The following is a 56296-nucleotide window of genomic DNA, read 5'->3' as shown; positions in this document are numbered from 1 at the left end:
ACGAGTTCGACCGTCCCCTCGTGGTAGCGACTGACCATGATGCCCGTCGGCCCGCGCCAGAGGTCGCCGTCGTTGGGCGTGTTCGACACCCACTCGCCGCCGGCGGGCGCGCGGAACCCCTCGACCGTGCCGGTCCCGTCGGGGTCCATTACGTCGAAGAGCGCCGGACCCCACGTGCCGCTGTCGTGCTTGCCGACCACGTCCACGTCCCGGACCGTCAGTCCGTCCGAGACCTGCGCCTCGATGGCCCGGATACCGGTGTCGGGGGCCGTCTGGTCCACGGTGAGGCCCTCGACGTGCAGGTCCCGGCCGGGGTCGTGGTAGACCCCGAGTCGGAAGAGTCGCCGGTTCGGCCCCTCGAACTCGTAATAGTCGCCGGGGACGATGGTGGCGTCGTCGCCCACCATCCCGAAGTGGTCGTAGCCGCAGTGTCGGAACTCCTCGTTCATCCGGTAGCGACCCTGCGGGAAGACGAACAGCGTGTCGTCGCCCGCGTGAGCATCGAGAACTGGGGTTATCGATTCCGCGCCGGTGTCGTCGGCGCCAGCGTCGGCGATGTCGACGACGGTGCTGTACTGGTCTTTCAACTGTTCGATTCGGTCGGTCGAGGCTGCGCTCGCCCGCCCGACGAGCGCGGGAGACACGCCCCCGAGAAGGCCCGCCCTAGTCAGAGACGCGAGATAGCCCCGTCGAGAGATGGTTCGTGCAGCGTCGCCGTCTTCGGAAAGTTCGTCGCGTTCCGCCGCCTCGGAGTCGTAGTCAGATTTAGGTGTCCGTGTCGTCATATTTTCCACGGTTCGTCGGGAATGAACCGTAGAAAAGTCTTCTGGCCGCCCCAAATGGTTGCTGTCGTTCACATGGCCAGCTTTTAAATCAAGGATTCCGTACTCGGTGGCCAGAAGAGAGCGGGGTCGGCTACGAGTCGTCCTTCTCAACCACGACGCGCACCTCGTCGCCGTCCTTCAGGAAGTACTCGCTCGGGTCGACCGCCTCGCCGTTCACCGTAATCGAGACCGACGTGTTGGCGGCCCCACGCCGGTAGGTCGTACCGTTGTACGTCACCGAGTCGTCGGTCACGTTGATACCGGACAGGGTGTTCAGTCCGTACTGGAGGGTGACGCTCCACGAGTGGGCGTGCCACGGGTTCGCGTGACCGCCCTCGAAGTGGAAGTGGCGGTGGCCCGACTGGAACCGCTCGGCGCTGAAGTCCACCTTCTCGCCGTCCACGACGAACGTCATCGGGCCGTGGATGTGCTGCTGGTCGGCGTCGATGTACGTGCCGGGCACCGAGTAGTTCGCGTCTGCCGTCTCGACGGTCACCCAAATCTGGTCGCCGTCGCCGAGCGTGTAGGACTCGGGGTCGACCTCCTCGCCGTTCACTCGGTAGTGAATTTCGGTGCCGTTCGTCGCCTCGCGGTAGGTCTCGCCGTCGTAGCTCACGGCGTCCGCGCTCGCCTCGACGCCGAACGAGGACAGCGCCGCCGCGAGCGTGAGCGAGGAGTTCGCTCGCCACGAGTGTTCGTCGTCGGCCGCTATCGACACCCGGTCGCCCGAGGAGAGTTCGTCGAGCGGGAGTTCGGTCCCGGCGACGACCACCGTCATCTTACCCGAGAGGTCTCCGGTCGCGTTCGCGCTCTCGGAGTCGTTTCCGCCGTCGTCGGAGCCTTCGGAGTCGGTCGTCTCTCCGCCGTGGGAGTGACTGTGGCCGTCACCGGCGGTGGTCTCCGAACTGTCGTTCGTCGCGGTCGTTCCGGTACTGTCGTTCGCCGTAGTCGTCTCATCGGTGCCGTTCACCACGGTCGATTCGCCCGTCGCCGGTTCGGTGGTCGGTTCACCCGCGGTAGTCGTTCCGTTCTCGGTCGAAGTGCCGTCTGACACGCCCCCGCCGAACCCGGCGCACCCGGAGAAAGCGACGAGTAATCCGACCAGCGCGATAGCCACGACGCGGCGACGACCTCCTCCGCCTGCCAGTGTATCGGGCATACTTCGGAGACGGGACCGGGACAGGATTATTATCCGCGACCTATGACCGGCTTAAGCGCGTCATAATTAACCCCGAACGCCCCTTCCGACCGGACAGAGAATGCACGGAACCGCTCGCCGAACGATACGCTCGGAGAACCTTCGAGCGCGAGGATGAAGGCCGACTCGGTCCTCACGGTCGTCGTCGCGCTCTGCTGTGTCCTCGCAATCGGCGCGACCTCGACCACGCTCGACTCGACGGTCTCGACCGACCCCGAGGAGGTCACGAACTTCGACTACGACAAGGTCCCAATCGGGACGGGGCAAGCCAAGAAACTCGACGACGCCATCGACGGCGGCCGGTCGGCCTCCGGCCAGTCCGGGTCCGGGAAGGACGCCTCGTCTGAGTCGGGGTCCTCCGGCGACGAGAAGGTGCAGGCGGCGAAAGCGGGCGACGCCGCGGAGAACGGCGACTTCACTCGGTCGGCGTCCGGCGGTGACGGGGGACGACAGGACCAAGCCGCAGGAAGCGGCGAGAACCAACACAGCAAGCAGTCCGGGGGCAGCGGAAACGAGATGCAACAGAGCGGCGGAGCGAACTCCCAGTCCGGAGAAGGTAACGGGACTGGGATTCGCGACCAGACGCTGCTCGAACGCCTGCTGTCGCTCCTGCGGGACCTGCTCGACCTGCTGTCGAACCTGCTCCCGTATCTGGTGCTGGCGGTGCTGTTCGGCGCGGCGGTCCGGTACCGCGACCGGATTCTCGCCCGGATTTCGCCGGGGGAGACCGAGGACGGCGACGAGAGCGAAGCGGCGGCCGACCGCGAACCCGACCCGCAGAACGATATCGCGGCGGCGTGGTTCGAGATGGTCGAGCGACTCGACCTCGCCGACCGACGCGACCTCACGCCCCGAGAGTGCGCGGCGGCGGCGAAGCGCCGCGGCGTGGACGACGAGACCGCCCGGAAACTGACCGCGCTGTTCGAGGAAGTCCGGTACGGCGGCGCTCGTGTGACCGACGAGCGCCGCCGGCGCGCCGAGCGGACCCTCGACAGCGTGCGCTCGCAACTGGAGGTCCGGCAGTGAAGCGCTATCGGGTCGTCTCCGGGGGCGCCGGCGTGGTGGCGCTGGGATGCGCGCTCGCGCTCGGCGGCGGTCCCGCGGGCGGGGCCGTCGGGGCGATGCTGACCGCGCTCGGCAACGACTACTTCGTGGTCGCCGCGTTCGCGGGCGTCGGGTTGCTCGTCGCCGCGTCCGTGCTGGCGTCCGGCGGGGGCGGCGCGCTCCGACAGACCGAGACGCCGACGCCCGAGCGTCCGGTGACGGCGCCGGTCGCGGGCGACGCGGTGGACGACGCGCTCGCGAGTCGGACCGCGCTCGCGCCGGTCGTCGGCGACGAGCGCCGCGAGGCCCTCCGCGAGCGCCTCCGGACCGTCGCGGTCGAAACGTGGGTTCGCCGGGACGAGTGTTCCCGCGAGGAGGCCGAGGAGCGCCTCGACGCGGGGACGTGGACCGACGATCGCGAGGCGGCCGCGTTCCTCGCCGGGAACGGGCCCGGCGTCGAGGCCCGCGCGCTGGCGCTGGCCCGCGCCGAACCGTGGAGCAGGCGCGGCGCTCGGCGGGCCGTCGCGGAACTGCTCGAACGCGAGCGGAGCGAGCAGAGAGAAGACGAGCGAGGAGCGAACGGGCCGAGAGGAGACGTGCGGAAAGAGAGCGAGCGGGGAGGGAATAGGCGGAGAGAGAACGAGCAGCGAGAGCGCGAACTGAATCGGCGACCGGAGGTCGAGCGATGACCGAGACTCGTCGTTGGCGGGGCGTCGTGGCGGTGACGCTGCTCGTCGGAGGCGTCGGACTCGTCGCCGACCGGCCCGACCTCGTCCTCGTCTCCGTGGTCGGGGTCGCGTTCGCGGCGTACCCGCGACTCTCGCCCGCGCCGCCCGAGACCCCGGACCTCGAAATCGAGCGTCGGTTGAGCGAGCGAGCACCTTCGCCGGGCGAGACGGTCGAAGTGAGTGTCACGGTCCGGAACGCCGGCGACCAGACGCTGTTCGACCTTCGCGTCGTGGACGGGGTGCCGCCCGCGCTGACGGTCACGTCGGGGTCGCCGCGGTACGGCGGTCCGCTCCGACCAGGCGGCGAGGCGACCTTCGAGTACGCCGTCGAGACCGACGAGGGCAAGCACGGGTTCGACCCCGCGACAGCGGTCGTCCGCGACCCGAGCGGGGAGCGCGAGGTCGAAACGACGGTGTCCGCAGAGACCGAAATCGACTGCACCGTGGCGGGCGGCGCGCCGCCGCGCCGGAACCTCGCCGTCGAGGACGCTGGCGACCTGCTGACCGACCACGGCGGCGTCGGGGTCGAGTTCCACCAGACCCGCGAGTACCGGCGCGGCGACGCGATGAGTCGCATCGACTGGAAGCGGTTCGCCCGCGCCGGCGAACTCACGACCGTCGAGTACCGCGAAGAGCGAAGCGCCTCGGTCGTCCTGCTGGTGGACGCCCGCGCTCCGGCCTATCGAGCGTCCGAGGGCGAACCCCACGCGGTCGTCCGGAGCGTCGCGGCCGCCCAGCGACTCGCGGGGTCGCTCCTCACGGGGCGCAACCGAGTCGGCGTGGCGGCGCTCGGCCGCGAGAACTGCTGGCTTCCGCCGGGCGCGGGGACCGACCACCGGACGCGCGCGATGCGAACACTGGCGACCCACTCAGCGTTCGCGGCGTCGCCGCCGAACGACGACGCCGAAGAACCGATAGCGGACCGGGTAGCCCGGGTCCGGCGGCAGTTGAGTCCGGACACACAGGTCACGTTCCTCACGCCGCTGTGCGACGACGACGCGGTGACGGCGGCCAGCACGCTGGAGGCCCACGGCCACAGCGTGACCGTCGTCAGTCCGGACGCGACCGGCGACGCGACGCCGGGCCGGAGACTGGCGGCGACCGAGCGGGAGAACCGCATCGCGGCGCTCCGGCGACGGGAGATTCCCGTCCTCGACTGGGGGACCGACGACGGTCTGGCCGCCGCGGTCGCCAAGGCGGGCGACAGGGGGGCGCTATGACGGGAACCGCGACCGGCGAGCGGGCGGGCGAACCGACCCCGGCGAGCGACGGAATCGCGGTCGGGCGGCGACCGACGCGCCTCAGCGCGACGGTCGCCAGTCTCGCCGCCGCGGCGGGCGTTCTGCTCGTCGGCGGTCCGGGCGGTCCGGCGGTCGGCGTCGTCCTCGTCGGTCTCGCGGCGGCGGCGACGGGCGACGAACTCCGGGCGCGGGGGCGGCGAGCGCAGTCGCTGGCCGCGTTCGGCACGGGCGGCACAATCGCGCTCGCCGGAATCGCCGCGGGCGCGGTGCTGGCCGGCGACGTGCCGAGCGTCCTGCGCGTGCTTCCGGGTCTGGTCGGCGTCCTGACGCTCGGGGCCGGGGTGGTCCCGGCGCGCGGACGGGGGTCGCGGAGACTGGTGAAACTCGGCGCGGGCCTCGTCCTCGTGACGGTCCTCGTCACCGGCGTCTTCCAGGCGGTCCCGCCGGGGACGCTGGTCGCCGGAGCGGTCGCGGCGGTCGTCGGGTGGGACCTCGGCGAACACGCCATCAACGTCGGCGAGCAGTTGGGCCGCGCGGCCTCGACGTGGCGCACCGAGGGCGTACACGCCGCGAGTGCCGGTCTCGTCGGCGTCGCGGCGATGCTGACGGGGCGCGTCGTGGACGGGGTCGGTTCGACCGGTCTCTCGCTCCCGGCGCTCGCGCTGTTGGTCCTCGCGGTCGTCCTCCTCAGCGTCGCGCTTCACGAGTAGGCGAGTCGCGCTCGGTGTCGCTCCAGGCGCTTCCGGCGCGTTCGGTGTCGCTCTGACCGCGTTCGATTCCCTCTGTCGAGTTATAGTTCCGATCGCGGTGTGATTTCAATATAAAGCCGGCAAATTAAAAATTTAAGCGGTCGGTTTCTACTACGACGGAGGACTTAGCCGTGAACGACGCACCGGAGTTACGGCGAGTGACTACCGACGAATCGACCACGTTTCACGCCGAACGCGACTGGCTGAGCGACGACGAACTCAGCGACACCATCGTCGCCGCCGTCGCCTCGGTCACGGGGACCGACCCTACGGAACTCTCGCCGCTTACGAGGTGGCCGACCCAGACTCCCTGAACAGACTGTTCGCACCGACGCCCACGATGCACCTCCGGCCCGGTGGCGGATGTCTCACGTTTTCGTACAACGACTGCCTCGTGACCGCGTACTGGGACGGCGACATCGAAATCGAAGCGCCAGAGTGACCACGAGCGAAGCGCGGAGTGACCGCGACCGGCCCGCACGACTCGGGCCTCGCCTACGCCGTGCGGGCAATCGTCGGGACCGACACCTCCGAGAGGAGGTCCTCGACGACGTCGGTTCGCGTCACCTCGTCCACGCGGGCGTCGGCGGTTAGGACGAGTCGGTGGGCCACGACCGGGTGCGCGACCGCCTTCACGTCGTCGGGAACGACGTAGTCGCGGCCGTCGAGGAGCGCGCGGGTTCTGGCGGTCTCGAAGAGGCGCTGGGTCCCGCGGGGCGAGACGCCGACCCGGGTCCGAGCGTGGTCGCGGGTCGCGCGCGCGAGGTCCACCACGTAGGATTTCACGTCCCGGTCGACCTCGATTCGCTCCACGAGGGACTGGATTTCCCGGAGGTCGGCGGGGTCGAGCGTCCGCCGGGCGCTCGGGTGTCTGCTGTCGCGGGCGTCGCGGCGGTCGAGGAGTTCGAGTTCGCCCTCCTCCTCGGGGTAGCCGAGACTCGTCTTCACGAGGAAGCGGTCCTTCTGAGCCTCCGGCAGCGGGAAGGTCCCCTGCCCGTCCTCGACTGGGTTCTGCGTGGCGATGACGAAGAACGGGTCGGGTAGCTGGTGGGTTTCGCCGTTGACCGTCACCTGTCCCTCCTCCATGGCTTCGAGAAGGGCGGCCTGCGTCTTGGGCGACGCGCGGTTTATCTCGTCGGCGAGGACCACGTTGGCGAACAGCGGACCGCGGTCGAACTCGAACTCCCGGTCTCGCTCGTTGAACACGTCGGTCCCCGTCACGTCGGCGGGGAGCAGGTCGGGCGTGAACTGGATGCGCGAAAAGGAGAGGCCGAGCGCGGTCGCCAAACTCCGGGCGGTCAGCGTCTTGCCGGTTCCGGGCACGTCTTCGAGCAGGACGTTCCCCCCGGCGAGGACGCCCGAGAGGACGGTTCGGAGCGTCTCGCGCTCGGTGATGACCGCGTTCGAGACGGCGTCGAGCACCTCGTTACAGCGACGGCTCGCTTCGGACGAGTTCATGGCTCACTGTTGGGGAGACGGCCACGTAGTAATGCGATTGCTAACGGGGTCGAAGTCGGTCCCCGAGTCGAGTAGGTATCGCCGAACGGCGGTCACGGGTCGGGGTCGCGTCGAGGCAGGAGCGCGCTCCCGACGAGTTCCGCGGTCGCGCGCCGGAGGTGCTGGGAGACCGCCGACGTGGAGAGACCGAACGACTCCGCGAGGTCGCTCTGAGAGACCTTCCGGGGAACGTCGTAGTAGCCGGTCTCGTAGGCGGTCCGGAGGATGCGCTCCTGGTCGGCGCTGAGGCCGTACGCGTGGTGGCGCTCGACGCCCCCGGTATCGGTGATTCGCTGGAGGTCGACGTCGACGTCGGCCGCGCGACACGCCTCGACGAAGCGGACGAGCGCATCTCTGTCAGGGAGTTCCATCCGGACCGTCCAGCCCTCGTCGGTGCCGCTGGCGTCGTGGACGAACGCCGCGGCGGCCTCCAGCGGGGCCAGTCGCTCGCGGCCGCGGTCCGTGAGGTCGCTCCGATAGATGCGGCGGTCGCCGGACTCGCTGACGACCGCGGGGTCTGCAACCGTCGGGTCCGCCGCGAGTCCGGCCTCGAAGGCGTCAAGCGAGTCGCCGACCCCGGCGACGAAGAACCGGTCGGCGTCGAGCATCGCCGAGCGGGGTCTGACGGTCGTCCCCGGCGCGTCGGCCAGCGCGGGCGCGAACGGCAGTTCCGGGTGCGAGAGTCGAGCGCGGACGAAGAGCGTGTACGGTCTGCGGGGAACTCCTACGTCCTTCGAGTCGTCCGATTCGTCGGCGTCGTTAGGTTCGCTCGCTTCGTTGGACTCGCCCGCGTCCCGCGATTCGTCTGCGTCGTCCGCGCCGTTCGACTCGTCCGGGTCGTCTGGGTCGTCCGCGCCGTCTGACTCGTCGTCCGCGTCCCGACTCATCGCCACGTTGTTTCGGCTGAATCCTCGCACACGTGTTCTCTCGGCGGGTCAGCGACGCCGCTCGATTCTGGTAATCTCGACCATCCACTCGGCTCCGCCGGACCCGCCTGACACGTCCAGCGACCCCGGGGTATCGAGGTCGTTCCGGTCGGCGGTTCGTAGCAGGTCCGCGAGCGCGGCCTCGAACTCCTCGGTGGTCAGCCCCGTCGCGGGGGTGTCGGACTTGCTCATGGTGTTTCCCTCGGCGTCTCGTCGGGAGCGACGGGAGTTAAATCGGGACGACCGTTGTGGGTCGCGGGAGCGTTTAGCAACCGCATAGGGCCCGAGAACCGGAATAGCCCCAGTCGGGCGTACGGCGCGGATAACGCCGATTGAATCCCACAACGGCACCGCATACTTAAGCCGGAACGCGCCGACGGACCGAACAGAATGAGTCGGCCGCAGAACTCACCGGATTCGGACCTCCCGAGCGGTCCGCTCGGTGCCGCCGGACGGGACGGGGAGACGGGCGAACGGGCGAGACTCCTCCGGCGCGTCCGTCGCGCCGTCGAGGAGGCCAGCGCGCCGGTCAGCGTGAGTCAACTCGCCGAGCGACTGCACGCGACCGGCGACGGGCGCGAGTACGGCGACGTTCACGAGGCGCTGTATCGGGACCACCTCCAGCGCCTCGACGCGACGGGCGTGCTCGTCTTTGACATGGAGATGGGACTGGTCTACGCCGACGACACCCAGCGAGAGGGGTCGCGAGACGACTGTTCAGCGTGACGGAGACGGCTGTTCGAGGTGAAGACGCGACTCGTCGACGCGTTCGGTTTTGGCAACTGTTGTCGGGACTGTTGGAAATCGGCGCGAGCGCGTTACCTCGCCGATAGATAAGGTAGCGAGGCGCCTCTCGTCGGTCGTGTCTTCGGGATGAATGCGCAACCGAACGAGACCGGGCCGGTCGTCGGTCGGAGCGACCACGACGGGTCCCGCGACCTGAGCGACGACCAGACCTACGAACTGCTCGCCAACGCGCGGCGCCGCGCGTGCGTCCGCCACCTGCGGAACCGCGAGGGCCGCGGTCCGAGCGACGGCGCGGTCGTGTCGGTCCGCGACCTCGCCGACGCCGTCGCCGACTCGGTCGCGGACGACGGACCGGCGTCCGACGGCCTGCGCCAGAGCGTCTACACCTCGCTCTCGCAGCACCACCTCGACAAGTTGGACGAGTGGGAGGTCGTCCGGTACGACCGCGAGGCCCGGTCGGTCGCGACCGGGCCGAACTTCGAGGCGGTCACTCGGGTCTCGGTAACACCGGGAACCACCCGCCGCGGGATCAGCGCGGTGGCGCTCGCGACGAGTACGGTGACCGTCGCCACGCTACTCGCCGCGGCCGTCGCGTCGCCGCGGCTAGCGACGCCGCCCGTCCTCGGCGTCGCGGCGCTGAATCTCCTCCCCGTTGGTCTCTTTCTCCAGACGCAGTTCGACCGAGACGGGTGATTCGGGTCAGCGGGCGGCCTCCGTGAGATGGATGATTCGGGCAGGTGTTCGCGCCTCGTCCGACCGCAATTCCCTCGCCGGACAGGTCTCGTTCGACTGCGATTGAGTCGCCGAACAGGTGGCGACTTCGCCATCGCGGACGGGTTTACGAACCGCATAGGAAAGTGAAGGGCGGCCCTATCGACTGGTGGCGTTCGCGAGTGAACGCCGAACCCGGTCGAAACGTGCGTGTCCTCGTGGGGCTAGTCCCGTCCCACGACGCACATCTCGCGTGCCTTCCTGGCATCCGCTCGCAGGCCTCGCCGGTATCTGCTTCGCGTGCCGCACCGTCGTCCGCTTTGCGTGCCTTCCCGACATTCGCTCGCGGGTCTCGCCGACACGGTCGGTCGCGGTCAACGATGAGGTACGCGGGCGATGGGACGCTCGTGTCCGGTCGCCCGCATTTTCATTTCTTAGGGAAATATTTTGTCGTGGTAAGGGAAGGTTTAGGTTGTCGTGACGGTTCCCGAGCGAGAGGAAATCTCCCACGAGCAGAGGGTTTCGTCAGCCACGTCGAAAGCGGTGAAGACCGGCCGTCTCCCACAGCGACTCGATGAGAACCTGTCGTCTAAAGCGACATCATTTTCGACGTGAGGAACTGCGGGTAGATGCTTTCTCGAACGGCTTTGGGACTTCTCCCCGTCCCCTGCCGCTTGCTGAATCCTTTTCAAACCGACACGCCTAGCGGAGAACGGAATGACAGACGCAGAGTCACTCGACCTCGACTTCGTCCAGATGGGCGGGACCGGCCTCCAGACGAGCGAACTTCAGTTCGGAACGTGGCGCTTCGGGAAGGAGACCGAAGAGGGCAACGTCGAAATCGGCGAAGAGCGCGCCTACGAACTCCTCGACGCCTACGAGGCCGCCGGCGGGCGCTACATCGACACCGCCGACGTGTACGGCGGCGGGAAGGCCGAGGAATGGATCGGCAACTGGTTGGAGGACCGCGACCGCGAGCGGTTCACCATCGCCTCGAAGATTTACTGGCAGATTCGAGACGGCGACCCGAACAGTCGGGGCACCAACCGGAAGAACCTCCGGCACCGCGCCGAGGCGATTCTCGACCGACTCGGCACCGATTACGTGGACGTGCTCTACATCCACCGCTGGGACGACCAGACCTCCGCACGCGAGATGATGAAGACGCTCAACGCGCTCGTGGAGTCGGGGAAGGTCAACTACCTCGGTGCCTCGACGCTCCGACCGAACGCGTGGAAGGTGGCGAAGGCCAATGCCATCGCCCGCGCCGAGGGCTGGGAGCCGTTCACCGTTCTCCAGCCGCGGTACAACCTCGTGGACCGTGAAATCGAGGGGGACTATCTGGAGATGGCTCGCCAAGAGGACCTCGCGGTCTGTCCGTGGAGTCCGCTCGGGCAGGGCTTCCTCACCGGCAAGTACTCGCGCGAGGACGGCCTGACCGGCGAGTCGCGCGCCGCGGAGTCGAGTCGCTTCGAGGACGCCTACCTCACCGAGGAGAACTTCGACCTCCACGACGAACTCGACGCAGTGGCAGACGAGGTGGACGCCACACCCGCACAGACCGCGCTGGCGTGGGTTGCTCAGCGCGACGGCGTGACCGCGCCCATCGTCGGCGCTCGGACCGTCGAGCAACTGGACGAGAACCTCGCGGCCGCCGACATCGACCTCTCGGACGAACAGGTCGACCGACTCACGGAGGCGAAGGGCGGGCCCTACGCCGGTCTCTGAGTCGGGTCGCTCGCTGACGGCCGTCGTCGACTAAATTGTCGTTGACCGGTCGTTGACCGAATTGCCGTTGATGGACTCATCGTTGACGGAGTCGTCTTTGACACCGGTTTCGGTTGAATGTCGTTCGGTTTTGTTGGCCGGTTTTGTGAGTTTCTTTATGGTGCACACACCCCTCGTTGCCGCTGTAAACGTGGATGGGGTGGGAGTGGGTGATGAAGAAGGGTCGGAAATGGAGTTTCTCTTTCGTGACGACTTCGACAATATAGTCAACTTTTTATATAGGTACTACGTCAAAGTCCATTGATGGAATCGCAAATATCAAAGCGACCGTAGGTCGCGATTTGCGGCAGTCTCGCGACCGGCTAAAATTTGGCACAGAGAACCTGTTCGTCTAGTTCTCGATTCCCGGTCTATTTCCCCGATTCTGCGTCTGGTTCTCCAACGTCACGTTCTTTCTCAGTGTGTTTAATTCTCCGAAGATTTCTTTCCCGGCAGGACTCTGTTTTCTCCAATTGAGTCATCGGACACAGTAACTGACAGTTTACAGCGGCAACGAGGGGTGTCTCCTCTCCGACCGGCGGGAAGTAACTTCCGCCGAACCGGACGTGTGACAATCTCAGACGTACTCCCTCTTGGGACTCCAAGCCTCGAATTAGCGGAAGACAGGGGTCTACTCGACTTGCTATCTGCTGAATTCGGCGTTCGTCTGATTCTGCGCGGACTACTGAGATGATAGTTACGCCGACCACTGCGCCGACCGCTTTCCGTTTACAGCGGCAACGAGGGGTGTGCCGCTCGAGAACCCCGTCGAAAATGGGACTCGACCAACACGTATATTCCGCGCTTACAGCGGAACTTCGCCCGTTTACAGCGGCAACGAGGGGTGGGAGACGCACACGTCGGCCGCAGTATTCTATAAATCCGAAACTTACAGCGGCAACGAGGGGGGCGTACAGCGGCAAACCGGCGTTAACGAATCCAAATATTGATATGCGTTTCCACCGAGCAACCCACAAAGGGATGTCAAGCTCCATCGACTACTTCGGGGACGGCCCCATCTTCGAGAACAAGGAACTCCTCCAGATTTCTCATCTCCCCGAGGACGACGACGACATCATCGGTCGCGAAGGAGAACTCAAGAGCCTCGGCCGCGCTCTCCGTCCCGCCCTCGACGGCAACACGCCGAACAACGTCTTTCTCTACGGCAAGACCGGAACCGGCAAATCGCTCTGCTCGAAGTTCATCAGCCGACAACTCGTCCGAGAAGCGTCCGACAACGACGTTCACGTCGGCTATGCCTACGTCGATTGCCTTCAGGACTCCACCGAGACGCAGGCCGTCCGCAACGCCGGCACGCAACTCAACCACGCTGGGCAGACCGGCGTCTCCATCCCCGAGACCGGCATCTCGACCGCGGCCTACTACAAGCGCCTCTGGAACGTCATCGACGACCTCTACGACGTCGCCATCATCATCCTCGACGAGGTGGACAAACTCGAAAACGACTCCGTCCTCATGCAACTCTCGCGCGCCGCCGAGTCCGAGAAACTGCAGGACGGGAAGGTCGCCACCATCGCCATCTCCAACAAGATTCGGTACAAGGAGAAGTTGAACGAGCGCGTCAAGAGTAGTCTCTGCGAGGTCGATTACGTCTTTCCGCCGTACGACGCGACCCAACTCCGACAGATTCTCGAAGCGCGGAGCGACGCCTTCGCCGACGGCGTCATCGAGGACGGTGTCATCCCGAAGGTCGCGGCACTCGCCGCCCGCGAACACGGCGACGCCCGGAAGGCCATCGATATCCTCCGGTTCGCCGGGGAAATCGCGGAGAAACAGGGCGACAGCACCGTCGACGAGGAACACGTCGAGCAGGCCCAGGAACGCGAGGAGCAGAACCGGCTCTCGGAACTCATCTCGAAGTCGCCGCCCCACTCCCAGCAGGTCCTGCTCGCGCTCGCGTTCCAAGTCCAGCAGGCCCCCGAGGGGACTCCCGAGGTCCCCAACACCGACGTCTACGAGATGTACCGCCAACTCTGCGAGCAGGACGGTCTCTCGCCGCTGAAACAGCGCCGCGTCCGTGACATCCTCTCGGAACTCGAGTTCCTCTCCATCATCGAGCAGGACCGCCGCGGCCGCGGCAAAGGCAAGGGCGGCTACACCGTCAACCAACTGCTTGACGACCCCGAACTCGTCGTCAAGGCCTGTCAGGCCGCGAAGGACTGACTCCGCGCCACCGAATCACCGGAGATTCCGAAGTCGTCGAACCTTCGAAAGCGCCGAAAAGGGTGACGAACCCAGTTTAGTGTGCGAGTACACTAGCCTTTTCGTGTTCCAGTTCGTACGGTTTCGCATGAGCAGCGACCGCGTGGGGGCAGAGAGTAAAGTGTCAGGGAATCAGGCGAACATTCCGGCCCGGATTCGGCGCGAACTGGACATCGAAGACGGCGACCACCTCCGCTGGACGCTCGCCGACGACGGAACCCTCCGCGTCGAAGTCGTCCAGCAACGGACGGGAACCTTCGCGGAGTTCGAGGGCTACGAGGGGGACGAGGCGACTGACGCGACGACGGACCACGACGCGTGGGGGACGGAGTAGATGCCGCGTGCGGTCCTCGATACGTCCGTCCTCTTCGCCGCGGCGTATCGACGCGACGCGTCTCACGACGATGCGCTGCCGGTTCTCCGGGGTATCGACGGCGGGACGCTCCCCGAAGGCGTCGTCCTCGACTACGTCCTCGCCGAGACGATGAACGGACTCGTCACGCACGCCGGACACGACGCCGGCGTCGACTTACTCGACCGTCTCGAAGAGAACGCCCGCTTCCACATCGACTCGCTCACCGCAGACGGGTTCGCCACCGCGAAGGCGCTGTTTCGCCAGCACGCCTCGTTTTCGTTCGTGGACGCCTGCATCGTCGCGTACATGCAGACCGAGGGGCTCGGCTACCTCTACGCGTTCGACAACGACTTCGACGCCGCCGACGACGTGTATCGGCTCGACACCGCGACCAACCCCTACGAACCGGAGTGACCCCACCGTTGGATTCATTCGCGTAGAGCCCAACAGAGTACCGATGAGTTCGTCACCGCCCGGCCCGCGCGGAGAACCGTTGTTCGGCAGTAGCCGCCGGTACGCCCGCGACCCGTTCCGGTTCCTCTCGGCGCTTGAGGAGGCGTACGGCGACGTCGTGCAGTTCGACCTCGGCCCGCTGAACACCTACCTGTTGACCGACCCGGCCGACGTGGAGCGCGTGTTGGTCTCGGAGGCCGAGAAGTTCCGCAAGCCGGACTTCCAGAGCGACGCGCTGGGCGACCTGCTCGGGAAGGGGCTCCTGCTCAGCGAGGGCCAGACGTGGCGCGACCAGCGCCAACTCGCGAACCCCGCGTTCGACGCGCGCCGACTGATGGGGTTCGCCGACGACATCGTCGCTCACAACGACGACCTGCTCGCCGACTGGGCCGACGGTGCGGTGGTGGACGTGGAACAGGACATGACGCAGGTGACGCTGGCGGTCATCGTTGACCTGATGCTCGGCACCGACCTGAACGACGAACGCGTCCGGACCATCCGCGAGGCCTTGCTTCCGCTCGGCGCGCGCTTCGAACCCGACCCGGTCCGGTTCGCCGCGCCCCAGTGGCTCCCGATGCCCGGCGACAGCGAGTACCGGAACGCAGTCGGGACGATGGAGAGCGTCATCGACGACATCGTCGCCGAGCGACGCGGCACGCACGGCGACGCCGACACCGACGAGGGCCCCGACGACCTGCTGTCGATTCTGCTCCGGGCACAGGACCGCGGCGAGCAGTCCGACCGCCAGATACGCGACGAGGTGATGACGATGCTTCTGGCGGGCCACGACACCACCGCGCTCACGCTGACCTACACGTGGTACCTCCTCTCTCAGCATCCCGACGCCGAGCGCCGCGTCCACGAGGAGGTAGCGGAGGTTCTCGGCGACGACCCGCCGACGATGACGGACGTGGGCGACCTCACTTACGTCGAGCAGGTCGTAGACGAGGCGATGCGCCTCTACCCGCCGGTGTACGCGATGTTCCGCGAAGCGACGGAACCGGTAGAGCTAGGCGGCTATCGCATCCCCGAAGACGCCGCCATCATGCTCTCGCAGTGGGCGATGCACCGCTCGGACCGCTACTGGGAGAATCCGGACGCGTTCGACCCCGACCGCTGGACCCGCGACGCCGACCGGCCGCGCTTCGCCTACTTCCCGTTCGGCGGCGGACCCCGCCACTGCATCGGCAAGCACCTCGCCAAATTAGAGGCGAAACTCATCCTCACACGCACCGCACAGCAGTACCGTCTCGAATACACCCGCGACGACGAACCGGAACTCTGGCCGACGCTGACGATGCACCCCCGGAACGGGATGCCGATGCGCGTTCACGAGCGCTGACTCTCGGGGACCCGCCGACCCCACTCGCCGCTTCGACCGGTGTCCAGTGGTCGGGCGCTCGGCGCGCTCTTCGAATGAAGTAGAAGTGTAGATGTAACACAAAACTATTCAATACCTCGGTCAAATATCCGTTCGTGACGAACGATGCAGAAACATAGGGAAGCTGGCTCATGAGGGGGTATATGCTCCGTGCGACCTGAATAACATTCACAAAACTCCGGAACCGAACACGAAAGATAGAGGCCTAATAATCTGCGTTACCGTTCAGAAAAACCACGAACTATTCTTGTAACTCAACCTTTGATGGGAAAAGGATAGATAATGCGTGTACCTAGGCGATAAAACACAGCATTCTCAATCGAGGGCGCCGACCAACTAAAATTGTGAAAAACAAACAAAACAGACCGCCGTCGAACCGACTGAGACTCCCAAACCCCTGTCCCAAAGCGTGGATTGGTTTTATACTTCCGCGGTCTGATTACACGTCTGATGACGGTACGCAGACCGGAGACCGCACGAGCAGTTAGTCCGTCGTTCGCCCGCCGCGGCGACCCGCGAACGACGACATCGACTCCTCGCACTCGACGGGAGGGAACCGATGGAGGAAATTAGCACCGACGCCGCGCCGCCGAGCATCGGCCCCTTCTCGCAGGGTATCCGCGACGGGGACCGGATATACGTCTCGGGGCAGGGACCGGTCGACCCCGAGTCCGGCGACATCGTCGGCGACACCATCGAGGAACAGACCGAGCGAACGCTGGAAAACGTCGAAGCGGTCCTCGCGGCGGCCGACCGCTCGCTCGACGACGTGGTGAAAGCGACCGTCTTCGTGCAGGACATGGACGACTACGACGCCATCAACGAGGTGTACGCCGAGTACATGTCGTCACCGTATCCCGCCCGGAGCGCGGTCCAAGTCGAGGACCTCCCCATCGACATCGGCGTCGAAATCGAAGTCGTCGCCAGCGCCCGCGGGACGGAGGAGTGAGGAGTGACCGACCGATGAGAGCCATCGCAGTTCGGCGCGGTGAATCGACGCCCCGAGTCGTCGACGTGCCGAAACCGACTCCCGACACCGGCGAAGCGCTGGTTCGGACGCTCCGAGTCGGCATCGACGGCACCGACCACGAAGTCGTCGGCGGGAGCCACGGCGGCTTTCCCGAGGGCACGGACTACCAGATTCTCGGCCACGAGGCGGTCGGGGTCGTAGAGGACCCGAACGGGACCCGATTCGACGCGGGCGACCTCGTCGTCCCGACGGTCCGGCGGCCGCCGGGAGCGGGAAACGAGCACTTCGAGCGCGGCGAACCCGACATGGCTCCCGACGGCGCATACCTCGAACGGGGAATCGTCGGCGCGCACGGCTACATGGCCGACTACTTCACCAGCGACGAGCGATTTCTCGTCGGCGTCCCCGACGACTTCGCGACCACCGGGTTCCTCGTCGAACCGGTCAGCAACACCGAGAAGGCCCTCGAACACGCCTACGCCAGTCGGTCGGCGTTCGAGTGGGAGCCCGAGTCCGCGCTCGTCCTCGGCAACGGGCCGCTCGGTCTCCTGACGCTGGCGATGCTGGTCGAACGCGACGACTTCGAGCGGTGCTACTGCCTCGGTCGGCGCGACCGACCCGACCCGACGATAGAGATAATCGAGCGCCTCGGCGCGACCTACGTCGATTCGCGCGAGACGCCGCTCCCCGAGGTGCTAGACGCTCACGAGGCGATGGACTTCGTCTACGAGGCGACCGGACACGCGCCCCACGCGTTCGAGACGGTGACTGCGCTCGCGCCGAACGGCGTCGGGGCACTGCTCGGCATCCCCTCGGACGGGACGGTCGAACTCGACGGCGGGCGTATCCACCGCGAGATGGTGTTGCAGAACAAGGCGCTGCTCGGGAGCGTCAACTCCAACGTCGAGCAGTACGAGGCGGCCGAGGAGTCGCTCGCTGCGTTCCCCGAGTGGTTCACCGACGAACTCGTCACCGGCGTCTACGGTCCCGACGAGGTCGAGCGAGCGTTCGAGACCGGCGACGACGTGATAAAGACCGTCGTGGAGTTCGACACGCTGTAGCTTCCGCCACAGATTTCGACCGTCTCACTATTCGACCTGTGCGGCGATGCGTTCGACGGCGTAGTCGGCCTCCGCGTCGGTGAGACACATCGGGTTGACCGTGAACTCGCCCGCCGGGAGCGCGTCCGCGCCGACGAACACGCGGGGTTCCTCGCGCCGGAGTCCGCCGACCACGTCGGCCGCCGAGACGCCGGCGACGTCCGGGTCCACCGAGACGATGACTTCGGGCGCAACCGCGGTCTTGTCGTCGGCCGTGAGCGAGGTGTCGAATCCGGCGACAGAATCGAGGTCGGCGGAGATTCGCTCCGCGCGTTCGCGCCACTCCTCGGTGAGGGCGTCGTGGTCCTCCTCGACGAACAGTTCGAGCGCGCGAATCAGGCCGACGAGTTCCTCCTTGCCGACCTTCATCGGGCGACCGATTCCCTGCCGGGGGACGCCGCCGAGTTCCTCGGGGTCCACGAGTTCGCGCGCCGGTTCCCACACCTGCTCGGCGGCGTGCATGTCGAGGTGCTGGGCCGCGACCGACTCGACGAGCTCCTCTCGCCCGGCGAGGATACCGGTCGTCTGCGGGCCGCGGACGGCCTTCCCGCCGCTGAACGCCACGAGGTCAGCACCGGCGTCCACGAACGCCGAGAGGTTGCTCGTCGGCGGGAGTTCGGCGGCCGCATCCACGATTACGGGAACGCCGTTGTCGTGGGCGATGTCGCACACCACGTCGAGCGGCGGTTCTGTGTAGGACTTCTCGACGTAGGCGACCGCCGCGGTGTCCTCGCCGATGGCGTCCTCGATTTCCCACGGTTCGACGTTCCGCGACCCGGTGCCGAGGTGCTTGTCGTTGGTCCCGACGTCCACGACTGTCGCGCCCGCGGCCCGGAGCGCGTGGTCGTAGCCGGTCCGGTGGGTCCGGGCCATCACGATTTCGTCGGCGACGCCCTCGGTGTCGGGGAGGCGGGCCATCGCTCCGAGGTCGTCGCCCGCGATGCAGGCCGCCGCGCCGAGCGCGAGCGCACTCGCCGCGCCGGACGCGACGTAGCCCGCGTCCGCCCCGGTCACGTCCGCTATCAGTTCGCTCGCCCTGGCCTGCAGGTCCGAGAGGCGCACGAACGCCTCCGACGCGCGGGCCATCGCGTCGACGGCCTCCGGCCGGATTCGACTCCCGCCGATGCGGGTCTTCGTCCCCGTCGCGTTGACCACGTGCGGGACGCCCAACTCCTCGTAGATGGTCTCGGGTGGCATACGAACGTCTGGCGCGGCCTGCGTTAAATAGGTTCGGCGTTCGCCGCCCGTCTCGGTCTACCTCGCCTCGGCCCATTTCGACTCACTTCGACCCTTTTTCTCCCTTCGCCCACCGGTACGTTCATGGTTCTCGGATGTGCATCGATAGCACGACGCGTTCCATGCCCGACACAGAAGCCGGTACGAGCTACTTCGGCGTACAGGACCCAGAACACGCGGCGGCGGACTTGGACCGCTTTCGAGAGGCCGGACTCGACGCCGTCCTCCACACGTTCAGCGAGCGCGACCGGGCGTTCTATCGCGAGACGATGGCCGACATCGTCGCGGCGAGTCGCGACCGGGGGCTGACGACGTACGTCAACCCGTGGGCGGTCGGCGGCGTCTTCGGCGGCGAGGAGTTCTCCCGGTTCGTGGCCCACAACCCGGACTCCCGGCAGGTGCTCAGCACCGGCGAGCGGGTTCCGGCCGCCTGTTTCAACGACCCGGCGTTCCGGGAGTTCATGCGCGGGTGGACCGAGGACGCCGCCGGACTCGGCGCGGACGTTCTCTTCTGGGACGAACCCCACTGGCACGACGTCCACTGGTACGAGGACGGCTACCCCGACGACGTGTGGTGCTGTCGGTGCGACCACTGCCGGGAGCGGTACCGCGAGCGGTACGACGAACCGATGCCGGCGACCGAGACCGAGCGAGTCTCCCGGTTCCGCGAGGCCTCGATGCTCGACTTCCTCGACGAGATGATGGCTCTGGGTAGCGAGGAGGGCGCGGAGAACGCCGTCTGTCTCATGCCCACCCAGTCGGCCGACCACGGGCCGCGCGACTGGGCGCAGATGGCCGAGAGCGACCACATCGACGTGCTGGCGACCGACCCCTACTGGGCGGCGTTCACCGAGGACGCCGACCCCGGCGAGTACGTCGCGCGGTACGGCGAGGAACTGGTCGAGGTCGCCGACGACCACGGTCTCCGGAGCCAACTCTGGATTCAGGGCTTCGGCCTGTCGGGCGAGTCGGCCGCCGACGACGTTCGGACCGCGACCCGGACCGCGCTCGACACCGGCGCGGACAGCGTGTTCGTGTGGGGCTACGACGGCTGTCGGACCATTTCGGAGATAGCCTGCGAGGAACCGATGGCCGTGTGGAACGCCTACCTCGACGAACTCCCCTGACCGCGACCGACCCGCTACGTCACGCGGTCGAGGACGCGTCTCCAGAGCGTCGGGAGGTGGTCCCACGAGAGCAGTCCCTCCGGCGCCCAGTGGGGCGCGCAGTCGGTCGCGTACGCGAACGAACTCCCGTCGCCGTAGTCGCCGACCGCGAGGAACGGGTCGCTTCGGACCGTCGCCCAGACGTCCGCGTCAGACTTCGCTACGGTCCGGTTGTAGCCGAGGACGTGGGGCCACTCCGCGGGGAGGTCGGCGCCCGGCACGCCCTCGTTTTGGGGAACCGCCCCGTCGGGCGTCTCGACCCGGTCGTCGCCCGCGGACACTTCGACCGGTAACACGTCCGCGACCGGCGTCCGCCCGTACCGGGCTTGGCCGCCCTTCCCCGCGAAACTCATGTAGCCGCCGACCATGCCGAGCGCACCGCCCTCCCGGACCCACTCCGCGAGCAGCGCACACCGGTCGACGTCGGTGTCGCCGTCGGCGACTCGGTCCGTAATCTGGAGGGTGTCGGCGCCGACGTCGCTGAGAATCACGAGGTCGTACTCGTCGAGTTCCGCCGTCGTTCGGGGGAACGACTCCGCCGCGACGTGACACGGCTGGTACGTCACCGACGCGCCGACCTCCTCCAGCGTCGAGACGAACCGGTCGGCGGCCTCACCGTACTGACTGTCTTGCAGCACGTTTCGGCCCTTGATTTCGAACTGTACGGTCACCCACGACTCTCCGGCGAGGAGGACGTTCGTCATCGTCCGTCGTCTCGAACGCCCGCGACATAAGTACACCGCTGGCGCCGACTCCTCAGAACGGGAACAGGCGCTCGGCCGCGTCGTCGGTCAGCGGTCGGCCGTACTCGCTCACCTCGAACGCCTCCGCGTAGCGAACGTCCTCGCCGTCCGCGCCGTAGCGCTCGACCAGCGCGTCGCGGAAGCGGTCCGACACGTCCGCGAGCGCCTCTACGTGGGGCAGGCCGCCGTCCCGGAGCCATTCGAAGCGCGCGTCGGGGTCGTCGGGGACCTCCGCTAACGCGTCTTCGACGTGGGGAAGCCACTCGTACATCTGGGACTCGTGGCAGTCGAGCATTTCGAACTTCCGGTCGGCCACGTCGTCCACGTCCACGACCACGTCCGGCGAGAAGGGGTACGGCCGGTCGAACCCGTCGCTCAGGTACGCGAAGACGGGATTCCGGTCGAGCGCGGGTGTCGCCGGACAGACGTTCGGCACCGCGACGAGGTAGGCGGCGTCCCGCACGAGTTGGGCGGTGTACCGGTGGTCCGGGTGGTAGTCGTTCGGTCGGTGGGTGAGGACGAGATCCGGGCGGAACTCCCGAATCGTCCGAATGAGGCGGTCGCGGTTCTCTAGCGACGGTTCGAGTCGCCCGTCGGGAACGTCGAACATCTCGAACTCGGCGCCCGCGACCGCCGCCGAGGCCTCGGCCTCCGCGCGGCGGCGCTCTACCAGTTCCCGGCCCGCGAGTTCGTGGTGGCCCGCCTCGCCGTTCGTCATCGAGACGAACAGCACTTCGTCACCGCGGTCGGCGTACTTACAGGCGACGCCGCCGGCTTTGAGGTCGCAGTCGTCGGGGTGGGCACCGACGACGAGAACGCGAACTGTCTCGGTTGGCATCGATTCTCGCGACACCCGGCGGCGGCATAAAAACTGCGGACCGACCCCGTCTCCGTCGTCGCTGGCGGCGTCCGCCACAGTGACGAATTATTTGTAGGTGGGCTACGAGGGACAGGTATGCCGATTACGAACGTCACCGCCATCCCGGTGGAGATGGACGTAGCGCCGCTCGAATCCGACCTCGGCCTCGCGCCCTACGTGAGCAATCACGACGAAGTCGAGTCCGTCACGCGCATGCTCGTCAGGGTCGATACCGACGACGGCGTGACCGGGTGGGGCGAGATGCTCGTCGGAATGAAGTCCGCGGCAGTGACGAAGGCCGTGATGGACGACGTCGTCGCCCCCGAACTCGTCGGCCGCGAAGTCGGCGAGATACGCGACTTCGTGGACTCGTTTTACTTCCCGTACGTGAAAGTGCGGCCGTTCCTCGGTGCGGTCGAGACCGCGCTCTGGGACGCGTTCGGCAAGTCGGTCGGCCAACCCGTCCACCGACTCCTCGGCGGGAAGACCCGCGACCGAGTTCCCGTCGCCACCTGCCTCGGCATCCTCGGTCCCGAGGAGTCGCGCACGTACGCCAGACGAGCGGTCGAACACGGGTTCTCGACGCTGAAGACGAAGGCGGGTCCCGACTGGCGCGAGGACGTGGCGCGAATCCGAGCGATGCACGAGGAGGTCGACGGCCAACTTGAGTTCCGCCTCGACCCCAATCAGGGGTGGTCGTTCGAGGACGCGGTCCGGGTCGCCACCCGACTCGAAGAGGAGGGCATCCTGCTCCAGTACCTCGAACAACCCGTCCGAATCGACACCTACGGCACGTACGCGTCGCTCCGGGACCGCGTGCGGACGCCCGTCGCGGTCAACGAGGACACCTACTTCCCGCGGAACCTCCGATACCTCCTCCAGGCCGACGCCATCGACGTGGCCGTCGTGGACCTCGTCCCAGCGGGCGGCATCCTCCGCGTCCGCGAACAGGTCGCGATGGCCGCCAACGCCGGCGTCTCCGTCACCCACCACTGCGGGTTCGACCTCGGGGTCAAGACCGCGGCGGTGCTCCACACCGTGGCCAGCACGCCCGGCATCAACCTGCCGCCGGACAGCGTCTACTACGGGTGGGACGACTACATCGTCGAGGACCCGTTCGAGGTCGAGGACGGCGCGTACCCGGTTCCCGACGGCCCGGGACTCGGCATCGACGTGGACGAGCAGAAGGTCGAACAGTACCGCGTCGACTGAGAGGAGACCTCCGAGCGGGCGGTCGTAGCGGCCTCAGTCGTCTCCGGCCGCACCGCGTTCGCTTCGGTTACCGGTCGCGCTTTCTTCGGTTTCAGCGCCGTCGAGCGGTTCGCTCTCCCAGTACTCGTGGTCCGGGTCCGCGCGGAAGCAGGCGGTCCGTCGGCCGTCGCCGTCGTGGTCGTCGAGCGACGGGCACTCGCGCGTGCAGACCTCCCGCGCTTCGAGACAGCGCGTGTGGAACCGACACCCGGAGGGCGGGTCGGTCGGTTCGGGGATGTCGAGCGACCGAACCGGAGGCGTCGAGACGCCCTCCGACCTGTTCTGGAGGTCCGAAGTCGCCCACAGCAACACCTTCGTGTAGGGGTGCTGTGGGTCGTGGATTATCTGCTCGGGCGTGCCGATTTCTACGAGTTCGCCGAGGTACATGATTCCGATGCGACCGCCCGCCCGCTGAGTGAGGTGCTTCGCGTTGGCGAGGTTGTGCGAGATGAACAGGTAGGAGGTGTCGAACTCCTCCTGTAGTTCGAGCATGAGGTCCATCATCTCCGCGCGTAGCGACACGTCGAGTGCGCTGATGGCCTCGTCGGCGAGGATGAGGTCCGAGTTCATCAACAGCGCCCGGATGAGCGCGACGCGCTGTTGTTCGCCGCCCGACAGTTGGTGGGGGTATCGGCTGGCGTAGTCCTCCGCGGGCGTCATGCCGACGTATTCGAGCAGGCCGTAGATGCGGACCCGGCGGTCGGCCTCGCTCATCTCGGGTTCCCACTTCTTCAGCGGCGCCGAGAGTATCGACTCGATGGTGAAGTTCGAGTTCAGCGAACTCCCGGGGTCCTGGTGAATCATCTGGAGCGACCGTCGAATCTCCTCCCACGAGTGGGTCACGTCGCCCCCGCCGCCGAGGAACCCCTTCGCGTCCTTCGCCTCCCAGACATCCTGACCGCGGTACCGCACGTTGCCGTCGGTGGGTCGCTGGACGCCGATGGCGGTCTTCCCGAGCGTGGTCTTGCCGCACCCCGACTCGCCGACCAGCGCCACCACGTCGTTCTCGTGGACGTCGAGGCTCACGTCGTCGACGGCGCGGACGGTCTCCGAACCGGCGAGACCGAACAGCTGTTCGTCCTCGAAGTGGACGCTCACGTTCCGGAGCGATAGCAGCGGTTCGTCGTCCGCGCCGCTCATCGAGACGCACCTCCGGCGTTTCCGTCGCCGTACTCGCGGTCGATGGTGTCCTCCGGGTCGCCGAGCATCAGCGGGACTTCCTCGCGGGCGTCCTGCCAGTGGAAACAGGCGGCCTCGTGGTCGCCGTCCACGTCCCGCATCTCCGGGTCGTTCCGCTCGCAGGTCTCGTCCGCGAGCGGACACCGGGGGTGGAACGAACAGCCGGCGGGCAGCGAGGCGGGGTTGGGACTCGTCCCCTCGATGCCCTCGATGTCCATCGCCCGGTCGGAGATGTTGGGAACCGCGTTGAGAAGCGCGCGCGTGTACGGGTGGGCCGCGTTCTCGATGAGTTCGTCGGTCGGGCCGAGTTCCACGAGGTCGAAGGCGTACATTACGGCGAGTCGGTCGGCGAGGTCCGCGACCAGCGGCAGGTCGTGGGTGACGAATACCAGCGTGAGGTCGTACTTCTCCCGGAGGCTCTCTAGCATGCTGACGATGGACCGTTGCATCAGGAGGTCGAGCGCGGCCGTCGGTTCGTCCATCACGACCACGTTCGGGTCGAGGACGAGTCCGAGCGCGATGAGCGCGCGCTGTTTCATGCCGCCCGAGAGTTCGTGCGGGTGGGAGTTCAGCACTTGGTCCGCGGGCAGGTAGAGGTCGGCCAGCAGTTCGCGGGCGCGTTCCATGCCCTCGGCCACGTCCGCGTCGTGCGCGCGCAGCGTCTCCTCGAAGTGGTCGCCGATGACCATCGTCGGGTTGAACGCGCTCTGGGCGCCCTGAATGACGAACGAAATCTCGTTCCAGCGGAGGTCCATCAGTTCCTCCCGCGAGAGCGAGAGGACGTCGACGGGAGTCCCCTCCGGCGGGTGATAGATGACCTCGCCGCTCACCTGTCCCGGCGAGACGACGGCGTCCAGCATCGCCGAGGCGAGCATCGACTTGCCCGACCCGCTCTCCCCGACGACGCCGAGCGCTTCGCCGGCGCGAACGGTGAGGTTCACGTCGCGCAGGACTCGAGAGTCTTCGTCGTCAGTGCTGAACGAGACGCTGGCGTCCCGTACCTCCAAGATGACCTCCTCGTCGGCGCGGTCGTCGTCCGCCTTGGTAGGTCGGTGTTCCGTTGCCATTGCTGTCACCTCCGGTCGGCGATTCCGCGGACCCCGCCGGTCGGTTCCGGGGGTCTGTCTCGGTTGGCGCGGCGATACGGCGGCGTCGCAGTGTCGAAAGCAGACATGAATCGTGTGGTTTGTCGTGTCATTGGTCTGGTTAGCGGTACCCGATGAGTCGGAGTCCGAGGTGGCCGACGACGGCGTAGACGAACGCGCTCACGCCCCAGATGGCGAACATCCCCGCGAGGACGCCGTACGACAGTCCGGCGAGGACGTACTCCGACAGCAGGACGGCGAGCAGGCAGCAACCGACGCCGATGGCCGTAACGAAGGCGAGGAACGACTGTCGAATCGCCAGCAGGACGGACGTCACGCGTCCGGTCGATGCGGTACTCACGTCGCGTCACCTCCGCCGTTCGCCGACCCCTCGTGGCGGGCCCGGAGTTTGACGTTGAAGACGCGGTCGAGTCCCTGCGCCAGCAGGATGAACCCGAGCGAGATGAGGACGATGAGCGCCATCGGAACCAGCAACCAGTGAATCTGGTTCGGGTTCGTCAGGTTCGCGCCGGTGTACGCGTCGTCCATCATCACGCCCCAGTTGAGTTGCGATTGGGGAAGGATGCCGAGGAAGTATAGCGCGACCGACTCGAAGATGATGCGGCGCGCGCTGTTGGCGAAGTTCACCGTGATGTACGGCATCAGGTTCGAGATGACGTCTCGGCGGAGGATGTGGGGGTCCGACAGCCCCATGATGCGCGACGCCTCGGTGAACGCCTCCTCGCGGATGCTCAACACCTGCGAGCGGATGGTTCGCGCCAGCCGCGGCCAGTTGTCGATGCCGAGGATGAGACCGACCACGAAGGGGTTTTCGGGCTGATAGATTGTCGCCAGCACGATGATGAGGACCAGCCCCGGAATCGTGAGGACGGTGTCGGTCAGCGTCATCAGGGTCTTGTCGGTGCGACCGCCGCGGTAGCCCGCGACGGTTCCGATTCCGGTCCCGAGGACGACCGAGAGCAGCGCACCGGCGGTTATCATCTGCAACATCGCGGGCGTCGCGTGAACGACTTGCTTGAAGAGTGACTCGCCCATCACGCCGGTCCCGAGCGGGTACGACCAGTTCGTGAACGGCGGCACGAAGATGGGCCCCTCCATCACGGTGGGTTCGGGAACGACGTAGACGCCGACCGTCCCCATGAGGACGAATCCGACGAGGATGACCGACCCGACGAGTCCCCGCCAATCGTTCAGGAGTATCGCCGCGGGGGCGTAGACGCGGCGCTCGAACGCTCGCTCGACCTTCTCGCGGACCGTCGGGTCGGGCACGTTCGACGTCTGCGTGAACAGCGTCTCGTCCACGCCGCCGGTCCCGCCGGAGCGGCTACCGGTTCCGCCGTCGGTGCGAACGGCCGCACCGTCGGCGTCGTCGGCCGATTCGGTCGGGTCGTCAGTAGGTTTCACGTTCCTTCCCTCCTTTGACGCGCGGGTCGATGATACCGTACGTGAGGTCGGCGACGAGGATGCCCAACAGCGTGATTATCGTGAAGAAGATGAACGACCCCATGATGAGCGGGTAGTCCCGGTTCATGAGCGCGTTGAACGTCACCATCCCCATCGCAGGGTAGTTGAATATCGTCTCGAGGATGATGCTGCTCCCGAAGACGCTCGCGATGCCCATCATGATGTTGGTGTAGACGGGCAACAGCGCGTTACGGCCGACGTAGCGAATCGCGATTCGACCCTGACTGATGCCGCGAAGTCGGGCGACACGGATGTATCCCTCGCCCATCTCGCGGATGCAGTTGCCGCGAAACGCCAGCGCGCCGCCGAAACTGGCGATGAACGCCGAGAAGACCGGGAGCGCCGCGTGCTTGACGACGCCGACGATGAACGGCAAGTTGAGGCCGGGCGTCGTCGAGGGGTTCATGCGCCCCCCGCTGGGGAACCACCCGAGGTTGAACGAGAAGACGATGAGCGTGAGGATGGCGACGACGTAGTAGGGAACCGTGCTGTTGCCGATGGAGACGATGGTCATCACGGCGTCGAACTTGCTCCCCTCGTTGTACGCCATGACGGCGCCGAACAGCAGACTGACGGTCGTCCCGAGCGCGAGGCCGTAGATGCTGATGAACACCGACCACGGCATCGCTCGGAAGAGGATGTCGAACACAGGCTTGTTCTTGAATATCGACCGCCCGAAGTCCTGATAGAGGACGATGTTCTTCAGGTACTCGTAGTAGGAGACGTACCACGGCACCGACGGGTCGATACCGGTGTACGTTTTGACCATCGAGTTGATGGTCTGCATCTGCGCGGCCGACGGGCTCTGGCCCTGTTCGATCAGTTGTTTCATCAGTCGAACCTTGACCATCTCGACCGGACCGAACGGTAACATCCGGTAGAGAGCGAACGTTACTGTCAGTGCGATGAAAAACACCAGCACTGATTGGCCGATTCGCTTCGCATAATACATCGTGCTATCCTGCCTGTATTTCTCCCACCTCAATAAAGCTATGGGGGTTCTTCGCACAGAGAGAGGAAGGCTCATTACGCCCGCGCCGCACGTTCGCGTATGTCGCTGCTCTCGCGACTCCTCGAACTCGTCGGCGACTCGGACGACGAGCGCGACCCCTATCAGTGCATCAGGTGCGGCCGGACGTTCGAGCGCGACCACTACGAGTGTCCGGAGTGTGGCGTCCCGCACGCGGTGGTTCGCACGACCGACGCGGGAACGTCGGGGCAAGATACTTAATTCCTGTCGAAAAACGTCCTCACGAGAAAATGTCTCACTCACCGACGTTCTTCGACTACGTCTGCTCGAACAGCGATAAGTTCGCCATGCTGTTCGCGTTCGAGTGTCTCGCGGGGGTGCTCTCGGTCGTGTTTGTGCTCGGCACGGAACCAGGAACCGCCTCGCACGTCGTCGGCATCCTCAACCTCGTCGGTGCCGCCGTCCTCGCGGTACCGACGGCGGGAGTCCTTCTGAAGTGCCATCGGAGGTGACGCCGCGAGGAAAATCCGGTCGGCGGTGACGTCACGTCAGTAAAAAATGCGGTCGGTCGGACGTTCGACCCGTCTGGACTTCACTTGGTCTTCGCGCTGATGTGACCCTTCGAGAGGAACTCCATCGCGTTCGTGAAGTGTTCCGACTTCGTCTCCTTGGCGTTCGGGTGGTCGTCCACCTTTCCGGTGGGGAAATTGAACTTGTCGGTGTTGCCCCAGTACGCCCTCGTCTCGTCGTAGAAGCCGATGTGAGGCACCTGCCAGTTCATGTACCACATGAACTTCTTGGCGTACTTCTTGACCTCGTCCGCGGACTGGGTTTGGGTGATGATGTCGTTCCACTTGACGGGGTAGAGCGTCTGTTGCTCGCCCCCGGTTCCCATTGTGCCCACCTTCTTCGGGAACTTCGGCCGGATGGGGTGGTTGAGTTTCTTGCTCCGCGGCTGGCTGAGTTCGGGCGTCGTGCGATTGACCTTGCACTTGCCCTTCGGTTGCTTGACGGTGGCGACTTCGTTGTACTTGCCCAGACCGGCCACGCTGTTGGTCGCGAAGGCGTTCCCCGGGTGTGAGGTGTTCGAGAACCAGTTGACCATGTCGAAGTCGTGGGTGTCGGTCCACCGCTTCCAGAAGCCGCTCGACGACGGGATGATGAGTTTGTTCTTGAATCCGAACTTGTCGAGTTTCGGGCTGAGGTAGTTCCCGATGGTCTCGTAGATGTTCCACGGCGGCGTCAGGTAGGTGAGGTCGTTGACCTTGCTCCCGTTCGGCCCGACCCAGACGCCGCCTTTCTTCGAGTAGCCGGCGTCCTGCAGGACCTTCTTCGCCTTCTCCGGCTGTGACTTTCGACCGTAGCCGATGAGTTTGTTCTGGAAGCTCTTCCCGCCCCACTTCTGGGCCTGCTTCGAGGACAACCCGTTGACGGTGCTTCGGGACTTGTACTTCAGCCCCTGCGTCGTCTTGATTATCTTGACCAGTTCGTCGTGGTCGAGGAGGTACGCGATGGCGCGGCGGACCGGCCGGCGGGCGAGGTGCTCGTTGTTCCAGTTCATCGCCAACTTCACGATGCTGGAGGTGCCGAACCGGTTGAAGATGCTGACTCTGTCGTTGGACTGGGCCTGCGTGACGGTCTTGTCGCCCATGTCCAGCTTTCCGGTCTTGAGCGCCTGAATCGCCTTCTGTTTCTCGGAGATGAGGTGCCAGTTGAACGTTTCCAGGTTCGTCCAGTCGGCGCGCGGGTGGTCTTGATACTTCTCGTGGACGGCTTTCGTCGGCGAGAGCTGCGTCGGCTTCCAGAGGCCACAGCCTAACCCCTTCTCCGTGAGGTCGTTCAGCGTTATCCGGTGTTCTTGGAGGTTCTTGGTCACCTGCTTGACGGCGCTCTCGTTGCTCGCGTCCTCGTACTTCTCCAACCACGACTTGAAGTAGTCGTGTTTGGCGACGACCGAGTAGTACTGGGACTTCTTCAGCGAGGGGTTGGCCGGACCGGGCAGGACGTTCTTGACGGTGTACTTGTCCACGACCTCCCAGCTATCTTCGGTCTGGTCGGGACCCATGTAGTTCTTGTAGTCGCTGATGAGCTGGGTCGTGTGAACGTCTTTCGCAGTTACCGGGGTACCGTCCCACCACGTGTAGTCCTCGCTGAGTTTGATGTGGACCTCGCAACCGCCGCCCTTGAGGTTTATCTCGTCGGCGAGCCAGTAGATGGGTTCGCCCCGAGCGTTCGGGTACACCGGCGACTCCGACCACATGTAGTCCATCCAGTACTCGGTGTTCTTGGTGTCGGTGAACGGATTGACGTTCGACTTACTCGGTTGCCAACTGACCGGCGCGCGCATGTTGAGCGTCGTTGTCACGGGCGAACCACCGCTCTGCTCGGTGTCCGTCTCGCCGGTGGTGTCGGTCTCGTCCGGCTTCGAACTCATCGTCACGTCCGTCTCGTTCGGGTTGTCGCCGCTACAACCGGCCAATCCTGTCAGCGCCGCGCCACCGCCGAGCGCGAGCCACTGCCGCCGAGTCACCCTGTTTCCGTCGGTGTCGCCACCGGTGACATGGTTATCGTTAACCATACTTACTCACAATAATGATAAAAGATACTAAAAACCTTTGGTAGTTTCTTTTACATTACCGCCGGCGGTGGCAAAACGTGTCGGGTCACAGATTGGTGACTCTGACCGCAAGACAGTTCATGTCGGAGTCGAAACACCGACTACATGGACAGAAGCGACCGCAGTCGAAGCGGAGACGTCGCTATCGTCACCGGAGCGAGCAACGGTATCGGCCGGGCTATCGCCAGACGCCTCGCCGCCGAGGACGCCACCGTAGTCGTGGCTGACGTGGACGCAGAAGGCGGTGCGGAGACGGTTGCCGCAATCGAGGACGACGGCGGCACCGCCGAGTTCGTCCGCACCGACGTGAGCGACGCGACCGACGTTTCGACGATGGTCGAGGCGACGATGGACGCCCACGGGAGCGTGGACGTGCTCGTGAACAACGCCGGCGGTTCGTTCGACGACGGGAATCCGGACCGAGTCACGGAGGAGACGTGGGACCGAATCGTGGACGTGAACCTCAAAGGGCAGTTCCTCTGTGCGCGCGAGACGCTCCCGGCGATGGTCGAGTCGGGCGGCGGCGCGATGGTCCACGTCTCCTCGGTCAACGCCCGACTCGGCATCGGTCTCGCCGCCTACTCCGCGTCGAAGAACGGTGTCCTCGCGCTGTCTCGGATTATCGCCACGCAGTACGGGCGACACGGCGTCCGCTCGAACGCGGTCTGTCCGGGGAGCATCATCACCGACGCGTCGAGCGAGAAACTCACCAGCGAGGGACCGGTCCGCGAGGAGTGGCTAAATCAGTATCCGGTCGACCGGTTCGGCCGCCCCGAGGACGTGGCGGCCGCCGTGGCTTTTCTCGCGTCCGACGAGGCGTCGTTCGTCACGGGCGCCGAACTCGCCATCGACGGCGGTCTCACGGCGGGTCTCGACCAGCGACTGGAGACGATGATGTACGACATCGACGACCCGCCGACGGACGGCCGCGGCGACGCCGAGTGACGGGTCCGACCGTCGCCGGCCTATAAGTACTCCCGCGAGGAAGACGGAGGGTGATGGAGTTCGAGGTTCGCAGGCTCACCGACTACACCACTGTCCGCGACGGTATCGACTGCTGGAATCGCGCGCATCCGGGTTTTTCGCTCCCCGAGCGAGTAGTGACCCAGAGCGTGTTCGCCCCCTTCGACGGTCTCGACGTGACTGCGTGGGGCGCGGTCTCAGAGGGGAGCGTCGTCGCCGTCGCGGTCGGAAAGCGACTCGTGGAGAGGATTCCCGACTACGCCGGTCCCGAACAGGGCTGGATTAGCCTGTTCGCCGTGGACCCGTCGGTCGCCGACCGGCGCGCCGTCGCCGACGAACTGCTCGCGACGGTCGAGCGCGCCGCGACCGACCGCGGCGTGTCTCGTCTCCGCTTCGGCGGCGACCCCGGACAGGTCCTCCCCGGAGCGCCGACCGAGTTCGACCGCCTCCGCGAGACGCTCCGCGACGCGGGGTTCGAATCGCGCGGGACCGTCCACGACCTGCAACGCGACATCGCTGGGTTCGACCCGGGCGAGCGCGTCGCCCGCGTCGGCGAGTCGTGGCCGGACCTGACCGTCGAGCGCGTGGGCGCAGACGACGCCGACCTCCGCTCGTTCCTCGCCGACCAGTTCCCGGGACGCTGGTACTACGAGGCGCGAAACGTCTGTCGCGTTCCCGGCGGCGGCACCGATTACTGGCTCCTCCGACACGACGGGACGGCCGTCGGATTCGCGCGGACCAACACGCCGGACTCGACGTACCGCGGCGCGAACGTCAACTGGGCCGACCGCCTCGACGGTGCCGTTTGCGGTCTCGGTCCGCTCGGCGTTCACGAGTCGTACCGGGGTCGCGGCTGGGGACTGTGGATGATAGCTACCATCGTCGAACGGTACCGCGACGCTCGGTACGACCGGACGGTCATCGACTGGACGGGACTGCTCGACTACTACCGGAAACTCGGATTCGAGCCATGGCTGGCGTACGAGACGCTGGAAAAGGAGGTCTCGGCGTGAGCGACGCGTCACTCGACGCGCGCCGACGCCAGCGATGCGCCCCCGAGGAAGTCGGCGAGCGCACCGTCGTCGGTCTCATGTCGGGCACGTCCCTCGACGGCGTGGACGCCGCCTGCTGTCGGATTCGCCGGGACGGCGACGGGCCGCGCGGCTACGATGTGAGCGTCGAATCGTTCGTCACGCGCCCGTACGACCCCGCGTTCCGCGAGCGAATCGCGGCGGCGTGTGGCGAGGCGGGAACCGTCGCCGACGCGTGCGAGTTGAACGTGGCGCTCGGCGCGGTGTTCGCTGCCGCGGCCGAAGACGCCGCGGACGCCGCCGGTCTCTCGCTCGCGGACGTGGACGCAATCGGGTCGCACGGCCAGACGATTCGCCACGTTCCGGAACCGCAGTCGCTCCCGGTCGGCGACGACCGACTGCGCTCGACGCTACAAATCGGCGACGGCAGCGTCGTCGCCGAGCGAACCGGCGTGCCTACGGTGGCGGACTTCCGAACAGCGGACGTCGCAGTCGGCGGCCACGGCGCACCGCTCGTCCCGTTCGCCGACCTCGCCCTGCTGGCCGACGACACCCGCTTTCGCGTCGCCCAGAACGTCGGCGGTATCGCCAACTGCACCGCGCTACCGCCGGACCCGACCCGCGGCGACGTGTCGGCCTTCGACACCGGGCCGGGGAATATGGTCATCGACGGCGTCGTGGAGTTGCTGACCGACGGCGAACGGACGTACGACCGCGACGGGTGTCTCGCCCGCGCGGGAACCGTCGACGAGGCGCTCCTCGAGGAGTGCTTGGACGACGACTACTTCCGCTCCGAACCGCCGAAATCGACCGGGCGCGAGCGGTTCGGTCGGGCGTACGCCCGAAAGTTTCTCGACGCGTGTCGCGCTCGAAACCTCTCGGACGAGGACGCCGTCGCCACCGCCACCGCGCTGACCGCTCGCTCCATCGCGGACGCCTACCGCCGGTTCCTCCCGCGAACCCCGGACGAGGTGGTCGTCTCCGGCGGCGGCGCGTACAACCCGGCGCTCGTCGGGATGCTCGACGACGCGGTGGAAGCCGAGGTGCGCACCGTCAACGAGTACGGCGTCGGTGCCGACGAGAAGGAGGCCGTCGCCTTCGCTCTGCTCGCCGCCGCGGCGATGGACGGGGTTCCGAACAACGTTCCCGAGGCGACCGGCGCGTCCCGCCCCGTGGTGATGGGGAAGCGCTGCCCGCCGCGGTAAGAGCGTCGGTACTCTCTCGCCGTCGATTCCGGTCGTTTCGACTCCGGTGAACTACTTTTTCGCCATTTGAACGCTGGTCGACTCCGCCTCGTCGGCGGAGCGATGCGCCTGTCCGCCGACAGTCTCCCCTTTCGACCAGACTGAAAGCGCCGGATTTTCCTCGTAACGCCGCCGAGCGTAGTAAACCGGCGCGAAACGCACCCCATTCGACCGTTTACGTTGCCATTACAGAACTAGAGGTGTAAAGGGTAGATATCGGAAGGTTATACCTGATACCCCGATAAATACGCGGTAGAACTGGTCTTCCTCCTATTTCGGCTAGGCAGAAACGCCTTCGAACAGAGTCGAATCATGCCGGAGCTGTTACGACTGCGTATCTCCGACGCCGATGTCCTGAAGTCTGATTCGGTAGAATCGAATCGGAGTGCTGGCGTCTGCAACGCCGCAAGACGACCGAAGACGGCGAAAATACGCCGGAATTCTCGGAGTCGAGAAAACGAGGCCGAGAGAACGGAACGAGTTCGAATCTACGACGACGACGGAGCGACGCCGGGAAGGTCGAGAAGCGCGACGAGCGACGAAATCTCGTACGTCGGTTCTTCCGGGAGCGCGTAGTCCTCGCGGTGTGGCCGGCGGACGAAAGCCGAATCGAGACCCGCGCGGCGGGCGGCCGACACGTCGCAGGCGCTGTCGCCGACGTACAGTCCCTCCGCCACGCCAAGGTCGGCCATCGCTCGCTCGACGTAGTGGGTGTCGGGTTTGGTCCGTCGGAACCCCTCGACCGTCGGTTCTCGACCGTACACCGCGTCGAACAGGTGTTCGAGGTCGAAACGCGCCAGCATGTACTCGACGGTCGCGTGCTGGTTGCTGCTGACGACGCCCATATCGTGTTCGTCGACGAGTTCGTGTAGGACGGCGCAGTCGCCGTACGGGAGGCGTTCGCCGTCGTCCATCATCTCGCACTGGAGGTCCGACGCGTTGGTCTCGCGTCGCGGCCAGAACGTCTCGAACTCGACGCCGTGTTCGGAACACGTCCGGCGCATCTCCTCGACCGTCGCCCCCGAGACGAACGCGTCGAGGTCGGCGTCCCCGGGCGAGACGCCGAACTCGTCGAAGGTCGTCGCCACCGCCTGCCGATAGACGCTCGGATGGTCCGCGTGTAGATCCAGCAGGACGCCGTCCACGTCGAACAGAATCGCGTCGTACGTCATCTACCACGTCGTTCCGTCGGACGCCACAAATAGGTTTTCGACGAGGCGGTCGAACCGAGGTGAGATTCACGCGGGAAGCACCCTAAACTAGTGTCTTTATTCTAAGAAATAAATTAAAGTAGCCACGACTTAATAATTGAAATGCGATGCAAGAAAACAACGATGCGAAATCGACTCGGCGAGACGTACTGAAGCGCGCTGCCACGGCCGGTGTGGTCGGCCTCGGCGGCGCAGCACTGGGTAGCGGTACCGCGGCGGCGAAGCCGGCCGTCGACTGGGAACCGGCCGACTCGAGCAACTACACGGCCGCGGACCGCGGTGCGGGCAAGATCGACTGGATCGTCATCCACACCGTGCAGGGGTCGGCCAGCAGTGCGGTCAACTGGTTCCAGGACCCCGACGCCGACGTGAGCGCCCACTACACCGTCTCCGAGGGCGGCCACAAGTACCAGAGCGTCAGCGACATCAACATCGCGTGGCACGCGGGCGGGTCGAACTACAACACGTACTCGGTCGGCATCGAACACGGCGGCTACGTCAGCGAGAGCTACGAGGACGCCCAGTACCGGGCGTCGGCCAAGCTCGCCAGCTGGCTCTGTGACCAGTACGGCGTCCCGAAGCAGCACCCGTCGAACGTCCCGTACGACGCGGCGAACCCGGCCAACGGCGGTATCATCGCCCACTCGCAGGTGCCCGAGAGCACGCACACCGACCCCGGTGCCAACTGGGACTGGGACTACTACATCGACCTCGTCAACTCGTACTGACGCGGCGCGGGCGACTCCGTTTCGGTTCCCATATTTCGGACGAACGACGGACGGACGTAGTTTTCTCCTCGTCTCGGCAAGTCGAGACCGACGAGCGCCGGACGCTCGGACTGCAACAGTTAACACGGTGGTCGTCCGTACACGAGTACGATGACACGCTCGAACGCGCCCCTCGAAGCGTTTCTGACCCGCGGACTCGCCGACGGCGTCTACCCCGGCGCCGCGGCGGCGGTCGGCACCGCAGACGGCATCGACCGAGTCTCCACCGTCGGTCTGCGCGACCCCGATCGCGACGCCCCGACGACTCGCTCGACGGTGTTCGACGCCGCCTCGCTCACCAAACCGGTCGTGACGGCCACGACTGCGCTCGCGCTCGTCGAGTCCGGCGACATCGCGCTCTCGGACGAACTCGGCCGTCACGTTCCCGAGTTGGCGGGGCGCCGTCGCGGCGAGATTCGACTGGACCAGCTTCTCACTCATAGCTCCGGCCTGCAACCATATGCCTTCTCGGAGTCGTGGAGTTCGGCGTCCGAGGCGCTCGCGGGCCTTCGGGACCGCTCGCTGCTCGACGCCGCCCCCGGCGAGCGACACGAGTACAGCTGTCTCAACTTCGTCTATCTGGCGGAGGCGCTCCGGCGCGCGACCGGTCGCCCGCTAGACGAACTCGCCGAGACCCGCGTCTTCGACCCCGCCGGAATGGACGCCTCGCGTCTCGGTCCGGTGAGCGACGAAGAGAACGTCGCCGCGACGTACGACCACGACTACCGGGACCGCACGCTCAGAGGGCAGGTACACGACCCGCTGGGGTGGGCGATGGACGGACACAGCGGCAACGCCGGACTGTTCACGACCGTCGACGACCTCGCGGCGTTCGCGCGGGCGTACCTCGCCGCCGACGGGACGCTCCTCTCGGCCGCCACCGTCGAACGACTCCGGGACGACTGGCTCCCGGACTGCGAGGAGCGTCACAGTCTCGGGTGGCGACTCGCCGACGGGACCTACCCCGCGCCGAACTGGTCGCGGCGCGGACTCGGTCACACCGGCTACACCGGGACGTCGCTTTGGCTAGACCACGACCGCGACCGGTTCGCCGTACTGCTCACGAACCAGGTCCACGACGGGAAGGACACGGGTCTCGTTCGGTTCCGCGAGCGATTCCACGCGATGGTCGCCGCCGGGAAGTTCGATTGAGGCGGCGAGTCGTTTCGAGACCGAGTCGAAAGTGGCTATCATCCGAGAACGCGCCCGAATTCCTGCTTCGGACGCACAATATTTAATACAAATCGCACGCCTTGAGTGATATGGTCGCAGTCTGGAGCTATCCGTGGCGACTGCTCTCACAGGACCCCGCCGAGACGAGACGCGAGTTCGTCGAGATGGGCGTGACGAGCGTCACCGTCGCCGCACACTACCACTCTATCCGAACGCTCGACCCGCGCGCGGAGAACGGTCTGTTCGAATCGTACGAAGGCGGCTGTTACTTCGATCCCGACCGAGGGGCGTTCGCCGACACGTCCGTCGACCCGCCGGTGAACGAGGTGGACGGGCGCGCCGACCCGTTCGGCGACGTGGTCGAACTGCTCCGCGAGAGCGGCATCGACGTGAACGCGTGGCTGGTCTGCTTTCACAACTCGAAACTCGGCGCGGAGAACCCCGCGCTCCGCGTCCAGAGCGCGTTCGGCGACGACCACGAACACGCGTTCTGCCCGTCGCAACCGGCGGTTCGCGCCTACTTCGAGGACGTCGCGCGCTCGCTCGCCGAGTACGACATCGAAGCCATCAACCTCGAATCGCTCGGGTTCCCGAGCGCCTTCCACGGTCACGGTGCGACGTTCGGCCACGCGAAGAACCACGTCGTCAGCGGGGCGGCCGAGGAGATGCTCGTCTCGCAGTGCTTCTGTTCGGCCTGCCGGGAGCGAGCGGCCGACCACCCCGTCGATTTCGACCGCGCCCGCTCGGTCGTCCGGTCTCTAGTCCGGGACGTCGTGAGCGAACCGACGCCGCAGGTGAGTTCGCTCGAACGCCTCGTCGCGGACCGTCCCGTGCTGGAGGACCTCTTCGACTTCCGGGCGTCGGTCATCGAGACGTTCGTGGAGGGCGTGGCGGCCGCCAGCGGTGGGATCGACCTCACCTACTCGGCGTCGGACGGCCTCGGTCGGGACCCGAACGACGGGTGGCCCGCGGGCGTCGTCCTCGACCGGATTCGGCCCCACTTGGACCGAATCGTCGCGCTCTGCTACACCGACGACCGGGAACTCGCCCGCCGCCGCGTTCGGCGGTACCGGGAGGCGGTGGACGTGCCGGTCGACGCCGGGGTGACGCTCGACCCCGACGTGGTCGGGACCGAGACCGAGTGGCGGGGGATAGTCGACGGCGTCTCCGACCTCGCCGACGAGGTTCACGTCTACAACCACGCGCTCATGAGCGACGCCCACCTCGACTGGTTCGACGAGGCCGCCCCGCACCTCGGACAGTGATACCGTCCTTCGACCCGCACAGTCGGTGACACCGTCGTCGAATCGCAACCGGAAACGCCCGACCGTGACGCGGCGTCCGGGGGGACACAATGTTTTTTAACCCGACGGTCCGTTACCGGAAGTATGGTTCAACTGGGCGTAGAACGCTTGTTAGACGACCGCTCCGGCGCGGTCGAGGGCGACCGACTCGGACTCATCACGAACCCCTCCGGGACCGACAGCGACCTCAACACCACAATCGACCTGCTCGACGACCGCGACGCGTTCGACCTCCGGAAACTGTTCGGCCCCGAACACGGCATCCGGGGCGACGCGCAGGCGGGCGTCAAGGTCGACGACAGCACCGACGACCGAACCGGTCTCCCGGTCAAGAGCCTCTACGGCGAACAGCGACAACTCCGCCCGGAGATGGTGTCGGACGTGGACACCGTCATCTACGACATGCAGGACGTCGGGTGTCGCTTCTACACGCTCATCTACACGCTGGCGTACGCGCTCGAAGGCGTCGCCGAGGCCGGAAAGCGCATGGTCGTCCTCGACCGACCGAACCCCATCGCGCCGGTGTCGGTCACGGGCAACCGGGTCGAGGAGTCGGCGTCCTCGTTCGTCGGCGCGTACGAACTCCCCATCGTTCACGGCCTGACGGTCGGCGAACTGGCGACGTACTTCAACGAGGAGTTCGACATCGGCGCGACGCTCGAAGTCGTCGAGATGCGCGACTGGTCGCGTTCGGACTGGTTCTCCGACACCGACCTGCCGTGGGTGTACCCCTCGCCGAACATGCCGACGCCGGGAACCGCGACGCTGTACCCCGGCATGGGCTTCTTCGAGGGGACGAACCTCTCGGAGGGCCGCGGGACGACCAAGCCCTTCGAACTCGTCGGCGCGCCGTGGATAGACGCCGCCGAGTGGGCAGCGGAACTGTCGGCCCAGAACCTCGACGGCGTCGCGTTCCGCCCGGCGTACTTCTCCCCGACATTCTCGAAGCACGAACACGAGAACGTGACCGGCGTGCAGGTCCACGTCCTCGACCGCGACGCCGTGGACCCCGTGATGGTCGGTCTCACGGTCCTCGCGTCGGCGTTCACCTCTCACGACGAGTGCGAGTGGATAAAGTACGACGACGAGTTCTTCGTGGACAAACTCGCCGGCGGTAGCTACCTGCGCGAGACTATCGACGCCGCCGACTCTACGAGCGAACCCCGCGAAATCGCGGCGGACGTCACCGCCCACTGGGAGGACGACCTCGCCGAGTTCGCCGACGTGCGCGGGAAGTACCTCCGCTACTGAGTGCGATGGACGCTAACACGACTCATTCCGACGTCGAATCGACCGTTTCGTCGCTGTCGCTCGACGCGAAGGTGGGACAGTTATTCGTCGCTGGTTTCGACGGGACCGCTCCGACCGCCGAAATCGAGGCGCTGGTCGCCGAGCGCCACCTCGGCAGCGTCATCTACTTCAGTCGCAACGTCGAGTCGCCCGCCCAACTCCGGACGCTCTCTCGGACGCTACAGGGGTTCGTGCCCGACGGCGGGCCGCCGCTGCTCGTAAGCATCGACCAGGAGGGCGGCCGGGTCGCGCGACTCTCGTGGGGGACCCAACAGCCGAGCGCGATGGCGTTCGGCGCGGCCGACGACCCCGAATTGGCGGTGCGGGCCGGCCGAGCGGTCGGGCGCGAACTCCGGTCGCTGGGCATCGACGTGGACCTCGCGCCCGTCCTCGACGTGAACAACAACCCCGACAACCCGGTCATCGGCGTTCGCTCGTTCGGCGAGCGTCCCGAGACCGTCGCGGAACTCGGCACCGCGTTCGCCGACGGGTTACAGGACGCGAACGTCGTGGCCTGCGGGAAGCACTTCCCGGGACACGGCGACACCGCGATCGATTCCCACCGCGACTTGCCGGTCATCGACCACGACCGCGACCGCCTCGACCGCGTCGAACTCCGGCCGTTTCGCCGGGCCGTCGACGCCGGTATCGGCGCCGTCATGACGACTCACGTCGCGTTCCCGACCATCGCGGCGGACGCCGAGCGCCCGGCGACGCTCTCGCCCCGCGTCGTCACGGGTCTCCTCCGCGAGGAACTCGGCTTCGACGGACTCGTCTTCACCGACTGCATGGAGATGGACGCCATCGCCGACGGCGTCGGGACGGTCGAAGGCTGCGTGCAGGCGGTCGAAGCGGGCTGTGACCAGATTTGCGTCTCACACACGCCGGAGAAACAGCGCGCGGCCATCGACGCCGTCGTGGCCGCCGTCGAATCCGGACGTATTTCGGAGTCGCGCATCGACGAATCGGTCCGGCGCGTTCTCCGGGCGAAGCGGGCGTACGGCGCGGGCACCGTCGGCGACGAAGCGGAGTCGGAGGCCGCCGCCTCGGACTGTCGCGCCGTCGCGCGGAGCGTCGCCGAACGCGCCGTCACGCTCGTCCGCGACGACGGCGACGCCCTGCCGCTTCCCCGGGAACCCGTCTCGGTTTACGAGTTCGACGCCACCCGGAGTTCGCTCGCCGAGGAACGCCGCGACGACAGCGGTGCGCTCGCAGCGGCGCTCTCGGACGCGGGGGCGACGGTGGACGCGACGGTTCTCGACCCCGGCGAGACGCCCGAGTTCGCGGCGTCCGACGCCCCGACGGTCGTGCGAACGTCCGACGCCGCCGCGGACCCCGAGCAGGCGGCCGCGGTTCGGGACCTCCTCGCGGCAGACGCGAGCGCGGTGGTCGTCGCGACCCGCAATCCCTACGACCTCGCCGAGTTCCCGGACGTCGAGACGTATCTGACGACGTACGACGCCACTCCCCCGTCGCTCGCGGCCGTCGCGGAGGTGCTCGTCGGCGACCGGGAACCGACCGGCCGACTCCCGGTCACGATGCCCGACGAGCGGTGAGTCGGTCCCGACCTATCGCGCCTGCTCGGAGACCGACCGGAACACGTCGGCCAGTTCGTCGCCCAGTCGGTCGAACAACTCCTCGCCTTTCTCTGCGCTCGCCAACGACGGGTCGCCGATAGCGCCCGACGCGGAGTACTCCTCGAACTCCCGGTAGGTCGAGAGCGCGCCGCCGACGAGCAGGTCCTGCGTCCCGCGCTCGTACGGTTCGTCGAGGTACTCGGCGTCCGCCTCCGCCATCGTCACGAGGTCTGGGTGGAGGTGGAGCAAGAGCGAGGTTTCGAACTCGCCGCCGTGAGCCATGCCGCCCACGTCGCTCTCCCGAATCTCGTCGATGAACGGTTCCGCGAGTTGGAAGTACGTCAGCCCGGTCACTTCCGCGTCGGGGTGCGATTTCCCCACCGTACTCACGACGTTGTCGATGATGGAGGCGTTGCCCCCGTGCCCGTTGACGAAGCAGATGCCGTCGAATCCGCTTTCGAGCGCGCTGTCGGCCACGTCCTCCAAGACTGCGAGGAGATCCTCCAGTTCGAGCGTCAACGTGCCGCCCAGCGAGGTGTGGTGGGGCGAGAACCCGGACCAGACCGGCGGCGTCACGAGCACCGGTACGTCGTCCGCGGCGCGTTCCGCGCCGCGGTGAGCGACCGCGTCGGCCAGTAGCGTGTCGGTGGCGACGGGAAGGTGGTGACCGTGCTGTTCGATGCTTCCGACCGGTACGACGACGACCGATCCGTCGGCAGCTCCGGTCTCGCGGATTTCGCGTCGAGTCTTCGCCGCCCACGCGGCGGACGAGGAGCGTCCTGTTGGGAGCATAGGTACCAATGCTCGTGTCGGCCGTATATCTATTGGGGTTCCCGAGACCGGATTTGCGTCCGGGATGGCCGGGCGGTTACGCTCGGTCTCACCGGGGCGAGTTGTGGCGGGCCGTCGCGCGGCTCTGTGATGTCACAACGTACCAAGTTTTATCACGGTCGAAACCGTTAGATAATCCGATGTCCGAGCAAAAAGTAAGCAATCAGCGGCGCAAATTCATGAAACGCACCGGTGCGCTGGCAGCGCTGTCGACGGTCGGCGGCGTCGCCGGAGCGAGTAGTGGGTCGAGCGAGAGCGGTCCTTCGTCGGGGAAGCGAGTCGTCGGCTACTACCCTTCGTGGGCGGGCGACTACTCGCCCCGAGACGTACCGTACGACAAACTCACCCACCTCAACTACGCCTTCCTCGAACCGAAGTCCACCGGAGAGGTCAAACTCGCTGTCAACGGCGATGCCGCGCCCGAACTCCTCGACGAGTTCCGCGCGGTGACTCACGAACAACCCGACACGTCGTTCGTGTTCTCGATACAGGCCGAGTGGTACTCCGGTCGCTTCTCCGACGCCGCGCTCACGGCCGAACGGCGCGAGCGATTCGCCCGGACTGCCATCGAACTCGTGCGCGAGTACAACTTCGACGGTATCGACATCGACTGGGAGTACCCCGACGGCACGATTCGGGAGAGCGACCCGCACAACCTGACGCTCCTCCTGCGCGAAATCCGGAGACAACTCGACGCCGCGGAGCAGGAGGACGGCCAACGATACGAGTTGAGCATGGCGGCGTCGGCCAACCCGTCGATAATCGACACGCAGGAAGTGGGCGCGTTCAGCGACGACGTGGACTACCTCAACGTGATGAACTACGACTTCCACGGGACGTGGGACGACCGGACCCACTTCAACGCGCCGCTCTATCCCGTGCCGGACGCGCCCAACGCGAAACCGTCGTTCACCGCCGACCACGCCATGCGCTACTGGGCCGGGAAACCGATAGCCAAGCGGAAACTCACCTTCGGGCTTCCGTTCTACGGTCGCACCTTCGAGAGCGTCCAGAACGAACACGCCGACGACCACGGTCTGTTCCAGCCGTTCGAGGGCGGTTCCGCCCGCTCGTTCGGGGACATCGCGGAGAACGTCCGGCACGGCACCGACTACGAGTACCACTGGCACCCCGAGGCGCGCGTGCCGTGGCTCTACTCCGAGGCGGACGACGTGTTCATCTCCTACGACGACCGCCACTCCGTCAAGGAGAAGACGAAGTACACGGTCGACAACGGCTTCGGCGGGATGATGTGCTGGGAACTCTCCCAAGACCCCGACAACGTCCTGCTGGAGACGATAGACCGGCACATCTCTCATCCCTGACTGGGACGGCGGTGCTGACCAAGCCGGCGACGCTGACTGGCCGACAGGCCCGCGGCACCTCCGCTCCTTTGCTGCGTACTACACTCGGGGATAGTAAAACCAGCACCTATGGAGAAATAAAATGTGGGTATATCTAGAATAATATTTATTGTCTTCCGTTCTGTTATTTAGGTCGCATGCCAGACGAAGAGAAACCAGCGTCGAGTAGCATCGGACGGAAACTGACCCCGGACGCGTCGCGACGGAAGTTCCTCCGAGGGACGGGGGCCGCGGTGGTGACGGGGGCGCTCGCCTCGAACAGCGCGCAGGCCCACGGCGACTACGGCAATCGCGTCGTCGGCTACTACCCCGCGTGGGCCGGCGATTACTCGCCTGCGGACGTGCCCTACGACAAACTCACGCACCTCAACTTCGCCTTCGTCGAACCCCAGTCGGACGGGACGGTCGCGGTCAGCGACTCGTCGAAGCAGAGCACGCTCGAAGAACTGTCGACGTACGACGACAAGAACACCGTCTTCCTCCTTTCCATCAGTTCCGGGTGGTACTCCGGCACGTTCTCGGACGCCGCGTCGACCGCCGAGCGACGCCAGCGGTTCGCCAAGACCGCCGTCGACCTGATGCTGAAGTACAACTTCGACGGCCTCGACTTGGACTGGGAGTACCCCGACGGGTCGGTGCGGGCCGAGGACCCGCACAACTTCACGCTCCTGCTCGAGGCGTGTCGCAACGAACTCGATTCGCGTGTCGGGTCGTGGGCGCACCTGACGATGGCGGCGTCGCCCAATCCGAACATCGCCGACGACGCGTACGAGGTCGGGACCATCAGCGACTACCTCGACCACGTCAACGTCATGACCTACGACTACCACGGCGACTGGAGCGACGTCACCAACTTCAACGCACCGTTCGACTCGCCGCCCGAGGGTCCCAGTAGTTCGAGTTGGAACACCACCAGCCACATGCAACACTGGGCCGGCAAGCCGATAGCGAACGACAAGCTCCTCATGGGCATGCCGTTCTACGGCCGCTCCTACACCGGCGTCTCGTCCACCAACGACGGCCTGTTCAACTCGTTCGACTCCGCGTCCTCGGAGACGTTCTACAACATCCGGGAGAACATCAAACCGCAGTCTGACTACGAGTACCACTGGCATCCGGACGCGAAGGTGCCGTGGCTCTACTCCGCGGCGGAGAACACGTTCGTCTGCTACGACAACGTCGACTCCATCTCGAACAAGGTGGATTTCGTGAAGAACAACGGGTTCGGCGGAGCGATGTGCTGGGAACTCTCCCAAGACCCCAGCAACACTCTCATCGCCGCGATGCACGACCGACTCCACTGAACCGGACGACCTGCTTCGACAGTATCGACGCGACGGTCGAACGTCGGCACTGCGGGAGGGAGATTACATTCTCGACCTCTCTCGCGCGTCGAACACCGTGCCGCCTCGGCGCATCGGAGACCGTGTCGTGCTCGCGTATCGAACACCCCGCCACGGACCCTACGCGTGGGCCAGTTTCAACTCGATGATGTTCTTCGCCCGCCGGAGTTCCTCCAACAGTCGCTCGTCCGGGTCGGCGTCGATGCGACTCGACGGGCCCGAGACGCTTATCGCGCCGATTACCTGCCCGTTCTCGTTCTTGATGGCGACGGCGACGCAGCGGACGCCGCGGACGCGCTCCTCGCTATCGACGGCGTACCCGGTCTCTCGAATCGTCTCCAGTTCCCTCGCGAGTACCTCGCGGTCGGTTATCGTCTTCGCGGTCTGTGCCGGTAACCCTCGCTGGTCGAGTATCTCCTCGACTCGGCTATCGGGCAGGTACGCGAGGATGGCCTTCCCGAGCGCGGTGGCGTGAAGCGAGACGTGCTTCCCGGGATAGGTGTCGAGCGGAATGGAGGTGTCGGCCTGCGCGTCGTACACGTACACGCCCTGCCCGTCCTCCTCCACGAGGAGGCTGGCCGACTCGTCGGTCTCGGCGGCCAACTCGTCGATTTCCGATTTGGCCACCTCGCAGATTTTCCGTCGGGACCGGGCGTACTCACCGATTTCGAGGAACCTGAGGCTGACGCGGTAGGTGTTGTCGTTCCTGACGACGTACCCTCGCTGGACGAGCGTTCGGAGGTGGTTGTGGACCGTGCTGTCGGGCAAATCGAGGTGGGCGGAGATATCCGTGAGGCAGGCCCCGTCGAGTTCGTGCAGGGTTTCGATGATGTCGAACGACCGGGCTGTCGTCCGAACGGGGGTGTTCGACTCGCCAGTCATTTCCTCTCTCTGAACACGTTCCGGTGGTGACGTAATATAATTTCCTCTGTAGATGTCAGCTGTGTTTGTTCGTAGCTATCTATCCGGCAAGACTGCGCTCGACTATTCGTGCCCCCATTCGTCGGGACTTCGAGCCTATGTGTCTTGTATAGAAATTAAAGAAACAAACAATAGTATGGTCGCGCAACTCACGGAGTTCTCACTCACGACGAACGGACTCGCCCCGCTCGAAGGCGAGAAAACGACGTATTGCTTCGATGTGAACTCGGAGAGCGTTCTAGAGTAAACATATGCCTGCATAGCGCTAATAAGACGGAATAAAAGCACTATTCTGTATCTTGTGCAATTGAGAAAAAGATGTAATTGAGATAAAAATAGAGGGCCAAACCTCGGTTTCGTCCACTGTCACTCAGACTCGGCATCGTCGAGCGATGTCTTCGCGCCAACTGTTATTGTATAATATAAACAATACAGGTGGCCCCTTACCCGGGCGGTCGCTCCCTCGACAGTGACGCGTCGCAGTAGTATTGAAGCCCGACTTCGCGTCGGATAACCGCACGCCGGCGCGACCGAGGCGATGATGCGGAGGACAAAACCGTTTTCCGGCCGTTCTGCGTACTCCCGGTAAGGATGACGGACGAATCTACGGGCGGGTCCGGTCGGGGGACCGCGGCGGACCCCGACCGGCGGAGCAAAGTCGGCCGAGTCATCGCGGAGCGGAACCTCGACGGCTTGGGCGAGGAGTTAGAGCGGCGTTGGACCGGCGACGCCCGAGAGCGCCACAGTCTCCGCGAACTCGCGGACTACTTCAACCGCCGCGTCCTCCGCGCGGCGATGGACGAGCAGGGCATCGATGTCCTTGACGGCGAAGTCGAGAACTTCTACGAACTCCTGACGGGCGAGAGCGTCTCCGGCGGGATGGAGGTCCAGACCGAGCGCCGACTCGAACGCGACGGTCTCGACGTGGCGGCCCTCAAATCGGACTTCGTCTCTCACCAAGCGGTTCACACCTACCTGACGAAGTATCGGGGCGCGGAGTCGACTTCGAACGACTCCGAGTCCAAGACGCCCGAGACTCGGACGACGCTCCAGCAACTCCGGAGTCGAGTACAGGCGGTCACGGAAACGTCGCTCGACGCGCTCCGGAGCGCGGACGAGTTGACCCTCGGGGACTTCGACGTCTACGTCGACGTTCGCATCACGTGCAACGACTGCCAGTCGCAGTACTCGGTCGGCGAACTGCTCGACCGCGGTCGCTGTCAGTGCGAGTAGGCCGTCTCTTCACCCGACGCTCGCAAACCGCCGAGCGACCACGGAACCGGACGACGGAAGGACTTATGACCCGCGTAGCGGATAGCATCACGTATGAATTCTACGAGCGGGTTGACGAACACGGCCCGTCTCTCCGTCGAGAACGTCGGCGGCATCGACGAGACGGAACTCGCGCTCGGTCCCGGGGTGAACGTCCTCACCGGCCGCAACGCGACGAACCGAACGTCGACGCTGCAGGCGCTCATGGCCGCCCTCGGGAGCGACAGGGCGAATCTCAAGGCCGACGCCGAACGGGGACACGTGGAACTCACCATCGGCGACGACACCTACACGCGGACGCTCACGCGGACCGACGGTGACGTGGTCGCGACGGGAGAACCGCTGGCCGACGACTCCGTCCTCGGGGACCTCTACGCGTTCCTGCTGGAGGACAACGAGTCGCGGCGAGCGGTCGCCCGAGGCGACGACCTCCGGGAGATAATTATGCGGCCCGTCGACACCGACGAGATACAGGCGGAAATCGACCGACTCGAACGAGAGAAACGCGAACTCGCCGACGACCTCGAAGAGCTCTCCGACCTCGAACGGCGACTGCCCAAACTCGTCGAAGAGGAGACGCAACTCGAACGGGAACTCGAAGAAACCCGCGAAGAACTCGAAGCGAAGAAGGCCGAAATCGACGCCTCGGACGCCGACGTGGACGAGACCCGCGAGGAGAAAGACGCCCTCGAATCGAAACTGGAGGAGCTACAGGAAGTCCGTTCGTCGCTCGAAGACGCGCGCTACGACATCGAAACCGACCGGGAGAGCATCGAGCGACTGCGCGAGGAACTCGACGAGTATCGGGAACAGAAGGAACGACTGCCGGACGCGTCGGCCGAACGAGTCGACGAACTCGACTCGGAGATAGACCGACTCCGCCGGCGGAAACAGGACGTCGAGTCCGACATCACCCAACTCCAGAGCATCATCCAGTTCAACCGGGACATGCTCGAAGACTACGATTCGGACGTCCTCGGGACGCTCGGCGACGCCGACGCGTCGGGCGACGACGCGCTGACCGACCAACTGCTCGGCGACCGTCAGGAGGTCACCTGCTGGACCTGCGGGAGCGCCGTCGAACGCGACCAGATAGAGTCGACGACCGAGCAGATACGAGAGTTCCAGTCGACGAAGCGCGACGAACGTCGCGAACTCGACACTCGGATTTCGGAACTCGTCTCGGAACGCGACGAACTGGAGGACCGACTTCAGACGCGCGAACAGTTGGAGCGACGGATAGCAGAGACCGAGTCCGAAATCGCGGACCGGGAAGAGCGCGTCGAGGAACTGCGAATCGAACGCGAGGGTCTCGAATCGCAACTCGCGACGCTCAACGACGAAGTCGAGTCGCTGCGGAGCGAGGACTACGACGAGATTCTGGACCTCCACCGCGAGGCGAACCAGCTCGAATTCGAGTGCGACCGGCTGAGAGACGAGATTTCGGAGGTCCGGGAGGAGATAGCTCGAATCGAAGGCCGACTCGACGAGCGGGAGTCGCTCGAAGCCGAGCGAGACGAAATCGACGCGGACCTCGAAGAACTGCGGACGCGCGTCTCCCGCATCGAAGGGGAGGCCATCGAAGCGTTCAACCGGCACATGGAGGAACTGCTCGACGTTCTCCACTACTCGAATCTCGACCGCATCTGGCTCGAACGGACTGAAACCGAGGTCCGCGAGGGACGGCGCAAGGTATCGAAGACGACGTTCGACCTGCACGTCGTGCGCAGTACCGAGTCGGGCACCGCCTACGAGGACACCATCGACCACCTGAGCGAGAGCGAGCGTGAGGTGACGGGTCTCGTGTTCGCACTCGCGGGGTTCCTCGTCCACGACGTTCACGAGCGCATGCCGTTCATGCTGTTGGACTCGCTGGAAGCCATCGACTCCGAGCGCATCGCGTCGCTCGTGGAGTACTTCGAGTCCTACGTCGATTACGTGGTCGTCGCACTCCTCCCCGAGGACGCCGACGCTCTCGCGGACGAGTACGAGCGAATCACCGACATCTGAGTGACGGCGCGGCTACACTCGACGGCAAGCTATCTTCTGTTCAGACTCACCGGATGAAACCATACTCGTGAACTGGAGCGAGAACGCGAGAGCGCTCGACTGAGTGGAGGCCAAGGACGGGGACGTGTTACGGATACTCAGTCGAGACGACAGTGCCGTCCCCGTCGAGTGTGACGCGGAGTTCGTCGTCGTCGTAAGTTACGTCGATTCGGAGGCGGAGGGGGTCCGTAGAGAGAACCGTCTCGCTCCCGGGTTCACAAAAGTCGAGTGCCCAGAACGGCGTCGTCCGGATGTCGACCCCGCGCTCGTGGTAGAATGCCCGAACGGTAGAGTGGCCGAGTACGAACAGGCCGACGGGAACGCCGTGGTGGAGGCCACAGCGGTGGCACTCGCCGTGATAATGGTAGTGGTCCTCGCGTACACCGCCGTACCGAATATCGCCGTCGACGTGTCCGGAACAGTCCGCACAGATTCCCTGACGGGTCAGCGCGCTCCACTGATTCTGTAGCACGGCGACCTGTTCGACCACGGCGTCGTCCGGATGAGAGTCGAGGACACTCGGTGGCACCGACAGCGGAATAGTGTGGTTGTCGGTCCCGCAGGTGAGCCAGAGGTTCCCGTCCTCGTAGACGAGTTGAACGGACTCGTCACAGTACTGGCAGTCGCCGGGTGCGTCGACTGGCCCCCACTCCCAGTCGGGGTCGAAGACGCCGGAGGCGACTGTCGAGAGGATTACCATGCCGACGTGAGAGAGTCGGTATCCCGCCGGCCCCTTCACGAGCAGGTCACCCAGTCGGTCGAGGTGATAGTTGAAGTTACCGTTGTCGCGGACGCCGACGGTCGTGCGGAGTTCGTTGTATTCGAGCCACGGATCGGCCGGCGTCTCTTCGTATGCGTTCGCCAGCGCTTGGAGAGTATCGATCCTGGTCGAGTTGCTCAAAATGTCGAAAAACTCGTCCGAGTCCATCGTTCCGCCCATCTTTCAGAGCTACGCCCCTGCCCCTTAAGCGTTGATGACAATATATTAAGAGTAATTCGTTGCTCGGAACGCCTATCCTCCAACCGAGTGACGCTTCGAACAGATGATGACGCAACGAATGAGCGAACAGCAGCGCACGGAACTGCTAGAACAGGTGTACCAGAACAGCGGGACCATCGGCAGTTCGATTCCGGAGACGGTCCGAATCGAAGACGAGACCGTCCCCCTCCGCGAGTTCTACTTCGAGATTGCCGACCGCGACCACCTGCAGGAGACGGAGCGCGAACGCATCCGCGAAGTACTCTCGTATCTCCGCCGGCAGCGATTGCAGCTGATTCGTCGGGTTCGGGAGCGTGAAGTCGACTACGAGACCGGACAGTCGCTGGTCCCCAGAATTCAGAGCCTCGACCGGGCCATCAACGCCTTCGAGTCGCTGGACGAACCGCGCTTCGAAGAGCAGGTGAGACGGGAGAAAATCGAGTCGGCGCGTGAACTGGTCGACCTCATGCAGGAACTCGGAAAGCTCTGAGGGCGTTTCGGGAGCCACTGGCTCTGATCAACCGATGCAGTGACCAGCGATTCTGTGTTGAAGTCGTGCTAGTCTCGACACCGGCGACTCCTCAGAAGTTGAGGTCGGTCGTCTCAATCCATACGGTCTGCGCTCCTCGATAAAATTCAGTCTGTATCCCTGTTCTCGCCGAAGTTCTGGTAATCGAATCGGCTGTCGCCGCCGTATCGCGTCCCGACAGCCAAACTGTTCTGAATATGGCTCTATACCCCAATTCCAACAATCTTGGTTGTCGAGTCCGTCCGTGTACAAGTCGCTATATCTGTTCGACCAACGGCAATGCCGAAAGCCACCGAAAAATCGCTATGCTAGCATTGGTCGACGAACTCTTTCGTCGGTCCCAAAAGGACGTAATCGGTGTCTTGCAACGCCTTGACGGAGTCTGATCCGGTGACGAACATCGCCGTCTTCAGTTCGGCGACGAGATCGCCGACCGTGTCGATAACTGCTTCAGGGCCGGTCCCTGCTGGCTGTAAGAAAGGCTTTGCCAGCCCACCAGCCTGTGCGCCTAACGCGATGGCTTTGGCGATATCGAGTCCAGACCTGACGCCGCCGCTAGCGACCACGCACGGATGGACGTCTGCCGTCTTGAGGGTGCTAACGGCAGTCGGAATTCCCCAACTCCGGAACCGATTCCCGACTTTTGCGTGGCGGTCTGCTCCGACGGAAGCCGCTCGATACGCCTCGACCCCGGACCACGTCGTTCCGCCCTTGCCGGCAACATCTAATACGTCCACGCCCGCGTCTGCGAGCCTCCGTGCTGTGTCTTGAGAGAGACCATTTCCGGTCTCCTTGACGATAACGGGGACGCTCAGTTCGTTTGCTATCGTCTCGATTCTGGTGAGACAGTTTCTCGCGTCAACGTCACCTTCAGGTTGTGCGGCTTCCTGCAGGAAGTTTAGGTGGATCGCCATCGCGTCAGCTTCGATCATCTCGACCGCTCGTTCGACACCGTCAACGCCGTATTCTGCGAGTTGTGCCGCACCGATATTGCCGTATATAAACGCATCAGGGGCGACGTCGCGGACGACCGTGAACGATTCCAGCAACTCGTCGTTGTTCGGCTCTTCCAACCCTGCCCGCTGACTCCCGACCCCCATCGCGATGCCAGTCTCCTCCGCGGCCGTCGCGAGCGCCCGGTTGATCTTGGTAGTGTTCGGGTGTCCACCGGTCATACTTTCGATGACTATCGGTGCGGCAAGTTTGTGACCACAGAATTCGGTCGAGGTGTCGATGTCGTCTTGATGGATTTCCGGAAGTGCTTCGTGCAGTAACTGAACGTTAGAGAAACCGCTTCCAGTCGTCTCGACGTCTTCTTCGAGGATAATGTCGATGTGATCGTCTTTTCGTCCGGACGTCTCTGGGTCCATACCCGTATTCGTCAAACGAGCTCCATTAAGTGTCCGATTTTTATCGTCGGACGCTTCAGGCCAGTCGCAAATATATTAAACACTGTCTGATATGTACGATCTATGGCCGCTGAGGTTACGACCGTTCTCTTCGACCTCGACGAGACGCTGTGTGAGTACATCCGTTCGGGGGTAGAACGACTGGCAGAGGCGTTCGAACGAGCGGATGTCGAACCGTATTTCACGTACGACGAATATGTGAGAGAGGTTAACGAGGTTGGCGGGACGGAAAGCGATATTCGCCGCCGTGAATCGTGCTTCGTGAAGCTCGCACGTAAGAAGGGATTTGACGAGTCGATCGGCCTCCGTGTTGCGGACGCGTACGAAGCCCTCACCGACTACACGGAAATGCAACTCCTTCCTGATGCAGAACAGGTTCTCGACACGCTGGCGGACCAGTATCAACTCGGACTCGTGACGAACGGAGGACCGGATACCCAGTCGCCAAAGATAGACGCACTCGACATCCGAGAGAGGTTCGACACAATCATTCTTGCAGGGTACGAGACCGCCGCGAAACCACATCCTGAACCGTTCCAGCAGGCGCTTTCGGAGTTCGATGCAACCAAAGAACAGACAGTCTATATCGGGAATTCCCTGTCATCGGACATTGTGGGCGCAAACAAGTATGGACTTCAGTCAGTCTGGAAGCCCCACGCACGGTCTTTAGATGACGTGAATCCGACTGCGAAACCCACCTCGTCTTCTGTCGAGATACCGGACTATCAGATAGACTCACTCCAAGACCTCACGGAGCGACCGTGGCAATCGGAGTAAGTTGCGAACAGTCAGTCCGCGCCTGACTCTTCGCAGAGGGTCGAGTCGGACCGGTAGTGCGCCATTCTTCTTTCCGGCGCCGACTCGTCTTGTGACGCCACGAAAATCTCGTAATCTGAAGCGAGATCAGGACTACTACACCACCGACCGGAAACTCCATCTAAGAAACGACGAGTGGCACCCGACCACGATGGTGTATATACGGAAGAAAAACTCTGACCGAACAGATTACGGGCAGTACGCTGTCTTCATGACGAATGCCTCAGCGGGAGCAGTAAAGGAATATCACTATCGCTGGGAGATTGAGAGCGGCTACAAGTCGATCAAGCGCTTCACGCCTGCAACTGCCGCGAAGGACTTCGGACTGCGGTTCTTCTATTTCGCATTCGCCTGCCTGCTGTACTCCATCTGGCGGGCGGTCGATCTGCTCGTGCAGGTCGCGCTGACCGACGAATACGAGCACGCGCCGATGGTGTCTGCCGATAACACGCTGACGCTGCTGAAAAAAGAGACGGGTATTGGGTAGAAGGATTCTCAGACCGGTTGAATACCGATTTTTAGAGTGGCAACGCTAGTGGTAGTTTGAGGGAACAACCAAAATAGTTAGCAGTGTGGTAAGATTGCGTACTCGAGAGACGATTTGAGGGAGTTTCGATCACTAATTCGTCCAATACCACGCATTAGAGGCCCGCTAAACCCACTGTAGTCTCAACTTTCACGACTCCCAATTACGTATATCGAATTACGATTTAAAATCCTCCATTCGAAACTGAAATGGCTATTTTCCTGTCCTATGGGGCCTCTAATCCCCGAATCGCCGACGAAATTGCGCACTTGTGATTAGCGCAGGAATCACAAGTAACTATTAGTGCCCCGACGCCCTCGGTGACGCACGAAACCGCCGATTCGGACAGAGCTCCGGAGAAACCCGACATGACGAAATCAGACCAATCGCTCGACGCACCGCTCGCGGACTACCTCACCGACAAGTCGAAGGGAAACGACTCGGGCAACTACCGGCGAAACGCCGAACGCGTCCTCCGGGAGTGGCTCTCGTGGACGCGCGACCGGCGGAGTGCCGACACGTTCGCGGCGCTGGACGTGGACGACCTCGAAGCCTACGCCCGTCACCTCAAGCGTCGGACGAACGACGCCGACGGCCTCGCGCCCGCCTCGGCGCGCAAGTACTTCGACTACGTGCGGGCCTACCTCTCGTGGTGCCAGCGGCGCGAACACCTCGCGGACAACCCCGCCGCGAAGCGCCGCGCGACCGGCGCGCTCCCGGACGACGACCGACGGAGCGAACACGGCCAGCAACTCTGGTCGCCCGCCCAACGGAACGCCATCGTGGAGTACGCCGACGAGCGCGCCCGCGAGGCGATAGACGAGACGGGGTCGAACGCGCTCGCCGAGGCGCGCGACCGCGCGTTCGTCGCGACCATCGCGTATTCGGGCGTGCGCGGCGGCGAAGTCCTGCGCGACCGCAACGACGCCCGCCGCGAGGGCGTGCGCTGGAAGGACGTGGACCTCGACGCGGGAACCATGACCGTACTGGAAAAGGGGTCTCAAGAGTACCGCCAGACGGGCGTTCCCCGGCAAGCCGTCTCGGCGCTCGACCGGTGGCAGACTGTCTTCGACCCGCCGAGCGAGGAGTGGCCGGTGTTTCCGACTCTACACGCTCCGTCGCTCTCGTCGGCGGTCGCGGACGGTCTCGACGCCGCGGGGTACACCGACGAGGAAATCGAGGCGATGCGCGACGACGCGACCGCGCTCGAACTCTGCTACGCCGAGGATATCGCACCGCCTGCGCTGACGACCGCGGGTGGTCGGAACCTAATGCGGCGGCTCTCGAAGGCAGCGGACGTGCCGGGCCTCGACACCGAGGACGGCGAGTATCTCGAACTCCACGGCGGGCGGCGCGGTGCCGGCGACACGCTCGTCCGCCGGAAGGGGTGGGAGCAGGCACAGAAACACCTGCTTCACGCCGACCCCAAGACGACGATGGAGGCGTACTCCCACATCTCGGCCGAGGAAACCGCCGACGAGGCGAGCGAAGCGTTCGACGAGTCGGACGGATAGAGGATGCCGTCCGTAAACGGAAGAGCGATATACGAACTTTCGGTCGCGGACGACCGAGGGCCGGGCGCTCTACGACGGAGAAGCGCCGTAAGTCCGGATTGGCGATAACAGAACCGCGCGACCGATTTCGACTCCCGACCGATTACACGTACTCGCAACCCCACTCGTCCAACAGTTCGGCGACCTCCTCGGGGTGGTTCATCGCCACGAGATACGCGGCCTCGCGCACGTCGGTCAGGTACGTGTCGTATCCGGTTTCGGTCTCGATTTCGCGCTGGAACTCGGACTCGCGGTCCTGCACGAAGTCCCGGAGGTAGAACTGCACCATCTCCCGGTCGCTCTTGACGCTGTTGCGCTCGACCGCCCACGGGAGTCCGTCGTCGCCTCGCGAGTTGTCGGTCGAGTCGTCCGAGTCGCGTTCGGTCCAGTCGTCTTCCGTCTCTCGGGAGACGCTCGTAGCTGCTACCGGTCGCTCGTCCCCGTCGGTCCCGCCGGAATCAGCGTCGCCCGACTCGCCCGATGAATCGCCGTCTAGCGGGTCGTCGTCGCCGAACGGGTCGCCGCCGGTGCCCTCCTTCATAGCTCCCCACGCTCCTCCAACACGGTCGCGAGTTCGTCGAGTTTGTCCAGCGTCTCGCGCTCGTGGTCGCGCTCCCGGTCGCGGTGTTCCTCGACGTACTGGAACGCGCTGCACCGCTCGGTCCAGCACCCCTCGAAGAGGCTCGACCGCTTGCGGAGCGTGACGGGGTTCGGATACGGCATGTCGTTCACGTCGCCGAGTACCGCTTCCTGGTCGTTGGTGCCCTCGAAGCGATTCACGACGGTCGCCAGCACGCCCACGTCGATGTCGAGGTTCGACTCGATACCCGCGACGACTGACTCCAGTCCGGCGATGGACTCGCCGCCCTTCCCGCTCGGTTCGACCGGGATGACGAGGCTCCGGGTCGCGTCGATGGCGTTGTAGAGGTGCGGACCGCTCGTCGCGGGCGGGTCCACTATCAGCACGTCGTAGTTCTCGGGCACGTCGTTGGCGGCGAGGACGTGCCGGAGGCGGCCGTACTTCGAGAACGACTCGCCGGTCTGTTCGGCGATGGAGGCCGCCTTTTCGAGGAGGTCGCCGAGGCGCTCGAGCATGTTGTGGCTCGGCACCACGTCGATGCCCTCGGTCGTGCGAATCAGGCCGTCGAAGTCGTCCCCGCGGTCTATCATGTGGTGGACGATGGTGTCCACGTCCTCGTCGCTCCGGTCGTCGTCCACGCCGAGGAGGTAGGAGAGACAACCGTCCTGCGGGTCGAGGTCGACGACGAGGACGCGATGGCCGTGGTCGCGGTGCGCACGCGCGAGGTTGGCCGACAGCGTCGTCTTCCCGACGCCCCCGGCCTCGCTGTAAGTCGTGTAGGTCAGCATACGAGGCTAATCAGAGAGTGTCGATATAAATCCTCGTCAGACGAACTGGTTATGCTTGTCAGTTAGGTAGTTCAGTTATTCTATTCAGTTAGGTTGTTGAGTTAGGCTGGGGGGTTATGCTAACTGGTTATGCGGTGGTACTACTCGTCAGGGTCCAGCGCTGGGTATCTCGCTACGGTGCTGAGTCACCCCGAGCGGTTGAGACGGCCAGTTAGGTCTAAGAGTTAGGCTGGCTGATTAGGCTAACTGTCTAGGGTGAACAGTTTGGCTG

53 protein-coding genes and 2 pseudogenes (1 of these 55 cut by a window edge) are annotated in these 56296 nt (G+C 65.1%); 34 read left to right on the top strand and 21 right to left on the bottom strand.

All coding sequences use genetic code 11. The features are described 5' to 3' along the window. Together M0R89_RS20480 and M0R89_RS20475 are read right to left on the bottom strand one after the other, a co-directional pair. A protein-coding gene (locus tag M0R89_RS20480; RefSeq protein WP_248652880.1) for a hypothetical protein crosses the window boundary here: on the bottom strand, nucleotides 1-785 show its 5' end (the start). The gene continues 835 nt to the left of window position 1, outside the view; only the first 785 of its 1620 coding nucleotides appear in the window; its start codon is at nucleotides 783-785; its stop codon lies off the left edge, out of view. A gap of 130 nt (nucleotides 786-915) precedes the next feature. Continuing rightward, nucleotides 916-1983 carry a hypothetical protein gene (locus M0R89_RS20475; protein WP_248652879.1) on the bottom strand — a complete coding sequence of 356 codons (1068 nt, stop codon included), beginning with the start codon at nucleotides 1981-1983 and terminating at the stop codon, nucleotides 916-918. Between the two features lie 153 nt (nucleotides 1984-2136). Here M0R89_RS20475 and M0R89_RS20470 point away from each other — a divergent pair, with 153 nt between their 5' ends. From M0R89_RS20470 to M0R89_RS23485, 5 genes and pseudogenes are all read left to right on the top strand, one after another. Beyond that, nucleotides 2137-3048, top strand: coding sequence for a DUF4129 domain-containing protein (locus M0R89_RS20470; protein ID WP_248652878.1), 912 nt, complete (start codon nucleotides 2137-2139; stop codon nucleotides 3046-3048). Continuing rightward, nucleotides 3045-3755: a DUF7269 family protein gene (locus tag M0R89_RS20465; RefSeq protein WP_248652877.1), complete on the top strand. Its 711-nt coding sequence runs from the start codon at nucleotides 3045-3047 to the stop codon at nucleotides 3753-3755. The genes M0R89_RS20470 and M0R89_RS20465 overlap by 4 nt, the downstream gene beginning before the upstream one ends. After that, complete coding sequence (locus M0R89_RS20460) at nucleotides 3752-5014, top strand: DUF58 domain-containing protein (RefSeq protein ID WP_248652876.1); 1263 nt, start codon at nucleotides 3752-3754, stop codon at nucleotides 5012-5014. Before M0R89_RS20465 ends, M0R89_RS20460 begins: the two co-directional genes overlap by 4 nt. Continuing rightward, nucleotides 5011-5745, top strand: a complete 735-nt coding sequence (locus M0R89_RS20455) for a DUF7519 family protein (protein WP_248652875.1) — start codon at nucleotides 5011-5013, stop codon at nucleotides 5743-5745. Before M0R89_RS20460 ends, M0R89_RS20455 begins: the two co-directional genes overlap by 4 nt. A gap of 170 nt (nucleotides 5746-5915) precedes the next feature. Further along, nucleotides 5916-6226: pseudogene (locus tag M0R89_RS23485) on the top strand (HalOD1 output domain-containing protein). Between the two features lie 53 nt (nucleotides 6227-6279). Here the strand turns inward: M0R89_RS23485 and M0R89_RS20440 are convergent. The 3 genes from M0R89_RS20440 to M0R89_RS20430 form a co-directional block, all read right to left on the bottom strand. Continuing rightward, nucleotides 6280-7242: an AAA family ATPase gene (locus M0R89_RS20440; RefSeq protein WP_248652872.1), complete on the bottom strand. Its 963-nt coding sequence runs from the start codon at nucleotides 7240-7242 to the stop codon at nucleotides 6280-6282. 92 nt (nucleotides 7243-7334) lie between these two features. Beyond that, the gene (locus M0R89_RS20435; RefSeq protein WP_248652871.1) at nucleotides 7335-8168 is read right to left on the bottom strand and encodes a helix-turn-helix domain-containing protein; all 834 of its coding nucleotides are present in this window, start codon (nucleotides 8166-8168) and stop codon (nucleotides 7335-7337) included. A 48-nt stretch (nucleotides 8169-8216) separates the two neighbouring features. Continuing rightward, nucleotides 8217-8399, bottom strand: a complete 183-nt coding sequence (locus M0R89_RS20430) for a hypothetical protein (RefSeq protein WP_248652870.1) — start codon at nucleotides 8397-8399, stop codon at nucleotides 8217-8219. 198 nt (nucleotides 8400-8597) lie between these two features. Between M0R89_RS20430 and M0R89_RS20425 the strand changes: the two genes are divergently transcribed. The 9 genes from M0R89_RS20425 (at nucleotide 8598) to M0R89_RS20385 (ending at nucleotide 17875) form a co-directional block, all read left to right on the top strand. After that, the gene (locus M0R89_RS20425; RefSeq protein WP_248652869.1) at nucleotides 8598-8933 is read left to right on the top strand and encodes a hypothetical protein; all 336 of its coding nucleotides are present in this window, start codon (nucleotides 8598-8600) and stop codon (nucleotides 8931-8933) included. A gap of 147 nt (nucleotides 8934-9080) precedes the next feature. Then, entirely contained in the window at nucleotides 9081-9647 is a 567-nt protein-coding gene (locus M0R89_RS20420; protein WP_248652868.1) for a DUF7344 domain-containing protein, read from the top strand. Nucleotides 9648-10382: 735 nt separating this feature from the next. Beyond that, the gene (locus M0R89_RS20415) at nucleotides 10383-11393 is read left to right on the top strand and encodes an aldo/keto reductase (RefSeq protein ID WP_248652867.1); all 1011 of its coding nucleotides are present in this window, start codon (nucleotides 10383-10385) and stop codon (nucleotides 11391-11393) included. A gap of 1020 nt (nucleotides 11394-12413) precedes the next feature. Then, nucleotides 12414-13616, top strand: a complete 1203-nt coding sequence (locus M0R89_RS20410; protein ID WP_248652866.1) for a Cdc6/Cdc18 family protein — start codon at nucleotides 12414-12416, stop codon at nucleotides 13614-13616. A 127-nt stretch (nucleotides 13617-13743) separates the two neighbouring features. Further along, nucleotides 13744-13989 carry an AbrB/MazE/SpoVT family DNA-binding domain-containing protein gene (locus M0R89_RS20405; RefSeq protein ID WP_248652865.1) on the top strand — a complete coding sequence of 82 codons (246 nt, stop codon included), beginning with the start codon at nucleotides 13744-13746 and terminating at the stop codon, nucleotides 13987-13989. After that, nucleotides 13990-14424 (top strand): PIN domain-containing protein, encoded by a 435-nt coding sequence (locus tag M0R89_RS20400; protein WP_248652864.1) that lies wholly within the window; start codon nucleotides 13990-13992, stop codon nucleotides 14422-14424. It begins immediately after the preceding gene. Between the two features lie 43 nt (nucleotides 14425-14467). Then, nucleotides 14468-15805, top strand: a complete 1338-nt coding sequence (locus M0R89_RS20395; protein WP_248652863.1) for a cytochrome P450 — start codon at nucleotides 14468-14470, stop codon at nucleotides 15803-15805. A gap of 598 nt (nucleotides 15806-16403) precedes the next feature. Then, nucleotides 16404-16793 (top strand): Rid family detoxifying hydrolase, encoded by a 390-nt coding sequence (locus M0R89_RS20390; protein ID WP_248652862.1) that lies wholly within the window; start codon nucleotides 16404-16406, stop codon nucleotides 16791-16793. A gap of 14 nt (nucleotides 16794-16807) precedes the next feature. Beyond that, nucleotides 16808-17875, top strand: coding sequence for a glucose 1-dehydrogenase (locus M0R89_RS20385; RefSeq protein ID WP_248652861.1), 1068 nt, complete (start codon nucleotides 16808-16810; stop codon nucleotides 17873-17875). A 27-nt stretch (nucleotides 17876-17902) separates the two neighbouring features. Here the strand turns inward: M0R89_RS20385 and M0R89_RS20380 are convergent, their stop codons facing one another. Then, entirely contained in the window at nucleotides 17903-19111 is a 1209-nt protein-coding gene (locus tag M0R89_RS20380) for an aminotransferase class V-fold PLP-dependent enzyme (RefSeq protein WP_248652860.1), read from the bottom strand. Nucleotides 19112-19272: 161 nt separating this feature from the next. Here M0R89_RS20380 and M0R89_RS20375 point away from each other — a divergent pair, with 161 nt between their 5' ends. Further along, nucleotides 19273-20277 (top strand): hypothetical protein, encoded by a 1005-nt coding sequence (locus M0R89_RS20375; protein ID WP_248652859.1) that lies wholly within the window; start codon nucleotides 19273-19275, stop codon nucleotides 20275-20277. Between the two features lie 14 nt (nucleotides 20278-20291). Here M0R89_RS20375 and M0R89_RS20370 read toward each other — a convergent pair whose 3' ends face one another. Both M0R89_RS20370 and M0R89_RS20365 read right to left on the bottom strand, forming a co-directional pair. Further along, a complete protein-coding gene (locus M0R89_RS20370; protein WP_248652858.1) occupies nucleotides 20292-21020 on the bottom strand; it encodes a glutamine amidotransferase in 729 nt (242 codons plus the stop codon). A 52-nt stretch (nucleotides 21021-21072) separates the two neighbouring features. After that, nucleotides 21073-21897 carry a PIG-L deacetylase family protein gene (locus tag M0R89_RS20365; RefSeq protein WP_248652857.1) on the bottom strand — a complete coding sequence of 275 codons (825 nt, stop codon included), beginning with the start codon at nucleotides 21895-21897 and terminating at the stop codon, nucleotides 21073-21075. Between the two features lie 117 nt (nucleotides 21898-22014). Here M0R89_RS20365 and M0R89_RS20360 point away from each other — a divergent pair, with 117 nt between their 5' ends. Then, nucleotides 22015-23130, top strand: a complete 1116-nt coding sequence (locus M0R89_RS20360) for a mandelate racemase/muconate lactonizing enzyme family protein (RefSeq protein ID WP_248652856.1) — start codon at nucleotides 22015-22017, stop codon at nucleotides 23128-23130. 33 nt (nucleotides 23131-23163) lie between these two features. Here the strand turns inward: M0R89_RS20360 and M0R89_RS20355 are convergent, their stop codons facing one another. From M0R89_RS20355 to M0R89_RS20335, 5 genes are all read right to left on the bottom strand, one after another. After that, nucleotides 23164-24309: an ABC transporter ATP-binding protein gene (locus tag M0R89_RS20355; RefSeq protein WP_248652855.1), complete on the bottom strand. Its 1146-nt coding sequence runs from the start codon at nucleotides 24307-24309 to the stop codon at nucleotides 23164-23166. Continuing rightward, nucleotides 24306-25415: an ABC transporter ATP-binding protein gene (locus tag M0R89_RS20350; protein WP_248652854.1), complete on the bottom strand. Its 1110-nt coding sequence runs from the start codon at nucleotides 25413-25415 to the stop codon at nucleotides 24306-24308. Before M0R89_RS20350 ends, M0R89_RS20355 begins: the two co-directional genes overlap by 4 nt. Nucleotides 25416-25554: 139 nt before the next feature. Further along, on the bottom strand, nucleotides 25555-25794 hold the full coding sequence (locus tag M0R89_RS20345) for a hypothetical protein (RefSeq protein ID WP_248652853.1): 240 nt from the start codon (nucleotides 25792-25794) through the stop codon (nucleotides 25555-25557). Beyond that, nucleotides 25791-26858 carry an ABC transporter permease gene (locus M0R89_RS20340; protein ID WP_248652852.1) on the bottom strand — a complete coding sequence of 356 codons (1068 nt, stop codon included), beginning with the start codon at nucleotides 26856-26858 and terminating at the stop codon, nucleotides 25791-25793. Before M0R89_RS20340 ends, M0R89_RS20345 begins: the two co-directional genes overlap by 4 nt. Beyond that, the gene (locus M0R89_RS20335) at nucleotides 26845-27750 is read right to left on the bottom strand and encodes an ABC transporter permease (RefSeq protein WP_248652851.1); all 906 of its coding nucleotides are present in this window, start codon (nucleotides 27748-27750) and stop codon (nucleotides 26845-26847) included. The genes M0R89_RS20340 and M0R89_RS20335 overlap by 14 nt, the downstream gene beginning before the upstream one ends. Nucleotides 27751-27969: 219 nt before the next feature. On the opposite strand from M0R89_RS20335, the gene M0R89_RS20330 reads away from it, so the two are divergent. Together M0R89_RS20330 and M0R89_RS20325 are read left to right on the top strand one after the other, a co-directional pair. Beyond that, nucleotides 27970-28149 (top strand): hypothetical protein, encoded by a 180-nt coding sequence (locus M0R89_RS20330; RefSeq protein WP_248652850.1) that lies wholly within the window; start codon nucleotides 27970-27972, stop codon nucleotides 28147-28149. A 29-nt stretch (nucleotides 28150-28178) separates the two neighbouring features. Beyond that, nucleotides 28179-28400 (top strand): hypothetical protein, encoded by a 222-nt coding sequence (locus tag M0R89_RS20325; RefSeq protein WP_248652849.1) that lies wholly within the window; start codon nucleotides 28179-28181, stop codon nucleotides 28398-28400. Between the two features lie 80 nt (nucleotides 28401-28480). On the opposite strand, the gene M0R89_RS20320 is transcribed toward M0R89_RS20325, so the two are convergent. Beyond that, on the bottom strand, nucleotides 28481-30466 hold the full coding sequence (locus M0R89_RS20320) for an ABC transporter substrate-binding protein (RefSeq protein ID WP_248652848.1): 1986 nt from the start codon (nucleotides 30464-30466) through the stop codon (nucleotides 28481-28483). Nucleotides 30467-30610: 144 nt separating this feature from the next. Here M0R89_RS20320 and M0R89_RS20315 point away from each other — a divergent pair, with 144 nt between their 5' ends. The 3 genes from M0R89_RS20315 to M0R89_RS20305 are packed head-to-tail and all read left to right on the top strand — an operon-like array spanning nucleotide 30611 to nucleotide 33704. After that, entirely contained in the window at nucleotides 30611-31450 is an 840-nt protein-coding gene (locus tag M0R89_RS20315; RefSeq protein ID WP_248652847.1) for an SDR family NAD(P)-dependent oxidoreductase, read from the top strand. A 53-nt stretch (nucleotides 31451-31503) separates the two neighbouring features. Further along, on the top strand, nucleotides 31504-32481 hold the full coding sequence (locus M0R89_RS20310; RefSeq protein ID WP_248652846.1) for a GNAT family N-acetyltransferase: 978 nt from the start codon (nucleotides 31504-31506) through the stop codon (nucleotides 32479-32481). Then, nucleotides 32478-33704 carry an anhydro-N-acetylmuramic acid kinase gene (locus tag M0R89_RS20305; protein WP_256478577.1) on the top strand — a complete coding sequence of 409 codons (1227 nt, stop codon included), beginning with the start codon at nucleotides 32478-32480 and terminating at the stop codon, nucleotides 33702-33704. The genes M0R89_RS20310 and M0R89_RS20305 overlap by 4 nt, the downstream gene beginning before the upstream one ends. A gap of 527 nt (nucleotides 33705-34231) precedes the next feature. Here M0R89_RS20305 and M0R89_RS20300 read toward each other — a convergent pair. Continuing rightward, on the bottom strand, nucleotides 34232-34915 hold the full coding sequence (locus tag M0R89_RS20300; RefSeq protein ID WP_248652845.1) for an HAD family hydrolase: 684 nt from the start codon (nucleotides 34913-34915) through the stop codon (nucleotides 34232-34234). Between the two features lie 146 nt (nucleotides 34916-35061). Here M0R89_RS20300 and M0R89_RS20295 point away from each other — a divergent pair, with 146 nt between their 5' ends. From M0R89_RS20295 to nagZ, 5 genes are all read left to right on the top strand, one after another. Further along, on the top strand, nucleotides 35062-35682 hold the full coding sequence (locus M0R89_RS20295; protein WP_248652844.1) for an N-acetylmuramoyl-L-alanine amidase: 621 nt from the start codon (nucleotides 35062-35064) through the stop codon (nucleotides 35680-35682). Between the two features lie 150 nt (nucleotides 35683-35832). Further along, entirely contained in the window at nucleotides 35833-36873 is a 1041-nt protein-coding gene (locus M0R89_RS20290; RefSeq protein ID WP_248652843.1) for a serine hydrolase domain-containing protein, read from the top strand. 110 nt (nucleotides 36874-36983) lie between these two features. After that, nucleotides 36984-38159: an alpha-amylase family protein gene (locus tag M0R89_RS20285; protein ID WP_248652842.1), complete on the top strand. Its 1176-nt coding sequence runs from the start codon at nucleotides 36984-36986 to the stop codon at nucleotides 38157-38159. A 123-nt stretch (nucleotides 38160-38282) separates the two neighbouring features. After that, nucleotides 38283-39449, top strand: a complete 1167-nt coding sequence (locus tag M0R89_RS20280; RefSeq protein ID WP_248652841.1) for an exo-beta-N-acetylmuramidase NamZ family protein — start codon at nucleotides 38283-38285, stop codon at nucleotides 39447-39449. Nucleotides 39450-39454: 5 nt separating this feature from the next. Continuing rightward, nucleotides 39455-41044: a beta-N-acetylhexosaminidase gene (gene nagZ / locus M0R89_RS20275; RefSeq protein ID WP_248652840.1), complete on the top strand. Its 1590-nt coding sequence runs from the start codon at nucleotides 39455-39457 to the stop codon at nucleotides 41042-41044. 12 nt (nucleotides 41045-41056) lie between these two features. Here the strand turns inward: nagZ and M0R89_RS20270 are convergent, their stop codons facing one another. Beyond that, nucleotides 41057-41857, bottom strand: a complete 801-nt coding sequence (locus M0R89_RS20270) for a creatininase family protein (protein ID WP_248652839.1) — start codon at nucleotides 41855-41857, stop codon at nucleotides 41057-41059. A gap of 179 nt (nucleotides 41858-42036) precedes the next feature. On the opposite strand from M0R89_RS20270, the gene M0R89_RS20265 reads away from it, so the two are divergent. Beyond that, complete coding sequence (locus M0R89_RS20265; protein ID WP_248652838.1) at nucleotides 42037-43221, top strand: glycoside hydrolase family 18 protein; 1185 nt, start codon at nucleotides 42037-42039, stop codon at nucleotides 43219-43221. 176 nt (nucleotides 43222-43397) lie between these two features. Then, nucleotides 43398-44564: a glycoside hydrolase family 18 protein gene (locus M0R89_RS20260; RefSeq protein WP_248652837.1), complete on the top strand. Its 1167-nt coding sequence runs from the start codon at nucleotides 43398-43400 to the stop codon at nucleotides 44562-44564. 159 nt (nucleotides 44565-44723) lie between these two features. Here the strand turns inward: M0R89_RS20260 and M0R89_RS20255 are convergent, their stop codons facing one another. Further along, complete coding sequence (locus M0R89_RS20255; RefSeq protein WP_248652836.1) at nucleotides 44724-45485, bottom strand: IclR family transcriptional regulator; 762 nt, start codon at nucleotides 45483-45485, stop codon at nucleotides 44724-44726. Between the two features lie 630 nt (nucleotides 45486-46115). Here M0R89_RS20255 and rdfA point away from each other — a divergent pair. After that, nucleotides 46116-46757 (top strand): rod-determining factor RdfA, encoded by a 642-nt coding sequence (rdfA, locus tag M0R89_RS20250; RefSeq protein ID WP_248652835.1) that lies wholly within the window; start codon nucleotides 46116-46118, stop codon nucleotides 46755-46757. Nucleotides 46758-46850: 93 nt separating this feature from the next. Continuing rightward, nucleotides 46851-48806, top strand: coding sequence for an archaea-specific SMC-related protein (locus M0R89_RS20245; protein WP_248652834.1), 1956 nt, complete (start codon nucleotides 46851-46853; stop codon nucleotides 48804-48806). 127 nt (nucleotides 48807-48933) lie between these two features. On the opposite strand, the gene M0R89_RS20240 is transcribed toward M0R89_RS20245, so the two are convergent. Further along, a complete protein-coding gene (locus M0R89_RS20240; RefSeq protein ID WP_248652833.1) occupies nucleotides 48934-49785 on the bottom strand; it encodes a DUF7351 domain-containing protein in 852 nt (283 codons plus the stop codon). 103 nt (nucleotides 49786-49888) lie between these two features. On the opposite strand from M0R89_RS20240, the gene M0R89_RS20235 reads away from it, so the two are divergent. Further along, nucleotides 49889-50314, top strand: coding sequence for a DUF5788 family protein (locus M0R89_RS20235; RefSeq protein WP_248652832.1), 426 nt, complete (start codon nucleotides 49889-49891; stop codon nucleotides 50312-50314). A gap of 347 nt (nucleotides 50315-50661) precedes the next feature. Here the strand turns inward: M0R89_RS20235 and fni are convergent, their stop codons facing one another. Then, entirely contained in the window at nucleotides 50662-51723 is a 1062-nt protein-coding gene (gene fni, locus M0R89_RS20230; protein WP_248652831.1) for a type 2 isopentenyl-diphosphate Delta-isomerase, read from the bottom strand. 102 nt (nucleotides 51724-51825) lie between these two features. Between fni and M0R89_RS20225 the strand changes: the two genes are divergently transcribed. The 3 genes and pseudogenes from M0R89_RS20225 to M0R89_RS20215 all read left to right on the top strand — a co-directional run bounded on the left by M0R89_RS20225 (nucleotide 51826) and on the right by M0R89_RS20215 (nucleotide 54618). After that, nucleotides 51826-52539, top strand: coding sequence for an HAD family hydrolase (locus M0R89_RS20225; RefSeq protein ID WP_248652830.1), 714 nt, complete (start codon nucleotides 51826-51828; stop codon nucleotides 52537-52539). 109 nt (nucleotides 52540-52648) lie between these two features. Continuing rightward, nucleotides 52649-53065 (top strand): annotated as a pseudogene (locus M0R89_RS20220) (transposase); the annotation flags it as partial. A 407-nt stretch (nucleotides 53066-53472) separates the two neighbouring features. Continuing rightward, a complete protein-coding gene (locus M0R89_RS20215) occupies nucleotides 53473-54618 on the top strand; it encodes a tyrosine-type recombinase/integrase (RefSeq protein WP_248652829.1) in 1146 nt (381 codons plus the stop codon). A 142-nt stretch (nucleotides 54619-54760) separates the two neighbouring features. Here M0R89_RS20215 and M0R89_RS20210 read toward each other — a convergent pair whose 3' ends face one another. Both M0R89_RS20210 and M0R89_RS20205 read right to left on the bottom strand, forming a co-directional pair. Beyond that, nucleotides 54761-55198, bottom strand: a complete 438-nt coding sequence (locus M0R89_RS20210; protein WP_248652828.1) for a DUF7970 domain-containing protein — start codon at nucleotides 55196-55198, stop codon at nucleotides 54761-54763. Beyond that, on the bottom strand, nucleotides 55195-56025 hold the full coding sequence (locus M0R89_RS20205) for a ParA family protein (protein ID WP_248652827.1): 831 nt from the start codon (nucleotides 56023-56025) through the stop codon (nucleotides 55195-55197). Before M0R89_RS20205 ends, M0R89_RS20210 begins: the two co-directional genes overlap by 4 nt. Nucleotides 56026-56296 lie beyond the last annotated feature (271 nt).

This window comes from Halorussus limi, from assembly GCF_023238205.1.
GTDB lineage: Archaea > Halobacteriota > Halobacteria > Halobacteriales > Haladaptataceae > Halorussus > Halorussus limi.
This window is presented reverse-complemented; position numbering and strand designations above follow the sequence as displayed.

Bases quoted from the DNA above. Each gene is read 5' to 3' on its own strand.
- fni (WP_248652831.1), bottom strand. From the start codon at position 51,723: ATGGACCCAGAGACGTCCGGACGAAAAGACGATCACATCGACATTATC.
- M0R89_RS20330 (WP_248652850.1), top strand. From the start codon at position 27,970: ATGTCGCTGCTCTCGCGACTCCTCGAACTCGTCGGCGACTCGGACGAC.
- M0R89_RS20415 (WP_248652867.1), top strand. From the start codon at position 10,383: ATGACAGACGCAGAGTCACTCGACCTCGACTTCGTCCAGATGGGCGGG.
- M0R89_RS20460 (WP_248652876.1), top strand. From the start codon at position 3,752: ATGACCGAGACTCGTCGTTGGCGGGGCGTCGTGGCGGTGACGCTGCTC.
- M0R89_RS20295 (WP_248652844.1), top strand. From the start codon at position 35,062: ATGCAAGAAAACAACGATGCGAAATCGACTCGGCGAGACGTACTGAAG.
- M0R89_RS20235 (WP_248652832.1), top strand. From the start codon at position 49,889: ATGATGACGCAACGAATGAGCGAACAGCAGCGCACGGAACTGCTAGAA.
- M0R89_RS20400 (WP_248652864.1), top strand. From the start codon at position 13,990: ATGCCGCGTGCGGTCCTCGATACGTCCGTCCTCTTCGCCGCGGCGTAT.
- M0R89_RS20320 (WP_248652848.1), bottom strand. From the start codon at position 30,466: ATGGTTAACGATAACCATGTCACCGGTGGCGACACCGACGGAAACAGG.
- M0R89_RS20390 (WP_248652862.1), top strand. From the start codon at position 16,404: ATGGAGGAAATTAGCACCGACGCCGCGCCGCCGAGCATCGGCCCCTTC.
- M0R89_RS20240 (WP_248652833.1), bottom strand. From the start codon at position 49,785: ATGGGCGGAACGATGGACTCGGACGAGTTTTTCGACATTTTGAGCAAC.
- M0R89_RS20335 (WP_248652851.1), bottom strand. From the start codon at position 27,750: ATGAAACAACTGATCGAACAGGGCCAGAGCCCGTCGGCCGCGCAGATG.
- M0R89_RS20435 (WP_248652871.1), bottom strand. From the start codon at position 8,168: ATGAGTCGGGACGCGGACGACGAGTCAGACGGCGCGGACGACCCAGAC.
- M0R89_RS20360 (WP_248652856.1), top strand. From the start codon at position 22,015: ATGCCGATTACGAACGTCACCGCCATCCCGGTGGAGATGGACGTAGCG.
- M0R89_RS20425 (WP_248652869.1), top strand. From the start codon at position 8,598: ATGAGTCGGCCGCAGAACTCACCGGATTCGGACCTCCCGAGCGGTCCG.
- M0R89_RS20430 (WP_248652870.1), bottom strand. From the start codon at position 8,399: ATGAGCAAGTCCGACACCCCCGCGACGGGGCTGACCACCGAGGAGTTC.
- M0R89_RS20280 (WP_248652841.1), top strand. From the start codon at position 38,283: ATGGTTCAACTGGGCGTAGAACGCTTGTTAGACGACCGCTCCGGCGCG.
- M0R89_RS20410 (WP_248652866.1), top strand. From the start codon at position 12,414: ATGTCAAGCTCCATCGACTACTTCGGGGACGGCCCCATCTTCGAGAAC.
- M0R89_RS20255 (WP_248652836.1), bottom strand. From the start codon at position 45,485: ATGACTGGCGAGTCGAACACCCCCGTTCGGACGACAGCCCGGTCGTTC.
- M0R89_RS20420 (WP_248652868.1), top strand. From the start codon at position 9,081: ATGAATGCGCAACCGAACGAGACCGGGCCGGTCGTCGGTCGGAGCGAC.
- M0R89_RS20375 (WP_248652859.1), top strand. From the start codon at position 19,273: ATGCCCGACACAGAAGCCGGTACGAGCTACTTCGGCGTACAGGACCCA.
- M0R89_RS20440 (WP_248652872.1), bottom strand. From the start codon at position 7,242: ATGAACTCGTCCGAAGCGAGCCGTCGCTGTAACGAGGTGCTCGACGCC.
- M0R89_RS20355 (WP_248652855.1), bottom strand. From the start codon at position 24,309: ATGAGCGGCGCGGACGACGAACCGCTGCTATCGCTCCGGAACGTGAGC.
- M0R89_RS20385 (WP_248652861.1), top strand. From the start codon at position 16,808: ATGAGAGCCATCGCAGTTCGGCGCGGTGAATCGACGCCCCGAGTCGTC.
- M0R89_RS20210 (WP_248652828.1), bottom strand. From the start codon at position 55,198: ATGAAGGAGGGCACCGGCGGCGACCCGTTCGGCGACGACGACCCGCTA.
- nagZ (WP_248652840.1), top strand. From the start codon at position 39,455: ATGGACGCTAACACGACTCATTCCGACGTCGAATCGACCGTTTCGTCG.
- M0R89_RS20350 (WP_248652854.1), bottom strand. From the start codon at position 25,415: ATGGCAACGGAACACCGACCTACCAAGGCGGACGACGACCGCGCCGAC.
- M0R89_RS20285 (WP_248652842.1), top strand. From the start codon at position 36,984: ATGGTCGCAGTCTGGAGCTATCCGTGGCGACTGCTCTCACAGGACCCC.
- M0R89_RS20405 (WP_248652865.1), top strand. From the start codon at position 13,744: ATGAGCAGCGACCGCGTGGGGGCAGAGAGTAAAGTGTCAGGGAATCAG.
- M0R89_RS20455 (WP_248652875.1), top strand. From the start codon at position 5,011: ATGACGGGAACCGCGACCGGCGAGCGGGCGGGCGAACCGACCCCGGCG.
- M0R89_RS20205 (WP_248652827.1), bottom strand. From the start codon at position 56,025: ATGCTGACCTACACGACTTACAGCGAGGCCGGGGGCGTCGGGAAGACG.
- M0R89_RS20365 (WP_248652857.1), bottom strand. From the start codon at position 21,897: ATGCCAACCGAGACAGTTCGCGTTCTCGTCGTCGGTGCCCACCCCGAC.
- M0R89_RS20380 (WP_248652860.1), bottom strand. From the start codon at position 19,111: ATGCCACCCGAGACCATCTACGAGGAGTTGGGCGTCCCGCACGTGGTC.
- M0R89_RS20395 (WP_248652863.1), top strand. From the start codon at position 14,468: ATGAGTTCGTCACCGCCCGGCCCGCGCGGAGAACCGTTGTTCGGCAGT.
- M0R89_RS20245 (WP_248652834.1), top strand. From the start codon at position 46,851: ATGAATTCTACGAGCGGGTTGACGAACACGGCCCGTCTCTCCGTCGAG.
- rdfA (WP_248652835.1), top strand. From the start codon at position 46,116: ATGACGGACGAATCTACGGGCGGGTCCGGTCGGGGGACCGCGGCGGAC.
- M0R89_RS20260 (WP_248652837.1), top strand. From the start codon at position 43,398: ATGCCAGACGAAGAGAAACCAGCGTCGAGTAGCATCGGACGGAAACTG.
- M0R89_RS20370 (WP_248652858.1), bottom strand. From the start codon at position 21,020: ATGACGAACGTCCTCCTCGCCGGAGAGTCGTGGGTGACCGTACAGTTC.
- M0R89_RS20475 (WP_248652879.1), bottom strand. From the start codon at position 1,983: ATGCCCGATACACTGGCAGGCGGAGGAGGTCGTCGCCGCGTCGTGGCT.
- M0R89_RS20290 (WP_248652843.1), top strand. From the start codon at position 35,833: ATGACACGCTCGAACGCGCCCCTCGAAGCGTTTCTGACCCGCGGACTC.
- M0R89_RS20470 (WP_248652878.1), top strand. From the start codon at position 2,137: ATGAAGGCCGACTCGGTCCTCACGGTCGTCGTCGCGCTCTGCTGTGTC.
- M0R89_RS20270 (WP_248652839.1), bottom strand. From the start codon at position 41,857: ATGCTCCCAACAGGACGCTCCTCGTCCGCCGCGTGGGCGGCGAAGACT.
- M0R89_RS20225 (WP_248652830.1), top strand. From the start codon at position 51,826: ATGGCCGCTGAGGTTACGACCGTTCTCTTCGACCTCGACGAGACGCTG.
- M0R89_RS20265 (WP_248652838.1), top strand. From the start codon at position 42,037: ATGTCCGAGCAAAAAGTAAGCAATCAGCGGCGCAAATTCATGAAACGC.
- M0R89_RS20325 (WP_248652849.1), top strand. From the start codon at position 28,179: ATGTCTCACTCACCGACGTTCTTCGACTACGTCTGCTCGAACAGCGAT.
- M0R89_RS20310 (WP_248652846.1), top strand. From the start codon at position 31,504: ATGGAGTTCGAGGTTCGCAGGCTCACCGACTACACCACTGTCCGCGAC.
- M0R89_RS20300 (WP_248652845.1), bottom strand. From the start codon at position 34,915: ATGACGTACGACGCGATTCTGTTCGACGTGGACGGCGTCCTGCTGGAT.
- M0R89_RS20215 (WP_248652829.1), top strand. From the start codon at position 53,473: ATGACGAAATCAGACCAATCGCTCGACGCACCGCTCGCGGACTACCTC.
- M0R89_RS20315 (WP_248652847.1), top strand. From the start codon at position 30,611: ATGGACAGAAGCGACCGCAGTCGAAGCGGAGACGTCGCTATCGTCACC.